Genomic DNA, 57,671 nt, shown 5'->3' with positions numbered 1-57,671 from the left:
CCCCGAGGCGCTCGCCCCGGTCACGGACACCGCCACCGTCGGGGAGATGGTCCGGATGGCCCGCCGGGTGCACATCGCCGAGCCGCTCTACGCGTACGCGGTCCGGCTGGCCGCCGCCACCCGCACCCACCAGCACGTGCGGGTCGGGGTCAGCCCTCGGGGTGTGATCGCGTTGACGCGGGCGGCGTGCGCGTACGCGCTGATCGACGGTCGAGGTTGGATCATGCCGGAGGACCTGAAGGCGCTCGCCGAAGCGGTGTTCGCGCACCGGCTGCTGCTCACCCCCGACGCCCAGGTGCGCGGGTTGACCGCCGGGGAGGTGCTGCGCCAGGCCATCGCCTCGGTGCCGGTGCCGCTGCCGTCGGGGCAGCCGGCTCCGGTGCAGGGCTGACCGGCAGCAGCGGCATGGGGATCACCGCCCGGGGAATCGGGCTGCTCGTCGCCGCCGTCGTGCTGCTGGGCGTGGGTTTCCGGTTCGCGTACCCCGAGTTGACGCTGCTCGGCGCGGCAGCCGGCGCGGCCGTGGGCTACGCGGCGCTGACCGCGGCCTGGCGGCCCCGGCTAACGGTGACCCGCCGCGCCGACCCGGACCGGGTGGCCCGCGGCGAACCGGCGAGCATGACGCTGACCGTCCGCAACACCGGCCGGCTGCGCTCGGCGAACCTGCTGGCCGAGGACCGGTGCGGGGCCCGCACGGTGCCGGTGCCGCTGCTGCGCCTGCGACCCGGCCGGGACACCGAGGTCCGCTACGACGTGCCGACGCACCGCCGAGGCGTGGTGCCGGTCGGGCCGCTGCGGGTGACCCGGCGCGACCCGCTGAGCCTGGTGGCGCTGGCCCGCCCGTACGGTGCGACGACGCCGGTATGGGTGCACCCCCGGATCCACCCGCTGACGGCGGTGCCGACCGGGGCGGGACGCAGCCTCGACGGCCGGGTGGACGGGGTGCCGCACGGGTCGATCACGTTCGACTCGCTGCGGGAGTACGTGGTGGGCGACGAACTGCGTCGGGTGCACTGGCGGACCAGCGCCCGGGTCGGCGAGCTGATGGTGCGGGAGAACGTCGACACCAGCCTTCCCCGCCTGGTCGTGCTGCTGGACAATCGCGCCGCCGCGCATTCGCAGCGGGTGGACGGGGTGGCGGAGTCGTTCGAGTCGGGCTGCGAGGCGGCCGCGTCGATCGTCACCGCCGCGCACCGCGCGGACCTGCCGGTGCTGTTGCTGCTGGTCGCCTCGGAGCCGGCGGCCACCCAGCGACAGCGGGCCGACGATGACGTGGACGGCGGCGACCCGACCGGCGGGCAGCCGCTCGGGCCACTGGACCGGCTCGCCGCCGCCGGGCTGTCCGGCGACGACGACGCGCTGCGCGCGGCCACCACCCGGCTGCGCCAGGACCGGCTCGGCGACACGCTGATCTTCCTGACCGGGCCGGGTGGCCGCGCCGAGCTGGGGCACGTCGGCGCGTTGCGCGGCGCGTACCCGTCGGTGGTGGTCGGGGTGTTCGGCGCGGCCGAGCCGACACCGCCGGGCACGGCGGGCCTGGTCGTGGTCGACGCGGCCGACGGCGCGCAGTTCGCCGCCGAGTGGGACGGGGTGCGCCGGTGGTGACGGGCGTCGGCCCGCCGCGGCACGGCGGTGCGGGCACCGTCGACCCGACGGACCGTGGACCGGGCCCGGACGACCGTGGACCGGGCCCGGACGACCGTGGACCGGGGTCGGGCGCATCGCCGGACGGCTCGGCGGCGAGGCGCGCCGGCCGGGCCGGAAGGGTGCTGCGGGCGGTCGTCGTCCCGCTGGCGTTGATCGGCCTGACCGCGTTGGCCGGGGTGGTGCTCGGCCGGGTGTACGCGGGCAGCCTGCTGACCCTGCTGGTCGTCGGCTCCGCGGCCGGTTCGGTGCTGGTCAGCGTTGCCGCGCGGCGGCTGCCGTCCTGGCTGGTCGCACCGGTGTCGGTGGCCGCGATGGCCGGTTGGACCCTCTGGTCGCTGCGGGTGGCGGCCTCCCGCGCGGACCTGCCGGGCGGTCTGCTGGAGGTGACCGCCGACGCCGCGCGCAACGGCATTCCCCGGCTGCTCACCGCGATGATTCCGGTGGAGCCCACGCCGGACACGGTGCTGGTGCCGGTGGTCGCCGCCTGGCTGGCCGGGCTGGCGGGCGCGGAGGTGGCGCTGCGCACCGGCCGGGTGCTGCTGGGCTACCTGCCGGCGGCGGGGCTCTACGCCGCCGCCCTCTACGTGGTCGGCCCGAACGCCGAACCGGCGATCGGGGCGACGCTGGCGTTCGTCGCGGTCGCGGCGGTCGGCCTGGCGGCACCCACCGCTGCGTCACCGGCCGGTGGTGATCCGAGCGCCGACCTGGCTCCCCGGGTACGCGCGGCGGTGCGGGTGCGGCTCGCGGTCAGCGCGGCGCTCGGGGTGGCCGTGGTGGTCGGGTTGGTCGCACTGCTCGGCCCGGTGGTCGCCGACCAGGTCGACGGTCGGCCGGTGGATCCCCGCCGGTACGTGGAACCGCCGCAGGTGCAGACGCTGGACGAGAACCCGCTGATCCGGATCTCCGGTTGGGCGCTGAACCCGGAGCAGAAGCTGCTCGACGTGAGCACGGTCCGCTCCGGTGCCGCCGCGCCCAGCGCTGGTGCGGGTCCGGATGGAGGCACCGGCGAGGGGCCGGCCGCGCCGGGCGACGCCGCTGGCAGTGTGCGGATCCGGCTGGCGGTGCTCAGCGACTACGACGGGGTCACCTGGCGGGTCGGCGCGACGTACCGCAACGCCGGCCGGATCCTGCCGCCCTCGACGCCGGCCCGGGACAGCACCGTGGAGACGGTCCAGCAGCAGATCACCGTGGCCGAGCTGAGTGGCCGGCTGCTGCCCGCCGTGGCCACGCCCCTCGAGGTCAGCGGCGCCCGGGTGGCGTACGACCCGGCGACCGGGACGCTGATCCGGCCGGAGGGGCTGGCCCCGGGGCTGCGGTACACGGTGACCTCCGCGCGCGAGCGCCCCGACAACAACCTCCTCGCCACGGCGAACGTGCCCGCCGGCGCGGAGGTGGCCCGGGTGTTGCGGGTCGCCGACGGGGTGCCCGACCCGCTGCGCCGGCTGGCCGCACAGCTCGCCGAGGAGAACGGCGCCCCCTACGCGCGGGCCGCGGCGATCGAGCAGTTCCTGGCCGAGCACTACCGCGTGGTGGCGGACGCCCCGAGCGGGCACGCGTACCCGAACCTGGGTTTCTTCCTCTTCGGGCCGCGCAACGCCGGCGGGCAGGAGGGCACCTCGGAGCAGTTCGCCGCCGCGTTCGCGGTGCTCGGGCGGCTCTCCGGGTTGCCCACCCGCGTGGTGGTGGGCTTCGAGTCCAGCGGGCAGGGGCCGGTACGGGCCGGCGACGCGTACGCCTGGCCGGAGGTGCTCTTCGACGGGTTGGGCTGGGTGGCGTTCAACCCGCTGCCCCGCCCGGACAACGAGCCGAGGCCGGTGGAGGAGGACTTCCGCCCGACGCCGGAGGACCCCCCACCCTCGGAGGCACCGGCGCCCACCGTGGAGGCGACGGCGTCGCCGGAGCCGGTGGCCGCCCCCGACGGGCCGATCGACCGGGGCGGCGTGTCCACACCGGTGCTGGTGGCCGGGGGCAGCGGTGGCCTGCTGCTGCTGGTGGGGGCGGTGCTGCTCACCCTGCTGGCGATGCGCCGCTCCCTCACCCGCGCCCGACTCGGTCGGGGCGACCCCGGCCAGCGCATCGCCGGCGCCTGGCGGGAGGTCACCGACGCGTTGCATCTGGCCGGTCGGCCGGTCGGCCATGACCTGGCAGCCACCGAGGTGGCCGGCCAGGCCCGGCAGGCCCTCGCCGACGCCCTGATCGCCACGCGTCGCGACCAGCCCGGTCCGCCGGCCGGTGACACCGAGACCGGCCGCAGCGCCGGTACGGCAGAGGCCGCGGGCATGGGCGCCGGTGGCGTCGACGAGCTGGCGGACCTGCTCAATGAGGTGGGCTTCGCCCCGGGCGCGGCGACCCCCGCCCAGGCGACCCGGGCGGCCGAGGTGGCCTCGGCCTACGTGGCCACGTTGCGCGCCGCCCGCCCCTGGTGGCGCCGCCTGCTGTGGTCCACCCACCCGGCGCCGCTACGCCGCCGCCCGACCGACCGCTCCCCACGGTGATCAAGAGCTTTGCGTCACCGCCGGACCCGTCCCTGACGCCAACCTCTTGATCACCTGAGAGGGGTCGGGGGCGGGCCGAGGGCGTTAGGCCGTTAGGCGGCGGATGAGTTTGCGGAGGCCGGCCTGCCAGCCGTCGGGGTCCTCGGCGCGGCGGCGCGCGTAGTCGGCTACCTCCGGGTGCGGCAGGATCAGGAAACGCTCCTCGGCCAGCCCGGCGATGGCTGCCTCGGCGACCTGGTCGGGGGTGAGCACCGCGCCGGAGGCCTCGATCACCCGGGCGCCGAGATGGCCCGCACGGATCCCGTCGGCGAGCATCGGGGTGTCCACGCCCTGCGGGCAGAGCGCGCTGACCCGGATGCCCCGGTCCCGGTAGGTGATGGCCAGCCACTCGGCGAACCCCACGGAGGCGTGCTTCGTCGCGGTGTACGCGGCATCGCCCACCGCCGTCAGCACACCCGCCGCCGAGCAGGTGTGCAGCAGGTGGCCGCCGCCGCGGGAGAGCATCCCGGGCAGCACCGCCCGCGCCGAGTAGACATGGGCGAGGACGTTGACGCGCCAGGCCCGGTCCCAGCCGGCGTCGTCGACCTCCACTCCCCCGCCGGTGGTCACTCCCGCGTTCGCGCAGAACAGGTCGATGCGCCCGTACCGCCGCTCGGTGTCGTCGACCAGCGCACGGACCTGGTTCTCGTCGGTGACGTCGAGGGCGGTGGCGTGCGCGACCGGGCCGATGCCCTCGGCGACCGCGCGGGCCGCGTCGGCGTCCAGGTCGGCGATCACCACGGCGGCGGCGCCCTCGGCGGCGAAGCGGCGCGACAGTGCCGCCCCGATACCGCCGGCGCCGCCGGTGACCACCACGATCCGGTCGGTGAGGTTCACGTCGACGCTCCCACGGGGTCGGTGCCCAACTGGGCGATGAGGGTGGTCAGTGCGGCCGCGCCGCCGGCGGTGACCTCCGGGGTGGGCAGCAGCGCGAAGACGGGCACGTCCACGCCGGCGTCGGCGTAGCGGCGCACCTGGGCGCGGCACTGCTCCGGTGAGCCGTGCAGCACCAGCGCGTCGACCACCTCGTCCGGCACGGCCGCGCTGGCACCACGCCGGTCACCGGCGGCCCAGGCCTCCCACATCGGCGCGAGCACCTGGTCGCGACCGAGCCAGCGGTGGAACTCGGCGTACGCCGGGACGGTGAGGTAGCTGGTGATCAGCCGGCGGCCGAGTGTCCGGGCGTAGGCGGCGTCCTCGGTGGGGCAGACGAAGATCCGGGCGGCGACCTCGAAGCCTTCGCGGCGCTCGCCCAGCTCGGCGAGGGCGCGCGGCACGTCGTCGGCGCCGAGCCAGTTGAGGATGACGCCGTCGGCTTCCGCGCCGGCCAGCCGGAGCATCCCCGGGCGCAGCGCGGCGAGCAGGATCGACGGCGGCACCGCCGGCGGCCGTTCCAGGGTGAACCGGCGCACGGTGAAGGTGTCGTAGACCTCGTCCACGGTCTCGCCGCGCAGCGCGGCGCGCAGGAAGCGCAGGACGTCCCGGGTCCGCCGGAACGGCTCCTCGAACCGCACCGCGTTCCAGTCCCGGACCAGCACCGGCGAGGACGCGCCGATGCCGAGCGAGAACCGGCCCGGCGCGGCCTCGGCCAGCGCCGCCGCACTCATCGCCAGCAGCCCGGGCCCCCGGGTGAAGACGGGGGTGATCGCGGTGCCCAGCCGCAGCCGGGGCTGCCACGCCGCGGCGAGCGCCAGCGGGGTGAACGCGTCGGTCCCGGCGACCTCGGACGACCAGACGTCGGTGAACCCGGCCCGGTCGAGCGTCGCGTAGACCGCGGCGTGGTCGGCCAGCGGGATCCCGCCCAGCGGCACCGTCATGCCCCATCGATTCGTCACCGATCGATCGTGCCCGTTGACGGGGTCCACGAGCAAGATCTCCGGGATGGCCGGATTTACCGGTACCGGGCAGCCCGGACACCGGGCGGTGCTACGACTGCCACGTGGAGCGAACCGACGGCGCAGGCCGCTGACCATGGGTTCTGAGGCATCGGGACGCCTGCAACCGGTGCGCGCGGGCGCCGTTCCCGACCGGGCGACCTTCCTGGAACTCTTCTTCGACCTGGTCTACGTCTTCGCGCTCACCCGGATCTCGGCGCGCGCGTTCGAGGACCTGACAAGCGAGCCGGGCCGGGTGCACGGCTGGGCGGCGATCACCGGGAGCGGCAAGACGCTGCTGTTGCTGCTGGCACTCTGGGCGCTCTGGCAGGGCACCGCGTGGACGACCAGTCGCTACGACCCGTACAAGGTGCCACTGCAGGCCGTCGTGATGATCGCGTTGGTGTGCAGCATGGTGATGGGGGTGGCGACCCCGCGGGCGTTCAGCCAGACCGGGTTGATGTTCGCGCTGGCGTACGTGGTGGCGCAGGTGTCCCGGCCGCTGATCCTGTCGCTCAAACTGGGCCCGCACGAGTACCGCCGGCTGAAGGTGCGGATGACGGTGGTGTACGCCACCAGTGGCGTGTTCTGGATCGGTGGCGCGCTGCTGCCGACCAACGCGCAGGTGGTGCTCTGGACGCTGGCGCTGGCCATCGAGTACGTGGCGGGCCGGTTGGGCTGGCCCGTGCCGGGACTGGGCCGGTCGTCGATGTCGAAGTGGGACATCGCCGGGGAGCACCTGGCCGAGCGTTACCAGCAGTTCTTCCTCATCGCGCTGGGCGAGACGATCCTGGTGGCGGGCTTCGCGTACAGCAAGGGGCCGTACCAGCCGGCGCACGCGGCGGCGTTCGCGTTCGCGCTTGCCAGCTCGATCGTGCTGTGGCGGATCTACTTCCAGCGCGCCGGGCAGATCCTGGGCGAGGCCGTCGCGCAGGCCCGGCACCCGGCCAACATCGGCCGGTCGGCGGCGGACACCCACCTGCTGATGGTGATCGGCCTGGCCGCCAGCGCCGTCGGCTACGAGCTGATCATCGAAAATCCGATGGAGCGCATCCCCGGTTCGTGGCTGGCGATGGTGCTCGGCGGGCCGACGCTGTTCCTGGCCGGCCGGGCCCGCTTCGAGTACGAGGTGTTCGGGCGGGTCTCCCCGTCCCGGTGGCTCGCCATTCTGGCGCTGGCGGCGGTGGCGGTGCCGCTGCTGTTCCTGCCCGGGCTGGCGGCGACCGGCACCGGGGTGGTGGTGCTGGCCGCCGTGGCGGTCACCGACGCCCGCAGAGCCCGTGGCACCCCACCGGAGGCGGCGGCGACACCGTTCTGAGTCATCGAAGCACGGCGATGTCGTCTCCGGGGGGCAGGTTAATCTCGGCGGGTGACCTTCTCCCTCGTGGCCCGCTCTGCCGACGGCCGTTCGCACGGCGTCGTCGTGGCCAGCAAGTTCCTCGCCGCCGGGGCGCTGGTGCCGGCCGCGGAGGCCGAGATCGGCGCGCTGGCGACCCAGGCGCACGTCAACCTCGCCTACCGCCCGCAGGGGCTGACCCTGCTGCGCACCGGGGTGCCGGCTGCCGACGTGGTGGCCGGCCTGGTCGCCGCCGACGCCGAGCGGGAGCACCGCCAGCTCGGCGTGGTCGGGGCCAGCGGGCCGGGCGCCAGCTGGACGGGCCCTGCCTGTCACCCGTGGGCCGGCGGTCGGACCGGCGACGGTTGGGCCGCGCAGGGCAACATCCTTGCCGGCCCGGAGGTCGTCGACGCGCTGGGCGACGCCTGGCTGGCCGGCGCGGCGCTGCCGTTCGCCGAGCGGCTGGTCGCCGCGCTGCGCGCCGGTGACGAGGCCGGCGGCGACCGCCGGGGGCGGCAGAGCGCCGGCCTGCTGGTGGTCGAACGCGGCGCCGGGTACGGCGGCAGGAGCGACGTGCTGGTCGACCTGCGGGTCGACGATCACCCCGATCCGGTCGCCGAGCTGGGTCGGCTGCTCGCCGTGCACACCCTGCTGTTCAGCCGGCCCGACCCGGCCACGCTGCTCGACCTGAACGGCGCCGTCGCCGACGAGGTGGCGACGTTGCTCACCGCGCTGGGCCATCCGGTGGCCGGCGACGGGCCGGAGGCGGCACTGGTCTCCTGGGCGGGGCTGGAAAACCTGGAGGAGCGGCTCGTGCCGGGTCGGATCGACCCGGTGGTGCTGACGCACCTGCGCCGCGTCGCCCCGCACGTGCCCGCACCGCGCTCGGCGAGCTGATCGGGGTCAGCTGCCGAAGGCGAGCCAGCGGAAGCCGGCGGCGTCGACGGCCGCCCGTTCCGCGCCGCTGAGCGCCGCCCGCCCGGTGGTCTTGCGGATCAGGGTCAGCCGGTCCCAGCGCAACTCGGCCGGCACCGCCCGCCCACCGGTGAGCAGGTCGGCGATCACCTCCGCCGCGGGCGCGGTGAGCCAGGGCGGCCGGTCCAGCGCGGCGGCCAGGTCCAGGCCGTGCACGCCGACCTCGACGACCCGGGTCCGCAGAAACTCGGTGAGGCGCATCGCGTCACCGTGCCGGGTCCGTACCACCTGTCCGGGCGGGGCTGCGGCGACCGCGGCGTCAGCGGCCCGCCAGACCCGGTCGAGGTGGGTCAGCGCCTCCTGGTCCACCTGCCGGGCGTCTCGCCGGCCTCCGGCGATCCGGGCCGCGTCCACCTCCGGGGTGAACTTCGCCGCGCCGAAGTAGGCGGCGGCGTCCACCTGGGCAGTGGGCGGGGCGGGTGCGGCGAGCATGTCGGTGACCCGGCCGACGCCGGTGCGCACGTGCGCGATCAGCTCCCGCACCGTCCACGGCGGGCAGCCGGTCGGCCGGTCGAGGTCCGTCTCGTCCAACTCGGTCAGGATCCCGGCCAGTCGGGCGCACTCGGCGCGGAACGCCGCGCGGACCAGATCCACGCGCCGCTCAGCCCTTGACCCGCGGCACCAGCCGGTGCACGACGCTGAGCACCAGCGCCATCACCACGGCCATCGTGCCGGCGATACCCGCGGCGCTCCCCGCGTACGCGACGAAGAGCGGTCGGCGGCTCAGCTCGTCCGGCCCGGTGCCGCGCAGATCGACCAGCCAGGACAGGGCCAACCCGCAGGTGATCAGGGCGAGCACGCCGGCCGCCCCGAGCAGCAGCGCGGCGAGGCGGTGCGCGTCGCCCGGGGCGACCTCGGCCTGCTCGCGCTGGGTGATCAGCAGGACCAGCCCGGCCAGCGCCGCCCAGACGCCCACGACCAGGTACGCGGCGACCGCGTCACTGGGCCGGTGCCAGCCGGCGGAGAGGGTGGCCACCCCGGCGGCGGCGGCGTACGCGGCGGCGAGGAAGGCGCCGACGGCCCGCACCTTGCGCGGCAGCACGAGAACCAGCGCGACCGCCACCGCCGCCGCCACCGTCGTGTGCCCGCTGGGCAGGCTGTTGCCCACGGCGGCCCGCTCGGGGTCGAGGCCGTAGTCGGGCCGGCTCAGCCCGTACTTGAGCAACTGGGTGGAGACGTTCGCTCCGGCGATCAGCAGGGTCGCGGTGATGGCCAGGGCGATCCGCCCCCGGATGAGGGCGATGAACCCGATCATCGCGGTGGCGGCCAGCAGGGAGACCACCGACATCGCGTTGAGGAGTTTGTCCACCGGGCCGTCGATGCGGTCCTGGCCGATCCGGTTGCCGGTCAGCGCGACGGTGTCGACCCACTGGCCGATCTCGGTGTGCACGGCCACCCGCCAGACGACGAGGAAGATGACTGTCTGGACAAGGGCCAACACGACCAACCAGACCGCCGTCCAACCCCTTGCCGTCGCACGCATCCGCACACCGTAGCGGCAGGTGTCGGCACGCCGGCGGGTGGCCCACCGACGGTCGGTGGATAGGTTGGAGCGGAGGCGAGGAGGTGGCGGTGGGCGGCACACCGGAGCAGGACGCCGGCCGGGCCGCGCCGGGCGCGGACAAGCAGACCGGGGTCCCTGGCGGGCCGGCTGGCGGCGAGTCGTTGGCGGATCTGCTGGGCGGCCGGCGGGGTGCCGTCGATGCCACGCTGCCACCGCTGGCGTTCGCGGCGGGCTGGCTGCTCGGCGGCGAGTCGCTGTGGGCCGGGGTCGGCGCGGCGGTGGCCGTCGGCGGGGTGGTGGCCGGCGTGCGACTGCGTCGCGGTGACCGGCCGCGCTCGGTGCTGATCGGCCTGCTCGCCGTCTGCGTCGCGGCGTTGATCGCGCTGCGCACCGGCCGGGCCGAGAACTTCTTCCTGATCCAACTGCTCTCCAACGCCGCCAGCGCGTTGGCCTGGGCGGTCAGCATCGTGGTGCGGTGGCCGCTGCTCGGGGTGCTGGTGGGTGCGGCGCTGGGTCAGCGGGCCAGGTGGCGGCGCGACCCGGTGCTGCTGCGCGGGTACGGCCGGGCTAGCTGGGTGTGGACGGCGACGTACGTGCTGCGGGTGGCGGTGTTCGTGCCCCTGTATCTGAGCGGGCAGGTGCTCGCGCTGGTGGTGGCCCGGGTCGCCCTGACCTGGCCGCTGGTCGCGGCGGCTCTGGCGCTGAGCTGGGTGGTGCTGCGCCGGTCGCTGCCGCCCGGGCACCCCGGGTTGCGTCACCCGGTCACCGATCAGCCGGCCCCACCTCCCGCGCCGAACCCGGGGGCGTTGCCGAGGGGCAAATAAGTGGAGAGGCCGCCACGGGGGGAGCGGCCTCTCCGGTGACGTACGTTACTCCGTCGCCGTCACCGGTGTGATCCCGTGACGGCCCGAATTTCTGGGCTTTTTCGCGGCAGCCTCCAGTCCGGGCGGTGGGGCGGGCCGACCGATCCGCTGCGTTGGCCGGATGGCCGGCCCACCCCGGCCTGACCGTGGGAGTCAGGCCGTTCGCCGGCCGGGTCCCGATCCCCCGGCCCCGGCCGGACCCCGGGAGCGGGCGGCGCGCACGCCACCCCCTCCCGGAGGGCTGTCAGCCGTTCGGGAACAGGTTGCCGTAGTCGGCGTACGCCATGGCGACGTCGGCCTGCGCCCAGAACCGGTGGTAGTTGAAGCTGGGCTCCGCCCCGCCGTTCAGGTACGCCTGCACCTTGGGCCAGTCCGGGTCGTTCTTGTAGAAGGACCGGATGTCGAGGAAGCTCTTGCCAGCGGCGATGGCGTCGCCGTTGGGCATCTTCCCCGTCCAGCCCGGCGGGACGTAGAGGCCCTGCCCGCTGGCGGCGTCGTAGGTGTCGTCGAAGCGCCGGTAGTCGCCGCGCTTCTCGGTGGTGGAGACACCCTTGGCGTCGCTGGCCGCGTGGAGCGCGTCGAGCAGACCCTTGGCGGTGTTCTTGGCCGCCACGTTGCCCGACTTGGCGGCGTACGCGATGAGGGTTCGGGCGTAGGCGGCGGCGACGCCGACGTCCTGCCCCTTGACGGTGACCTCGACGTGCAGGTCGGTGTTGGGTTGCGGGCTGGCCGGGTTCCAGGTGGTCGGTTGGCCGGTCCACTTCATGTCCGACGGGATCGACCAGTTGGCGCCGACGGTGGTGTTGGCGATCGCCCAGGGCACCCACTTGTCGAGCAGCGCCTTGGCCTTGGCGTTGCCGGTCTGCTGGTACAGCTCGGCGATCCGCTGCATCGACCAGGCCTGCATGCCGAACCACTGGTTGGACGGCGGGTCGTTGTAGACCGGGTCGACGTCGTAGTACATGCCGTAGAAGGTGCTGGTGCCGGCTGGCGGCTGGCCGTAGTTGCCGCCCCAGCTGTTGGTCGCGCCGCCGGCGATGCCGCCCTCGGCGGACTGCAGCCAGGTGTAGAACTCCAGCTGCCGTTCGAAGCTCTTGGTCCAGTCGGCGACGGCGGTCGGCGACTGGGGCTTGAGCTCCGGGGTGTTGGTCAGCGCCCAGGCCGCGAACGGGTTCTGGTAGCCGAAGTGGTTGTGGCTGGAGCCGATCCGCCAGGACCAGTTCTGGCTGGTCTCGTACGCTCCGCCCCAGGCGTAGTACCAGGACATCAGGTAGTGCGCGGAGTCCTTGCCGCTGCCGGCCGGGCAGGCGCTGGCGCCGACGCAGTTGCCGATCTTCTTGAAGTACTTGTCGAACATCGAGTAGCGCAGGTAGTCGCCCATCTTGGCGGCCTTCGCCACGGTGGCCGCGACGTCGGCCTGCTTGCCCTGCGCCTTGGCCCAGGTCAGTGCCCAGTACGCGGCCTGCACGGCGCGGGCGTCGGCGTCCGGGGCGTTGGTGTACTTCCACTGCTTGGCCGGGGCCGCCGACTCCTTGACGAACAGGTCGAGGTAGCCGTACTGACCGCCGGCGGTGAACGTGTCGCAGGACGGCTGCGGAACGGTCTCCCAGACCGACTCCTGGGTGCCCCGCTGGAACGTGTTGATGTACGCGGGCCGGGTGGTCTTGTCGCCGCAGCGGCCGAAGCCGTACGTGTTGTCCACGTCGATCAGCCAGTGCATGCCGTAGATGTCACCGGTGCCGTAGGTGGACTGGAGTTCGCCGCGCAGCGGGTCCTGACCGACCGGCACGTTCGCCTCCAGGGCGGACGGGTACTGGCTGGGCAGGTCGTGCTCGGCGGCGTACTGGGCGGTCCCGGCGGCCCCAGCCGTGGGCTGGTCTGAGTGATTCGGAATTATATATTTCTCCATCACCGTCCAGGCGTTGTTGAACGGTGCCCAGTTCTGCGTGACGCGGCCGTACTGGGCCTCCAGCCAGAGCCAGAAGCTGAACGCCTCCGAGGTGGTCTCGTGCCCGTGGTCGGGCGCCTCGACGATCAGCGTCTCCACCGAGTGGTACGGCACGCCCTCGGGGCTGAAGTACCCCGAGTTCTTGATCTTGCCGTACTGGTCGAGGAAGCGCGCGGTGTAGACGTTGTCGCCGCCCGGAACGTCGTTGTCCGCCTCGGTCGCGGTGACGGCGAGCGGGGCGTAGCCGGTCGCCGAGGCGGTGACGGTGGCGGTGCCGCCGGCGGTGTCGGCGTCCTCGGCCGCCGCGACGGTGACCGCGACCCCGGTGTTCCAGTTGCTCGGGGTGAGGCTGACCGTGGCGGGCGAGACGGTGATGTCGGCGTCGCCGGTGCGGGTCAGGGTGACCGGCACGGTGGCCGCCGGGGCGGCACTGAGCTTGAGGTTGACCGTGGAGCTGCCGCCCTCGGCGACGGTGACCGCCGACGGTGTGGCGATCAGCGTCGGCCCGGAGGCCGCGCCCACGGTGAACGACTTCTCGGCGGTGGCGCTGAGGTTGGCGTTGTCGTACGCCTTGGCCTGGACGGTGTAGGCGCCCGCCGGCAGGTCTTCGAGGGTGTAGCCGTACGGGGCGGTGGTGTCGGTGTTGACGAGCAGGCCGTTGCGGTAGAACTCGACCTTGCTGATGGTCCCGTCCGGGTCGCTGGCGGTGGCGGTCAGCGGCACGTCGGCCGGCGCCTCGAACGGGCCGGCCGGCACGGTGAGGCCCACGGTCGGCGGCTGCTGTGGCGCGCCGCCGCAGGTGACCCCGTTGACGGCGAACGAGGTGGGCTTGGCGTTGGTGCCGGTGTAGGAGCCGTTGAAGCCGATGTTGGTGCTGGCACCGGTACCGAGGTTGCCGTTCCACGACTCGTTGGTCGCGGTGACCTGGTTGCCGGTCTGGCTCCATCGTGCCGACCAGCCCTGGGTGACCCGCTGGTTGCCGGGGAAGGCGAACGTCAGCGTCCAGCCGGTGACCGGGTCGCCGAGGTTCCTGATCGTCACGTTGGCGCTGAAGCCGGTGCTCCAGTCGTTGGTCGCGTAGACCACGTCGCAGGCGGGTGCGGCCTGCGCGGCGCCGGCGGGCAGGGTCACCCCGCCGGCGGCGAGCGCGGCGGCGGCGATGATCGCCACTCGACGGCGTCGTGCCAGATGTCTCATGTGCGCGGTGTCTCCTCGGACCAGGCCGGGTTGGTCCCGGCGAGGCGCCTGCCCGCGAGGGTGGTGGTGCGCGGGGAATTCGAGGCGCCGGGAAGGTGGTCGCCCCGGGCCCGGCCGGGGATCGGCGGTGCGGCCGGCGCGGGACGGGTCCCGTCGGCCGCGCTCGGGTGACCGTGACCGGAGTACGTGCTCCCGGCTGCCCTCGGTGGACCCGCGCCACGCGATGTGGCTCCTGTCGCGTTGAATCGACAGTCTGCCATGGAAGCGCTCCCACAACAAGCACGCGACGGGACGGAGCAGAGCCTTGTTTCGATCTCGTTTTGGGTCTTTCACAAAGCCGTGACGGGGGTTACAGTCGCAGCATCGTCGATGGGAGCGCTTCCATCGATGAAGGTTCCAACAAGAAGATCACCGGGACCGTCTCTGACGGGCCGCGGGGAACCAGCCCGAGGGCCGACGACGGGCCAGCCCGGACGCCGTCGTCAGCCATCATCCCGCCACAGGGAGGGAGGTGGAACCAGAGCCACTCGCGTGGCCCGGCTCCCGCGCGACACGCACGGCAGGACCGACATTCCGCCCGTGTGTGTGCAGTTACGGTGGGGACGGGGGTTGCCCTCCCCCGTCCCCACACTAAACCCCCGTACACGATGGGAAAAGAGGCCGACGGGACAGGCGCACCGCGCCGCCCGGTCGGCCTCGTTCGCTGTCCGGGGTCCGCAGCACCTCAACCCGCCACTGCCGGCCGACACGACGGCCGGCTGACCGGGCTCGCCGCCCCTGGCCTATCCTGGGAGCGCTCCCGAATCTCGGCGGTGGCCCCGTATCCACGAGGAGAATCCATGTCGATACCTACCGGGCCCGCCGGCCCGCTGCGTTTTCCCCGCGACTTCGGCTGGGGCGCGGCCACCTCCGCGTACCAGATCGAGGGCGCCGCCAAGGAGGACGGCCGCGGCGAGTCGATCTGGGACACCTTCAGCCGCGCCCCCGGGCGTACCCGCAACGGCGACACCGGCGACGTCGCCGCCGACCACTACCACCGGTACGCGGAAGACCTCGACCTGATGCGCGACCTCGGGCTGCGCAGCTACCGCTTCTCGATCTCCTGGCCGCGGATCCAGCCCGACGGCACCGGCACGCCCAACCAGCGCGGGCTCGACTTCTACCGCCGCCTCCTGGACGGCCTGCACGAGCGCGGCATCGCGCCGATGGCCACCCTGTTCCACTGGGACCTGCCGCAGGCCCTGCAGGACGCCGGCGGCTGGGAGTCGCGCGACACCGTCCACCGCTTCGCCGACTACGCCAACGCGGTCTTCCGTGCCCTCGGCGACCGGGTGCCGGTCTGGCTCACCGTCAACGAACCCAAGACCGTGGTGCAGAACGGCTACCTCAGCGGCCACCACGCGCCCGGCCGGCAGGACCCGGACGCCGCCTACCTCGTCGCCCACCACCTGCAACTCGCCCACGGGCTCGCGGTCCGCGCACTGCGCGCCGCCGGCGGCACCGGCCGGATCGGACCGGCGCTCAACCTGCACCCCTGCTACGCCGCCGACGACTCGCCGCAGGCCGCCGCGGCCGCCCGGCTCTACGACGGGTACGAGAACCGCCTCTACCTCGACTCGCTGCTCAAGGGCAGCTACCCGCAGGACGTGCTGGCCGACCTGGGCCCGCAGAGCCGAATGGTCCGCGGCATCCAGGACGGCGACCTGGCGATCATCTCCTCGCCGGTCGACCTGCTCGCCGTGCAGTACTACACGCCCATCTACGTCACCGCCGACGGCGGCACCGAGCACCGCTGGTCGACCTCCGAGGCCGAGTGGCAGCAGATCTACCCCGACGGGATGTACGACATCCTGACCCGGGTCACCCGCGACTACGGCCCGATCCCGCTCACCGTCACCGAGAACGGACTGCCCACTCCGGACACCCTGGCAGCGGACGGCACCGTCGACGACACCGGCCGGATCACCTTCCTGCGCGACCACCTCGTCGCCGTCCACCGGGCCATCGCCGCCGGGGTTCCGCTGGAGAGCTTCCACGTCTGGTCGCTGCTGGACAACTTTGAATGGGCCGAGGGGTACGACCAGCGCTGGGGACTGGTCTACGTGGACTACGCCACCCAGCGGCGGGTGCTCAAGCGCAGCGCCCACTGGTACCGGTCGGTGATCGCCGACGGCGGCCTCTGAGCGGGGCCGCCCGGTGCGGCCGGACCCGGACGGCTCGGCTCAGGTGAGCCGGTGACCGTCCGGGGCACGGCCGGACCGTCTCAGCGGGGCAGCGCCTGCTGCAACTCCGCGCGCAGCGCCGGGGTGAGCATCTCCCCCGCCTGCTTGGCCAGCCGGGCCATCTCGTAGCCGACCACGCCGATGTCCGCGTCACCCGCGGCCAGCGTGGCGAGGATCGATCCGTCCCGCACCTGCATCACCAGGAAGTAGCCCCGGCCCATCTCGACCACCGTCTGCTTGACGACGTCACCGTCGAACATCTGGGCCGCGCCCGCGGTGATGCTCATCAGGCCGGAGGTCACGGCGGCGAGCTTGTCCGCGTTGTCGCGGGGCAGGTTGTCGGAGATCGCCACCAGCAGCCCGTCGGAGGAGACCACCACCGCGTGCGCCACGCCCGGCACCCGCTCCGCGAAGGCGCTCACCAGCCAGCTCAGGTCCCGTGCCTCCTGGCTCAACGTCGTCACTGTCGTCGTCCCCCTTCATCGTGCCCCCCGGACGGTGGCACGGGTATCTCGGTGGTGTCCTCGGCCTCGGCACGCCGTACCCCGTTGTAGAGCCGGGAAAGCATGCCACTGACCGCTTCCGGGTCCAGGTCGTCGCGCACCGGCGCCGATTCCGGGCGGGCCGGGCGGGTGACCGCCGAGAGCTGTGCCATCGGCACCCGGACCGGCAGCCCCCGCTCGTTCGTGCCGGCCGTCACCGGGGTGGCCGGCGGCACGAGCGGCTGCGGCCTCGCCGGCTCGGCCGGACCCTCCCCGGACCACCAGCCGCCACCGTTGCCGGCCGGGGCCGGAGCGAGCACGTCCTCGGCGCGGACCGGTACCCCGCGGCCCTGGCGCGGCACGGCGACCCCCGGCGGCCGACCCGCCACCGGCAGGTCCAGTGGCGTCATCGCCGGCCCCGGCACACCGCCCGCACGGGTGGCCCCGGGCACCCGCTGCGCTCCCACGCCCCGAGTGCCGTTCGCCGCCAGCATCCGGGCCGGCGCCGGTGGATCCAACTCCACCGCGCCCCGCGGGGCCAGCAACGCGGCGGGCAGCACGAGCCGGGCGACGAGACCGTCCTGGCCACCGTCCAGCCGCACCCGCACGCCGAGCCGGGCGGCCAGGTGGCTGACCACGAACAGGCCCATCCGCTCGACCGCCGCGACGTCCGCGGCCGGCGGGCTGGCCAGCACCGCGTTCGCCTCGGCCAACGCGGTCGGGCTCATGCCCAGGCCGCGGTCGGCGATCTCGATCAACGCGGCGGCGGCCTCGACCCGGGCGGTCACCACCACGACAGTGTCCGGGCGGGAGAACGCCGTCGCGTTCTCCAGCAGCTCGGCCAGCATGTGCACCAGCTCACCGACGGCGTGCCCGACCACGTGCACGTCGCCGACCGACTCCAGGCGGACCCGCTGGTACTGCTCGATCTCGGCGGCGGCGGCCAGCAGCACCGCACCCAGGCCCACCGGCCGGTTCCAGCGGCGGGTCGAGTCGGTGCCGGCCAGCACCAGCAGACTCTCGTCGTTGCGGCGCATCCGGGCGGCCAGGTGGTCCAGCTTGAACAGGTTCTCCAGCTGGTCCGGGTCGCTCTCCTCGCGCTCCAGATCGTCCAGCAGCTCCAACTGGCGCTCCACCAGCACCTGGCTACGGCGGGCCAGGTTGACGAACATCGCGTTGACGTTGCGCCGCATCGTCGCCTGCTCGACGGCGACGGTGACCGCGCTGCGGTGCACCGCGACGAACGCCTCGGCCAGCTCGCCGATCTCGTCGAGCGAGCGGACCACCGCCGGTGCGACCTCGATGCCGGGCACCCCGCCGGTGACGGTCCGCAACCGGTCCAGCGCGTCGGGCAGCTCGACCTGCGCGATCCGCAGCGCCTGGCTGCGCAGCAACCGCATCGACCGGGCGACCGACCGGCCGACGAGCAGTGAGATCAGCAGAGCCACCAGCAGCACCGCGACGATCCCGCCGACCACCAGCAGCGTGGTCCGCAGCTGCCCGGCGCTGACGTCGTCGGCCTGCCGCACGGCGTCGTCCAGCACCCCCGCCTCGACCTGCCGCAGCAGCTCCTGGCGCTGCTGGCTGGCCGCCCACCACTGCTCCGACGGCAGCACCTCGGGCGGCGCGTCACCGGCCGGCAGGCTGCGCTCCTCCAGCCGGGTGGCGACCAGGAACATCGGATCCACCGAGCTCTCGTCGTACCGGCGGATCTGGTCGGTGGTCGCGGCCACCCGGAACGCGCCGAGCGCCGTCAGTTGCTGGGCGCGCAGGTCGGTCAGGAGCACGCGGTCCTCGGTGCCGTACCGGCCGGCCCGCGAGGCGGCGTAGAGCTGGGCCCGCACCCGGGAGGAGAGCTCCTTGACCCGGGCGAGCTGGACGTAGCGCAGCACCGCGTCGCTCAACGCCGGCTGCTCCTGACCCGGCGTCGGCTCCGCCAGCAGGTCGAGCAGCGCGTCGACGGCCCGGTGGTAGTTGCTCAGGATGGTGTCGTTGCTGAGCACCGCGGGCGGGATGGCCGGACGGATGTCCTCCACCTGGTCGTACGCCTCGAGCACCTCGGAGAAGGCGACCCGCCAGGACGCGTCGGCGTCGGCCAGCGGCTCGGCCGCCCGGCGCAGGTCCACGATGGCCCGGTCGGTGGCCGACTGCAACGGCTTCAGGACCGTGGCCGCGGCCTCCCGGTCGCCGCCGCGGCGCAACTCCCCCAACTCCCCCGCGGAGCGGTCCCGCTCCTGCTGGAGCTGGTGCACCACCGCGGTGATCTGCCGGCCGATGCCGACCTGCCGGGCGAAGTCGTTCAGCGCGGTCGTCCGCCCCACCAGTGCACTCGTCTGCACCCCGGCGAGCACCAGGAACGCCACCGACGGCACCACCAGCACGGTGGCCAGCTTGGTGCTCATCCGCCAGTCCCGCAGCCGGAAGGGCGAGCGGCGGCGGTGCGGGACAACACGGACGTCGAAGCGGCGCCGGCGATGGTTCGACACCGCGCCGTTCGCCGGGTCGGGACCTACCGCCACCCCTGCCTCCTCCGTCCTGCCGCGTCCACCGCGGTCCGGGGAGCGCAGTCCATCCAACCAGGCTCGGGAGCGCTGTCAACGGCCCGAACGTGGGGGAAGTTCAGGAAGGATACTGCGGGTGGGAACGTCATGTCGTGGTCGGTAAGACCAGCTCGTCCGTCCGGCCGATGTCGGCGAGCTCGACGGCCTCCTCGTAGCGCCCCAGCGCCACCAACGCCGCGCCGGTCGCGCCGATCTCCGGGTTGCGCTGGTGCGACACCGGTCGCGGCGCGAGGGCGCTCGCGAAAGCCTGCCGCCACCACACCGAGGCGGCCATCGCACCGCCGCCCAGCACCACGTCCACACCTCTGTCGATCGTGGACTCCAGCACCGCGAGGTCCTCGGCGACCAGCTCGCACAGCCCCTGCATCAGACCGGCCAGGATGTCCACCGCGGTGGTGCCGAAGCTGAGCCCGCGCAGCTCACCCGTCCCCGCCGGGGCCAGCCCGGGCGCCCGGTCGCCACCGAAGCGGGGATCGGCCGGCCGACCGCCGCCGGCGGGCACCAGCGCCAGCGCCGCGTCCAGCTCGGCGCCCCGGGGCAGCCGCAGCTCCCGGTCGGCCCAGGCGAAGAGGTTGCCGCCACTGGAGTACGCCGCACCGGTCACCACGTGGTCGTGGTCGACGCGGTAGCGCCAGAGCCGTTCGGGCAGCCGGGGCAGCGGCTCGCCGGCCGGGATCCGCTGCATCAGGCGTACGGCCGCGGAGGTGCCCACGGTGACGGCGACGCGGCTGGGGTCCACGCAGCCCGAGCCGACGTTCGAGGCCCCGCCGTCGCCCACCGGCGGCGACCAGCGGGCCTCCGCCAGCTGCGGCCAGCGGCGGGCGCGCTCGGGCCGTAGCCGGCCGTGCCAGTCCAGCTCGCCCAGGTGCGGCAGCTCCTGCGGGCGCGCCCCGGCCAGCGACAGGGCCTCGTCGTCCCAGGTCAGGCTGCCCAGGTCCAGCAGGCCGGTCCCCGACGCCTGGGAAACGGACATGGGTGCCGCCACGAGCAGCTCGCCCAGCACGTACTCGGGCAGGCCGACGAACCGGGCGATCGGCGTGCCGGACCGCTCACGCAGCCAGGGCAGCCGCACCGTCCAGTAGTTGCGGTGCCACCAGCAGCCGGTGCGCTGGTGGAAGTCGTCCGGCTCGGCCGGGCCGGACGCCCCGTCGAGCGGCGTCGGCCGGGTGTCCAGCCAGGTGAGCACCGGGCCCAGCGGGGTGCCGTCGCGGTCCAGCGGAAGCACCGAGTGCCACTGCGCGGACACCGCGACCAGCTCGACGTCGCGCAGGTGACCCGCGGCGGCCAGCTCGTCGAGGCACTCGACCAGGCAGGCGAGGTAGGCGGGGCCGGAGAGGGTGCCGGTGCCGTCCTCGCCGATCGTGAGGCTGACCTTCCGCCGGGCCAGGGCGCCGGGCAGCGGTTGGGTGTCCCCGTCCAGCACCAGCCCGCGTACCGAGGAGGTGCCCAGGTCGAGCGCGAGAATGTTCATCGCCGGTCAAGTTACCCGGTGCCGACCGTGCCGGAACGTCGGTCGGGCGGGGAGCGCCGGGACACGCTGATCGGGTTCCGGGGCGGTCCTCGGGCGCGTAGGGTGATTGGCATGCTCGCGCACCTGACCTGCTGGTGGCCCGCCGACCCGGCGGCCACCCCCCGCGCGTAGCTCCATCCACGCGGCCGCCATCGAGGCGGCCGCCGGATCTCCCGGCCCGGATGGCCGCCCCGCTGGCGGCGCCCGGCCCGACGGAGAACCCGATGACCCACCTGTCCGACCTGCTCAGCGCCGTCGCACGCGGCGTCGACCCCGGCCCCTTCGCGCTGCTGCGCCGCGAGGGCGCCGACGAGCTGGAGCTGTTCACCGGCCCGGTCGACACCGTCGACCGGCTGGCCGACATCCCGCTACCGCCGGGCGCGCCCGGGGCGCGGACGCTCGCCCTGGTGCCCTACCGGCAGATCACCGAGCGTGGTTTCGCCTGCCGCGACGACGGATCGCCGCTGGAGTGCCTCCAGGTCCGCGAGCACCGACGGATCCCTTTGGCCGACGCGCTGGCCGCGCTGCCCGCCGAGCCGGTACGCACCGTGGACGCCGCGTTCGACGTCAGCGACGACGAGTACGCGCGGATCGTGCACCGGGTGCTGACCGAGGAGATCGGCCGCGGCGAGGGCGCCAACTTCGTCATCCACCGCACCCTGCACGCCACCGTGCAGGGCGCGCCGCTGGTGGCGGCGCTGGCCGCGCTGCGCCGGCTGCTGGTCGCCGAGCGCGGCGCGTACTGGACGTTCGTGGTGCACACCGGCGCCCGGACCCTGGTCGGCGCCAGCCCCGAACGGCACGTCAGCGTCGACGACGGCCTGGTGATGATGAACCCGATCAGCGGCACCTTCCGGCCGGTCGGAGGCACGCCGGACCGGGAGGGGCTGCTGCGCTTCCTCGCCGACCCCAAGGAGGTCGAGGAGCTGTACATGGTGCTCGACGAGGAACTGAAGATGATGGCCACCGTCGCCGAGCACGGCGGCCAGGTCATCGGCCCGTACCTCAAGGAGATGTCGCACCTGGCGCACACCGAGTACCTGCTCGCCGGGCGGAGCACCCGCGACGTGCGGGAGGTGCTGCGGGAGACGATGTTCGCACCCACCGTCACCGGAAGCCCGATGGAGAACGCCTGCCGGGTGATCGCCCGGCACGAGCGCGTCGGCCGGGGCTACTACGCGGGCGTGCTGGCCCTGCTCGGTCACGACGAGGCGGGCCGGCAGACGCTGGACGCGCCGATCCTGATCCGTACCGCGGAGATCTCCCCCACCGGCCGGCTGCGGGTGCCGGTGGGCGCCACCCTGGTCCGGCACTCGACGGCTGCCGGTGAGGTGGCCGAGACGCACGCCAAGGCGGCCGGGGTGCTGGCCGCGCTCGGCCTGGGACCGGCGGCGTCCACCGGCGGCGGCGGGCCGGTGGCGCGCCTGGCCGACGACCCGGCGGTACGCGAGGCGCTGGCCGCGCGCAACGCCCCGCTGGCGCGGTTCTGGCTGGACCAGCGGGCGCCGGACGCGCCAGGGCTGCCCGGGTTGGTCGGCCGGCGGGCGTTGATCGTGGACGCCGAGGACACCTTCACCGGCATGCTGGCGCACCAGTTGGGCGCGCTGGGTCTGGCGGTCACGCTGCGGCCGTGGCACGCCAGCGGCCCCGTCGACGGCTACGACCTGGTGGTGGCCGGCCCCGGGCCGGGCGACCCAGGCAGCGCTGACGCGCCGAAGATGGTGGCGTTGCGAGGGTTGCTGACCGGGCTGCTGGCCAGCGGTCGCCCGACCCTGGCGGTGTGCCTCGGCCACCAGGTGCTGGCCGGCCTGCTGGGGCTGCCACCGCACCAGCGGGAGGCGCCCTACCAGGGGTTGCAACGGGAGGTGTCGCTGTTCGGCCACACCCGTCGGGTGGGTTTCTACTCCACGTTCACCGCCCGCGCCGAGGTCGACCGGCTGGACACCGCGTACGGGCCGGTGGAACTGGCCCGGGACCCGCGCGACGGCGCCGTGCACGCGCTGCGCGGGCGTGGCTTCGCCGGGGTGCAGTTCCACCCGGAGTCGGTGCTCAGCCCGGACGGGCTCGCCGTGCTGGCCGAACTGCTGGGCGACCTGCTGCCGTCTCCGCACCCGGACGAGCTGTCCGCCACGGGCGGACGGGCATAGTCACCCCCGGCGTGGGTAGGGCTGGATGGACCGGTGGTGCGGGCGGGCCGAGAGCCCCCGTTCGCGCCACCGGTCGCCGGTCGTCGTCAGCCGGCCATGCCCTTCTTCAGCGCGGTGCCGATCTGCACCGCCCGGCGGGCGGTGAGCGCGGCGGCGCCCAACGCGACGGCGTCCGGGGCGATCTCGCCGTTGTTGCTGGTGTGCGAGGCGCCGTACGGGTTGCCGGCGATGAACTGGCTCGTGTCGGTGTAGCCGGGGGTGACCACGATGCCACCCCAGTGGTAGAAGACGTTGAAGAGCGAGGTCAGGGTGGTCTCGTGACCGCCGTGCGCCGTCCCCGTCGAGGTGAAGCCGGCGTAGACCTTGTTGACCAGGCCGCCCTGGGACCAGAGCGGACCGGTGGTGTCGATGAACTGCTTCAGCTGGGCGGCGATGATGCCGTACCGGGTGGGCGCGCCGAGGATCGCCACGTCCGCCCAGGCCAGGTCGTCGATCATCGCCTCGGGCACGTCCTGGGTCTCCAGCTGGTGCGCCTGCCAACCGGAGTTGGAGCGGATCGCCTCCTCCGGAGCCAGCTCGCGCACCTTGCGAAGGCGGACCTCGGCGCCCGCGTCCCCGGCGGCCTCGCACACGGCCTGCGCCAACTGGTACGTCGTGCCGGTGGCGCTGTAGTAGATCACCGCTACCTTGGTCTGGGCAGCCATCAGATGTCCCCTTCTCGTCTGAGTCAGCTCCGGCGACTACCCCTTGCTTGCACCGTCAAACGCCGGCCGGCGCTCGCTGCCCCGGCCGGGCGGATCGGTCCCCTGCTCAATTTTTCCGCAAGTTCCGCAGCCTTCCGGTCCTCCGGCCCTCACGGACGGCGATCCTGATGTCACCGGCGCGGCGGGAGCGATCCGCCACCCGCGCCGGGGCACCTGAACGGGGGATCGCGCTCCGCCCGCAACGGAGCTGGCGTAGCGCGATCAGGGGCTCGTCGCCCGGCCGTCGCCGCTCAGTGGACCAACGCCGCCATCAGCCGCTCCAGCTCGGCCGCGGGGTCGGCGGTGAGCCCGGTGTGCACCGGCCCGGTCTGGATCATCGTGCTGCGCGGCGCGACCAGCCAGTGGAACCGCTCGCCGAGCCGCATCCGGGTCGCCGGTCCGTCGCCCGAGCAGGTCCGGTCCCAGGAGTCGAGCACCGCGGCCACCGCCGGCAGGTCCACGTCGGGCGCGAGCGCCCGGACCCGGTCGGCGTCCAGGTGCGTCCGCGCGGCCAGGAAGTCGCGCTGCTGGCAGTAGAGCAGCACGCCGACGTTGATCTGCTCGCCGCGCTCGATGCGGGGCACCAGTCGGATGACGGCGTACTCGAAGGGCTGCCTCACGCCGTGCCTCCCCGCGGCAGCCAGTCGGCGGTGCGGGCGACCCGGGCGGACAGGTGGGCCAGGTACGCCTCCCGCGCCGCGTCGGCCGACTCGAAGTCGGCGGCCGTCAGCCACTCCCCCGGCACCAGCGCCAGCACCTCGCGGAGCAGCTCCGGGGTGACCCGGGGGGCCAGCTCGGCATCGGCCTCGGCGAGCCGGTCGGCGTACGGCGCCAGCACGTGGTCCTCGGCCCGGTACGCCCGGTGCACGGCGGCACCGGCGCGCGGCCAGTTGTGATGGAAGTACAGGCAGGCGCCGTGGTCGATCAGCCACAGCTCGCGGTGCCAGACCAGCAGGTTCGGGTTGCGCCAGCTCCGGTCGACGTTCTCCACGTACGCGTCGAACCAGAGCACCCGCGAGGCCAGCGTCGGGTCGACCGGATGTGCCACCGGGTCGAAGCCCAGCGCCCCGGGCAGGAAGTCCATCCCCAGGTTGGCGCCGCCGCTGTTGCGCAGCAGCTCCTGCACCTCCTGGTCGGGCTCGGCCCGCCCGATCACCGGGTCGATGTCGAGCACCACCAGTGGCGGTACGCGCAGCTCCAGACGACGCGCCAGCTCACCGCAGATCACCTCGGCGATCAGCGCCTTGGGCCCCTGCCCGGCGCCGCGGAACTTCGCCACGTACGTTCCGAGGTCGTCGGCCTCGACCACGCCCGGCAGCGAGCCACCCTCGCGTAGCGGGGTGACGTAGCGGATCGCGGTGACCTGGCGGAGCACGCCGCCCACCCTACTGTGATCTCCGGCCGCACCCGCGGGACGTGTCGCGCGGGGCGGCCCGGCGAGCGGGCCTTCGCCCGGCGCACCGCTGGTGCGCCGGCGACGGAGACCCCGGTTGGTGGCTGTCAGTCCAGCCTGTCCCGCAGGTCGTCGACCTGCTGCTGGAGGCGGTCCACCGCACTCTCGTTGTTGATGAAAGTGGTGATGCCCGCGGCGAGGCCCAGACCGATGAGCACCGCCAGGATGCTCAGCACCAGGCCGCCGATCGCCACGCCCCGGCCGGTCACCCCTGGCCGGCGGGCCATCTTCAGCCCCACGATGCCGAGGATGATCCCGATGATGCCGAGCACCAGCCCGAGCCAGGCGAGGATGGCGGTCAGCACGCTGATCAGTCCGGACACGCCGAAGACCAGCGCGAAGGTGGCGGCCGCGCTCGTCTTGGCGCTGGTGCCCGCCCGATGGGTCTGGGACCCGGCGGTCACTCCGGAACCCCGGGCCGGTTCGCTTGCGGCAGTCATGACACTCCCTTCCGCACGCGCGGCGCGCGCACTTCCGGATGGGCGGCTTCCCACTGCGCGGGCCGTTATGCCCCGAGCGGCGGTCGTACGGCGGGGGTCGCCTCCGGAGGAGACGTCGGTGGGTGGTCCTAGGCTGACGGCCCGGCAACCGGAAGGGGCGACCGATGCCTGTCGACCTGAGCGCCACCGACGCTCTGGCGATGCGGATGAGCAGCCTGCTGCTGCGCCCGCACCCGAGCGTCCGGCCCGGCGGTGTCGCCGAGGTGGTCGAGTGGTTCGGCGGGATGCAGGCACAGGACCTGGCCAGCGGGTTGTGGTCACTGGGCGCCCGGCTGCCCGGGCGGACCGTGGCCGACGTGCAGGCGGCCCTGGAGCGGCGGGAGGCGCTGCGCACCTGGCCGATGCGGGGCACCGTGCACCTCGTTCCGCCCGCTGACGCGCGCTGGATGCTGGAGCTGACCGGCGTCCGGTCGCTGGCCGGCGCGGCGACCCGCCGGGCGCAGCTCGGGCTCAGCGACGCCGACGCGGACCGGGCGGTGGACGTGCTGGGCGTCGCCCTGGCCGGCGGCGGCCGGCTCACCCGGGCGCAGTGCCTGGCCGCCCTTCGCGCGGCCGGCCTGGCCACCGACAGCCAGCGCGGCTACCACCTGCTCTGGTACGCCAGCGTCCGCGGGGTGACCTGCCTCGCGCCGAACGTCGGCACCGAACAGACGTTCGCGCTGCTCGACGAGTGGGCGCCCGACTCCCGGCGGCTGGACCGGGACGAGGCGCTGGCGGTGCTCGCCCACCGCTACGTGCGCGGGCACGGGCCGGTGACCGCCCGCGAGTTCGCCGGCTGGACCGGCCTCACCCTCACCGACGCGCGGCGCGGGCTGGCCGCCGCCGGCGAGGCGCTGACCGTGGTCCGGGTCGACGGCGAGGAGATGTCCGTCGACGCGGCGCTGGCCGACGCGCCGCGCGCCCCGGTCGACGACGTGCTGGCGCTGCCCGGCTTCGACGAGTATCTGCTCGGCTTCCGGGACCGCGCGTTGATGCTCGACCCCGCGCACCAGGCGGCCGTCGTGCCGGGCAACAACGGCATCTTCCAGGCCACCGTGGTCCGCGCCGGCCGAGTGGTGGGCGTGTGGAAGCGACGCGTCGCCCGGGCGGCGGTCACCGTGACGATCCAGCCGCTGACGCCGCTGGACGCCGTCCAACGCGCCCGGGTGGAGCAGGCCCTGGGCCGCTACGCCGACTTCCTCGGGTTGCCGCCGCGCTTCGACTGGCCGGCCTGACCGGCGGGCGTTCAGTCCTCGGCTGCGCCGGTCTCCCGCGGGCGGGCCGGTCGCGGGCGGGCGGCGGTGAGCAGGTCGACGATCCGGGCCACCCGGGGGTCGGACCGGATCTCGGCCACGGTCGTGGGCAGCGGCAGTCGCCAGTTCGGATACTCGTCCACCGTGCCCGGCATGTTCGGCTGCCGCACCTCGCCGAGCACGTCGTACAGGGAGACGCCGAGCAGGCGGGTCGGGCTGCCCGCGAGGGCGGCGTGCATGGCGACCACCACCGCATCGTCATCGGGCACGTCCTCGTCGGGCAGCAGCCCCTCGGCGCGCAGCATCGCCAGCAGCCGCTCCCGCTCGTCGACGGCCCGGGCCCGCTCCACCGCCACGTCGGTGCTGAGCAGCTTCAACTCGTCGCGCACCCGGACGTGCTCGCCCGTGAGGAACCCCGGCGCGGTCGGTAGGTCGTGGGTGGAGATGGTGGCCAGCGCGTTGCGCGGCCACCGGGACGGTGGGACGAAGTCCCCGTCGTCGTCGCGGGCGAACCACAGCACGGTCGAGCCGAGCATGTTGCGCCCGCGCAGACCCCGGGTCACCGCCGGCTGGACCGTGCCGAGGTCCTCACCGACCACCACCGCCCCGGCCCGCTGGGCCTCCAGCGCCAGGATGCCGAGCATCGCGTCGGCGTCGTACCGGACGTAGGTGCCCTCGGCGGCACCGGCACCCGGCGGCACCCACCACAGCCGCCACAGACCGGCGACGTGGTCGACCCGCAGGCCGCCGGCGTGCCGCAGGGTCCGCCGCAGCATGTCGCGGTAGGCCGCGTAGCCGGTGGCGGCGAGCCGGTCCGGTCGCCACGCGGCGAGCCCCCAGTCCTGCCCGAGCTGGTTGAAGTCGTCCGGCGGGGCGCCGACCCGCACGCCCTGGGCGAGCACGTCGGCGAGCTGCCAGCCGTCCGCGCCACCCGGGTCGATGCCGACGGCGAGGTCGTGCACCACGCCGACCGGCATCCCGGCCGCACGGGCCGCCGCCGTGACGGCGTCGAGCTGCTCGTCGCAGAGGTGTTGCAGCCAGGCGTGGAAGGCCACCCGGTCGGCGAGCTGGCGGCGCTGCTCGGCGACCGCCGGGCCGTCCGGGTGGTGCAGCTCCTCCGGCCAGGCCCGCCAGTCGTTCCCGTGTCGTTCGGCCAGGGCACACCAGGTGGCGAACGTGGTCAGCGCCGGGTCCGCGTCCAGGTCCACCGGCCGGGCGTACGGGTGCAGCAGCTCCAGGGCGTGCCGCTTGGCGGTCCACACGTCGTCGTAGTCGATCAGGTCGCCCCGGTCGGGGCGCAGCGCGTCGACCACCGCCCGGGTCGCCGGGTCGGCCGCCTGGTAGGCGGCGGTGTCGCTGACTCGCAGGTAGAGCGGGTTGACGAAGCGCCGACTGGCCGGCGAGTAGGGAGAGGCGGCCACCGGGTGCGCCGGCCCGACCGCGTGCAGGGGGTTGAGCAGCACCAGCCCCGCGCCGCTGTCACCGGCCCAGCCGGTGAACTCGGCGAGGTCGCCGAGGTCGCCCATGCCCCAGGAGCGCTCCGAGGTGAGCGCGTAGAGCTGGAGCATCCAGCCCCAGGTGCGCGGCGGGACGGGCAGCCGGCGGGGCACCACGACCAGCGTCGCCTCGCGGTCGGCACAGGCCAGCCGGTGCCAGCCCAGCGGCAGGTCCGCCGGCAGCTCGCCGTCGACCGCGCGCCGGCCGCCGTCCTCCAGGGTCACCACGCCCGGGCCGGGGAGCACCCGGGTGGCGCCGTGGGTGAGCACCACCGTCTCGGGCAGGGCCGTCCGGTCGACCGCGCGGGCCGTGGCGAGCGCGTCGGCGATGGCCGCCGGGCTGGTGGCGTCCACACCCAGCAGCCCGAGCACGCCGACGACGGTCTCCGGCGCGACCTCGACACGGCGGTGCCGCCAGTCCTCATACCAGGTGGACACGCCGTGCGCGTTGGCCAGCGCGACCAGTCGTCGGTTCATCCGTCCCCCGCTTCACGACGCGACCTGCGACCACCTTGCCACGACCGGGGGCACGGCGCAGGACACGACGGGGCCGGCGGGTGGAACCCGCCGGCCCCGCCACGGTGGACGCCGTCAGTCGGCGAGCGCGCCGGCCGCCCGGCCCTCGTGCAGGGTCAGGTTGCGCCCGTTGGCCGGGTCGAACAGGTGGATCTTCTCCAGGTTGAACCAGACCCGGCGGGACTGCCCCTCGGCCACCGGCGACTCGGCCGACAGCCGGGTGACGAGGTTGCTGCCGGCGCCGCTGAAGTCGGCCGCGCCCGCGTCGGCGGCCAACTCCTCCAACTCGGCGGCGCTGGCCTTCTCGCCCTCGACGGTGAAGTAGACGTACTTGTCCGAGCCCATCGACTCGACGATCTCCACCGGCGCCTCGAACTCCAGGCCCCGGCGGCGGGTCTCCTCGTCCACCAGCTCGGCGTCCTCGAAGTGCTCGGGGCGGATGCCGAGGATCAGCTCGCGTGGCGCATCGGCGGCCTCCAGCTCACGGCGGACCCGGTCGCCCAACGGCACGTCGCCCAGCGCCGTCCGCAGCCCACCGTCCTGTACGGCGGCGTGCAGGAAGTTCATCGACGGCGAGCCGATGAAGCCGGCCACGAAGAGGTTGCGCGGGTGGTCGTAGAGCTCCTGCGGCGGGCCGACCTGCTGCACCGCCCCGCCGCGCATGATCACGACGCGGTCGCCGAGGGTCATCGCCTCGGTCTGGTCGTGGGTGACGTAGACGGTGGTGGTGCCGAGCTGCTTCTGCAGGCGGGACACCACCGTGCGCATCTGCACCCGCAGCTTGGCGTCCAGGTTGGACAGCGGCTCGTCCATGAGGAACGCCTTCGGCTGCCGGACGATCGCCCGGCCCATCGCGACCCGCTGGCGCTGCCCGCCGGAGAGGTTGGCCGGCTTGCGGTCCAGCAGCGGGGTCAGCTCCAGCACCTTCGCCGCCTCGTCGACCTTCTGGTTGATGGTCTCCTTGTCGAGCTTCGCCAGCCGCAGGGGGAACGCCATGTTCTCCCGCACGGTCATGTTCGGGTAGAGCGCGTACGACTGGAACACCATGGCGATGTCCCGGTCTCGGGGCGCCTTGTCGTTGACCCGCTGGCCGCCGATGCGCAGTTCCCCGGAGCTGATGTCCTCCAGCCCGGCGATCATGTTGAGAGTGGTGGACTTGCCGCAGCCCGAGGGGCCGACCAGGATCACGAACTCGCCGTCGGCGATCTCCAGGTCGACGTCCTGCACGGCGACGGTCCCGTCCGGGAACTTCTTGCTCACCTTGTCGAGCACGATGTCAGCCACGACTACCCACCTATCCCTTGACTGCGCCGGAGGTCAGGCCGGACACGATGCGGCGCTGGAAGAAGAGGACGAACAGAATGATCGGAATGGTGATCACGACGGCGGCGGCGCAGATCGCCCCGGTGGGGTCCTCGAACTGCGACTCGCCGGTGAAGAACGACAGCGCGACCGGCACCGTACGAGCCCGCTCGGTGGAGCTCAGCGTGATGGCGAACAGGAAGTCGTTCCAGCAGAAGATGAAGACCAGGATCGCCGTGGTGAACAACCCGGGCGCGGCCAGCGGCGCGATGACCCGCCGGAACGCCTGCCCCTGGGTGGCGCCGTCCATCTTCGCCGCCTTCTCCAGGTCCCACGGGATCTGCTTGAAGAACGCCGACAGCGTGTAGATCGCCAGCGGCAGCGCGAAGGTGATGTACGGCAGGATCAGCCCCGGCCAGGTGTCGAAGAGGCCGAGCTGCCGCTCGATCTCGAACAGCGGTGACACCAGCGACACCTGCGGGAACATCGCGATCAGCAGGGACACGCCGACCAGCAGCCGCTTGCCGGGGAAGTCCAGCCGGCTGATCGCGTACGCCGCCATCGCGCCGAGCACCACCGCGACCAGCGTGGCGATCAGCGCGATGCCGATCGAGTTGACCAGCGCCCGGACGAACTGGTCGGTGTCGAAGATCGTCTTGTAGTTGTCCAGCGTCCACTCCCGGGGGATGAAGTTCCCGTCGGTGAGGGTGGCCGGCGTCTTGAACGACAGCGACGCGATCCACAGCACCGGGACCAGCGCGAAGACGACCACGAAGACGTCCAGGAGGCCCCAGCGCAGCCGGGCGCGGGTGGTGGTTTCGGTACCGGTGGCCATGTCAGCGCCTCTCCCCGTCGTCGCTGCCCGGGGCAGCGGTGCCGAACAACTTCACGAAGACGAACGCGATGATCGCCACGGTGATGAAGATGAGCACCGACATCGTCGAGCCGATGCCGAGGTTCAGACCCCGGATCAGGTTGTTGTAGGCGAGCATCGACACCGACGAGGTCTCGTTGCCGCCGGCGGTCAGCACGAAGATGTTGTCGAAGACCCGGAACGCGTCCAGCGTGCGGAACAGCAGCGCGACCAGGATCGCCGGCTTCATCACCGGCAGCATCACCTTCGTGAACCGCTGCCAGGCCGTCGCGCCGTCGGTGGAGGCGGCCTTGAGCAGGTCCTCCGGGACCAGCGCCAGCCCGGCCATCAGCAGCAGCGCCATGAACGGCGTGGTCTTCCAGATCTCCGCGAGCATGATGATCGCCAGCGAGCTGGCCCGCTCGGTGAGCGGCGCGCCGTCGCTGAACAGGTTGGCCAGGTAGCCGGTGCCCGGCGTCCAGGCATACCGCCAGGAGAACGCGGCGACCACGGTGACGATCCCGTACGGGATCAGCGCCGAGGTCCGGACCAGGCCGCGGCCGATCAGGGTGCGGTGCATGATGATCGCCAGCCCCATGCCGAGCACCAGCTCGACGGCCACGGTGACCACCGTGATCAGCATGGTCACACCGAACGCGGTCCACCAGAACTCGTTGGTGAGCACGGTGACGTAGTTCTCCAGCCCGATGAACTCGCGCTGGTCGGGGAAACGCAGGTCGAAGCGCTGGAGTGACAGCCAGACCGAATAGATGATCGGGTACGCGGTCACCGCGAGCATGACCAGCGCGGCGGGCGCGCAGAGCAGCCAACCGAGCTTGCGTTCGGCCTTCTTGTTCTCGCTCAGCGGCGCCTTGCGACGGCCGCTGCGCTGGGTGGGGACGGTGGCGTGCCGGCCGCCGGGCCGCTCCGCCTCGGCGCTCACCTCGGCGCCGGCCGGTGTGGCGTTGATGCTCACGGTGACACCTCTTTTCGCGACTGCGGGGCTCGCAGGATCGGCTCACTCCACACGCTCACGGTGCCACCTTCTTTCGCGACTGCGGGGCTCGCAGGATCGGCTCACTCCTCGCGCTCACGGGAGCACCCCCTTCGACTGGAGGGCATCGGCGATGGCGCCGCGCAGCTCGTCCGCGGTCTGCTGCGGACGGATCGCCGACGGCGGCGACAGGATCGCCGACATCACCGTGGAGATGCTCTGGTAGGCCGGGGTCAGCGGGCGGGTCGCCGGCTCCTTCAGCTCCTCCAGGATGGTCTCCTTCATGGGGTACGCCTCGGCCATCTCCGGTTCGTCGTAGACCGCCTCGATGGTGGGTGGCACGCCGTCGTTGATCGCGGAGAACTTCTGGTGCTCGGCGTTGCGGATGCAGCGGGCCGCCTCGAAGGACAGCTCCGGGTGCTTGGAGTAGGAGCTGACCGCCATGTTCACCCCGCCGATGGTGACCTTGCTGGGGGTGTTCTCGTCGATGCCCGGCACCCGGGCCCAACCGACCTGCTTGGCCAGTTCCGGGTTGGCCTCCTGCAGCGCCGGGTAGACGAACGGCCAGTTCACCTGGAACGCCCCCGCACCGGACTGGAACTCCAGCCGCACCGGGTCCTCGGTGGCGTTGCTGAACGACGGCGAGGTCACGCCCGACGCGGCGAAGGTCTGCAACTGCTCCAGAGCCCGGACCGTGCCGGCGTCCATCACGGCCTTCGTACCGTCGTCGTTGAGGATCTTTCCGCCGGCGCTCTCGGCCAGGGTGTTGTAGAGGACGACCAGACCCTCGTACTGGGCCCCCATCGTGAGCACCTGGTACGGCTTGCCCTGGTCCTTGAGCTGCTTCGCCGCCGTGATCATCTGATCCCAGGTCGTCGGCGGCTGCGGCACCAGGTCCTTGCGGTACCAGAGCAGCTGGACGTTGGTGTTCTTCGGCGCGGCGTACAGCTTGTCCTCGTAGCGGGCGGTCTCCAGCGGCCCGGCGAGGGTGCCCTGCTCCACCTCGGCCTTGTCCTGGCCGGTCCACTCGCGGATCCAGTCGGCGCTGGCGAACTCCTGGGTCCAGGTGACGTCCAGACCGAGCAGGTCCATTCCGCTGTCCTCGGCGGCCAGCCGGCGCACCATCTGCACCCGCTGGTCGTCGGCCTGTCGGGGCAGCACCCGGTAGGCGATCTCGTAGCGCCCCTGGGCCTGCGCGTTGCAGTCGTCGACGACCTTCTGCAGGTTCTGCTCTGGTGGGTAGTACAGGTTGAGCGTCGGTGGGCCACCAGCGTCACCGGAACCGCAGGCGGCCATGGGCGCCACCAGCGTCAACGCGGCGGCAGCCGCGACCGCGCGCACCCGCGGTCGCCGTCGACGTCGAGCCTCGTCAGGGTCGCTCATCACCCCTCCCCTCTTTGTCGGCCAGCAGCCGGGGGAAGGCACCGTGCCCCGGCGCACGGCGAAACAATCGAGACCCTGCGGTTGCGTCGCGACGGCCCCGGACGTTTCGTGGCCTTCACACTGCCCGAGCTGGGAACTCGCGAAACCTGACGCTGGCGGGACGGGGTCCGTCCGGGTGGGTGTGCGCCAGATCACCCGCTCGGTGGTAACCGGCGGGCGCCCGGGCCTCGGACCCGGCATCCTGAACCGGTGATCGCGCACTTCAAGGACCTCTGCCTGGACGCCACGAACGCCCGCCTGCTGGGCGCCTTCTGGGCCCGGATCCTCGACGCGGACGTGGCCGACGCCGGCGGCGACGACACCCGGGTGGACCCTCGTGCCGCGCGCTCGGGCGCCGAGTCGATCTGGGTCAACCAGGTGCCGGAGCCACGCACCGGCAAGACCCGCGTCCACCTGGATCTGCGGCTGGCCGGCGCGGAGCCGTCCGCGCTGATCGCGGCCGGCGCCCGGCTGCTCCGCGAACCGTCCGGCGACGTGACCTGGTGGGTGCTGGCCGACCCGGAGGGCAACCCGTTCTGCGCGTTCTCGGCCCGCGACGGCACCCGACCAGGTCCGTTCGAGCTGGTCGTGGACTCCGCCGACCCGGCCGCCCAGGCGGCCTGGTGGGCCGGCGTGGTCGGCGGCACCGTCGAGTACGGATCGGGGACCGCGTCGGTGGCCGGCGCGGCCGGGTTCCCCTGGGACCACTGGGTGTTCGACGCGGTGCCCGAGCCCAAGACGGTCAAGAACCGGCTGCACTGGGACGTCGACCTGGTCGAGCCGGAGCCGACGGCGCTCATCGGGGCGGGCGCGACGCTGCTGCGCGAGCCGACCGAACAGAGCCGCTGGTGGGTCCTGGCCGACCCGGAGGGCAACGAGTTCTGCGCCTTCGCACCGCGTCCCACCGGGTGAACGACCGACTACCCTCCGCGCCCGCGGCGGACTAGCCTTTCCCTAGCTCCGCAGCCAGCGCGTTCGCCGCCGACGTCGACACGCCTCCGGCCGACCCCAGCCCGCCCGAACGGTTGGTAATCGCGGGAACGTCCCACTGCCGCTCCACCGGTTGGGCAGGATCGTCCCCAACGAGGAGGTGCCGTCGTGCAGGACACCCGCGCTCTCGCCCTGACGTTCGAGGTGAGCGGCCTGCCACCGGTCAAGACCGAAGCGCTGTCCATCTTCGCCGCCGGGCACCGGCAGGCGACGAGGGTCCGCACCCTGCTCCAGGCCGCCCTGATAGCGGCCCAGCGCACCGGCTGGACGCCGCTGCCCGGGCCGATCGAGGTCGACCTGGTGCTGCGCTGCCCGCCCGGGCACCGCACCGCCGACGCCAGCACCCTGCTCGGCGGCGTGTGCGCCGTGCTGCAGGACAAGAAGCGGGTGTCCAGCATCGGCCTGGCCCACCTCGGCGTCCTGGTGGACGTCGCCCTCTACGACGACGACCGGCAGATCCGCCGGCTGTCGTACCAGGAGGAACCGGCGGAGGACTTCTCGTACCAGGTGCGGGTCGCCGCCGTACCGACCGGGGTTTGACCGACGCCCGCGGTGGGGTACCGCGGACGCCGACGAAGGGAGCACCGATGTCGGAGCCACATGTCACGCTCGACCCGCGCGGGCTCGATCCCGTGCAGCAGAAGCTGCGCGGCCCGCTGGAGGATCAGCTGACCTCGGCGCTCCAGGCGGCCATCGACCGGGTTCGCGGCGACTACGCCGGTGAGCCGGTCGAGCAGGTCTGCCAGCGGCTGCTGGACGAGACCCGGTCCGGGCTGCATCCCGACATCGCCGCCGGGTTCAACCCGGACATGGACGAGTTCTGCCGGGTGGCGGTGGCGATCGTCCGGGGCAACGACGGCTGACGCCGTCGCCGCCCCGGCCGATCGTTGTCCGTCAGTAGCGGCCGAGCTGGGCGTAGGGGCTGAGCACGATGCGCGGCGACAGCGTCGGGTCCAGCCAGCTCAGCACGTCGACCAGGTTGTCGTGGGAGAGGGACACGCAGCCGGCGGTGGCGTTGCCGGCGCTGGTGCTGAACTGGTGCAGGAAGATGCCGCTGCCCGCGTTCGGCACCGGCTTCGCCACGTTCGGCACCATGTTGTAGGTGATCACCGCGAAGTGGGTGTACGCCGGCACCTCCGTCCACAGCGCCTCACTGGCCCCGCCGGGGTTGGTCGAGGTGTGCTGGAAGGAGTTGTACTGCGCGGACGCCGGGTTCTCGTTCCACCAGTCGCCACTGACCAGACGGTGGTACGGGTAGCGGACGCCCGGGTTCGCGGCGATCCCGTACATGGTCGGGCCGATGGAGTAGACCCCGGTGGGAGTGGTCGGCACACCCTCGACGTGGTTGTCGCTGAAGCCCTTGGAGCCGATCCGGGCGGGCAACGACGCCGAGGCGGGCTGCCAGCGACCCCGGACCTTCACGTACGCCTCGAGGGTGGCGTAGGTGGTGGTGTAGCTGGTGGAGCCGACGACGATGACCTGCTTCGTCTGCGCCGGCAGGGTGGTCAGCTGGGCGGCCAGGTTGCGGCGCGGCATCGTCGGCCGGGTGGAGTGCGGAACCGGCGCCGTGCCCCAGGCCGGCCCCGGCCGTGTCGCGCCGAGCGCGGGAGCCGTCGGGGCGAGCACGGCCGGTGCCGCCAGGCCCACAGCAGTGCCGAGCAGGAGGGATCTGCGCTTCATTCCGTCATCCTGACAGTCGACCCGGCTCACGGTCTGCCCCGCTCACCGGGGGTGGTCGATTCGTGGGCCGGGTCAGGACCGGGTCCGCAACTACCCGGCCCTGACCCCCGGCGGACCGGCAGGAGAGCGGACAGCTCCGGCATCCTCGTCGCACCACGCGGGGCGCGGCACGACGCCTCGCGGCACGACGGGGAGAGCCGGCCGCTCTGCACTCAGCTCCACGGTGCCCACCTGCCGGACGCCGGTGCGCCCCCGGCACACCCCGAAGGGCCGTGAGCGCCGGCCCAGGTTAGGCGGGCCACGACGGGCCGGACAAGCCATAGCGAGGCGTTGACGGCGTGACTGATCTCAAGGTGAAAAAGCGGCATGTCGGCGTAACGCGACCATGATCGCGAGCGCTGTTCCCGGTCGGATGGTCAGAAGTGCCGCAGGAGGTCCCGGAACTCGGCCAGCCGCAGTACGCCCGCGTCGGTCGGGTCCAGTTCGTCGTCCTCCAACACCCAGGTGTTCTCGTTCGGAATGAACACCGCGTTCAGCCCGGCCGCCCGGGCCGGCAGGATGTCCGACTTCGGAGAGTTGCCGATCATCCAGGCCCCGGCCGGGTCGAAGCCGTGCTCCCGGAGCAGCCACCGGTACACCTCGACGTTCTTCTCTGCAACGATGTGCGCGGCACGGAAGTGGTGCAGCAGCCCGCAGGCGTCCAGCTTGCGTTGCTGCTCCACCTGGTCCCCCTTGGTCAGCAGCAGCAGCTGGTGCCGGCCGGCCAGTTCGTCGAGCGCGTCGGCCACCCCGGGCATCAGCTCCACCCGGTGCTCGACGAGGGCAACGGCCAGCCGGTCGATCTCCTGGCGCTCGGCGTCGGTGGCCGGCCGCTCACGCAGTCGCTCCAGGCACTCCGCCAGGCTGCGCAGGAAGACCTTGCTGCCGTAGCCGTGCGCCACCGCGTTGGCCCGCTCGATGTCGTCGAGGACGGCACGGATCTGCACCCGGTCCAGGGTGGGATGGTCGAGCCAGGCCAGGAAGTCGTCGATCACCCGCTCGAAGACGACGTTGTTCTCCCAGAGGGTGTCGTCCGCGTCGAAGATCAGCACCTGTGCCTGCCGCCGCGCCGTCGCGTCCACCGTCATGCCGCCAACTCCTCGTGATCAACTCCTCCGACGATCGGGGACTTTAGGGCATATCGTCCGACGTACCCAACGACTTTCCGCCCACCGGTCGGGGCCACCGCAGCAACCGTTCCGCGATCATCGTCTCCCGTTCCTCCTGCGCCTCGGGGCGCAGCCGGCCGCCCCTGGTCAGCATCACCACACCGTGCAGCAGGCTCCAGCCCATCTCGGCCAGCGCGTCCGGGTCACGCCCCTCCGCCAGTGGGGTCAGGGCCGCCCGCAGCTCGGCGAACACGGCCCGGGGCGCGGCCGGCACGCCGTCCACGCCGAGGGCGAGGTCGGGGGTCAGCGCGAGCATCGCGTCGTAGACCTCCGGATTCGCGTACGCGAAGTCGAGGTACGCGCTGACCACCGCCGGCCAGGCCCGTTCTGGATCCCCGCCGGCTTCCGCGTGCGCCTCGGCCAGGTCGGCGGCCAGGTCGGAGAAGGCACACACCGCGACGGCCGCGAGCAACGCCTCCTGATCGGCGAAGTGCCGGTAGAGATCGCCAACGTCGACCTCGGCCCGCTCGGCCAGCCGCCGGGGGTTCATCCCCGCCCAGCCCTCGACCTCGGCCAACTCCCGGGCCACCGTGACGATGAGGTCACGTCGGTCCTCTTCGGTGGCTCCCTCGGCTGGTCCGGACACGCCCACGAGCGTAAGTGGCGGACACGACTCGTAGCGGCGCGGTGACGGATTGGTGACTACGTCCGGCTCGGTGTCCCGGGTGGTCAGGACCGGGCACGAGCCCAGGCGAGGAACCGGTCGGTCTGGTCCGGCACCCGATGGGCGTTGAGCTGGGCGAGTTGCTGAGCCGCCTCGGCCATCACCGTGCCCGGATAGATCAGCAGTGCGGTCCGGTCGTCCCGGTACTCGCTGAGCAGCGACAGCCGCGCCGGCTGGCACGGCCAGTCGGCGCCACAGTTGCGGCACCGCCAGAGTGGACGCATCAGGGTGTGCGGGCGGCTCGGCCGGACGGTCATCGGCGCAGCCTCAGGGCCGTGGCGCGCGCCTCCTCGGCGTCGAGATCCAGGAACCACAGGAAACGCTGCACGATCTGTGGCGGCCGGGAACCTTCCGGCCGGCCACGCAGGTCGTGGATCGCCTGCCGCAGCACCGGCACCAGACCGGGCAACAACCGGCCCGCCAACTCTCCCGGCGCTGGCGGCAGCGCACGGAACGCCGGACACGGCCACGGATCGGCACAGCGGACGCACAGCCAGTCCGGCCGGCATGCGAGATGACCGTCGGCCGCCTGGACCAGCACGGGGTCGTCGATGGTCGACGGTGCTCGCCGGGCGGGCACCTGGGCCGGATGAATGGCCCGCCCACCGCCCGGGATGGTCCGCTGCACCGGAACCGGCCCTCTGCGATCCTGCTTCGCGGTCGATGGCGACTGGCGTCGCGCCGGCTTCCGGCACGAGATGTACGGCATCGACACGTCGCCTCCGGCCGAGCTGCCACACGTCCAAATACTCGTCGTGACCGAGGAGGCTGGGATTTACCCTGGGCTGCAGAGGCTTCATCATGGCCAGCCTGGGTGACGGCTCGGTGGTGGCGCATCTCGACCACCAGGTCCGTGCGCAGGTAGTGAACCACACCGATGACCTTGCTACTCTCCAGCGGACCTAGGAAGCGGCGCAGACATGGACATGACCGAAGCCCGGTGGCACAAGTCGACCCGCTCCGGCTCAAATGGCGGGTCGTGCGTGGAGGTCGCCGACAATCTGGTCGGCGTCGTACTGGTGCGCGACACCAAGGACCGGGACGGCGGCACGCTGCAGTTCGACCCTGGCGCCTGGCGGTCCTTCCTCGCCTTCGCCAAGCGGCACTGACCGCACCAGTCCCCGTCAGGCTCCTCGATCGAGGACACGTTCGCGGCCAGCGGCAGGGCGTGTCCGCGTCCGCACCCGGTCGCGCTGGAGGAGGCGGGGATGGTTCAGGTCGGGCCTCACGGCGCGTTCTCCGTGAACAGCGTGGGACTCGACCGCGCAGCCTTTCCCCTGAGCTTCAGCGTTCGCGAGGCCAAGGGGTCCCGGATGGTCTACGCGACCGCCGCGCAGGCCGCGGAGCTGGCCGATGTGCTCATGTCCGCGGCGAATGACACGATCATCGTCGTTGGCCTGGAAACGAACAGCTTTCTGGACGACGAGTACGTCCCGTGGCCGCCGTCGCGGATCGCGGCGGAGCAGGGTGTCGACTGCGAGGTCCACTCCCTCGATGTGCTGACGTCCGGCGTCATCGGCCTCAGCGAGGAGGCCCTCGTGATCCGCCGGGACGATCTACCTCGATTCCTGGCCGACTGGTCACCGTACGAACTGACGCTGATCGACGTTGCGGGCACACCGACTGCCGAGCGTGTGGACGAGATCGTCCTCGCCCTCGGCACGGCCTTACACGGGGAACCGGTCCTGCCCGCCCTCGTCGGCTCGAGCCTGTGGTTCTCCGGCCACGACGACTGCTACGTCGCTGTGGAGTCGACGGACCCGGTGATGCCCGCGGCAGTCCTGAGCCGTCTGCTGGCCCTGCTGGCCGGTTCGGCCCTGGTTGACGCGTCGGCGGTGGACGTGACGGGTCCCGACGTTGAGACGATGGAGAGCCTGATCGAGGAGAGCCCGCACTGGATAGGCGTACTCGGCGCGCGGTCAGACGGCTCGATAGCTGTTGATCTCTCCGCCACGTCCGAGCCGTGGCGGCTCGGTCGGTCCGCCCCGGAACAGGTCGATCGCACCGCGATCTACGACATCGCGTACGGCGCCTGGCGGCTCACCGGTCCACTCCACCGGTGACGGACACATAGGCTGCGCGGCCGTTATCGACACAGGCCACAATGCAGCTAGGCCAGGATGACGGAGAGTTCATTCCGAATAACAATCCACCCGTGCAGGTCATCTGATGGAAGGTCTTCATCGCCGGGCTCTGGGGGCCTCTCCCCAATGACCTTGTTGGGATCCTCATCATCATAATGGACCACGATGCCACCGGCCCTGATATCACCCCTGTAAAATTTCGATGATGGCCACGCCATCCGACTCCAATGAGGAAGGCGGCCGACAATGGCCCACTCGCCGTTGACCAGGGGTATATCTCCGAACCTCGCAACAAGAACTGCGTCCTGCGGATTCAAGCTCGGAGCCCTCGGGTACGGTACCGAGGGCTGGCCCGAAAAAGTATCCGACAGTGACCGCGCTACGTCCGTGTCTAGCCACGAGAGCCAGAGCATTTGCGCCGGACCGAAGGGGAACGGCGAAGAGCATTCCCTCTTTTATATCGCGTCGCTTCATCGCCAGCCCTCTAAACGCCCAGCTCCACAATCACCTGTCACCTGATGCAGTCGGCTAACCTGCCTAACCGATGCCCGACTTGTTGTTCCCGCCTTCTCCAGCTCGCTGGCCGAGACACGCCGCGCAAGATCCGAGGCTCGAACGTAGGCTTTCGAGTTCGGAAAACCATCGGCGTGCATGATGGCTTCGGCGACAAGAGCTATGCTCTCGCCATCAATTCCTTCGACAACGTCGCCCAGCCGGATCACCTGTCGTCCTGAAAGGCTCGCAGCGATGCGCAGCAGCTTCGCCGCTTCTTCGTCCGCAACCAAAGCACCCGTATCGACGGCATCCAGGCGGCATCAAAGCGATTACCGCACGACCGAGAGAATCGCCGAGATGGGACGACGAGACTCCTCCCGACAACGCCGCCCCGGCACCTGCGGGCGATGTCGATACCGCAGAAGGAACGACCGCTCAACTGGGCACGAGTGCTGATGAGATCTCGAGCAAGTCAGCAGGAGAATGCCCTGCCGGCCCTTCAGGGTTACGCCGACTGTATCGGCCATCACAGACGAGAGCACCGTTGGAGTACGTCCGCCAGCGCGGCCACCTCTCTGGCTGCCGGAGCATGTATGCCGCAAGTTCATCCGCCCCTGACCCGGCGCCGCAACTCGTCAACGCGGCTGTCGCCATCGCTGTTGCCTCCGGCGGCAAATCCGCGTCCCCGAACACGGGCAACAGCAGCAACAGCCGAGCGGACGGATCGGCGATCCCGTACTCCACACTCCCCCAGTTGGCGACTCTGGCCAACTCTGACCAGCTCAGCCCTGGGCGGAATTCGTGCCCTCCCACGTTCGCCAGATCCAGTTTGTCCTCCCGACCAGATTGGCACAGGACATATTCCGTGCCCTTCTCGTCGGGCTCGTTCCAGTAAACGACATCGATCTCGTACCCGTCGCGTAGCGAAACCCGAAAGGCCGGCCACGCGTCAGCATCGGTTAGGCGAGCGAAATATTCGAAACAATCTTCTATGTCAACCCCGAAAGCGGAGGCGACCAACGAATCGCGGTGAGGCGCCATCGTTGCGGCCAAGTAAGTTGGCCAGAAGAGCGTATCGCTCAACATAGGCGCGCCATCGATTATGGGAAGATCCTCATACCCGGCAATCATCACGCCTTAGATCATGCCACCCCATGGTGGATCAGAAAAGCTGAACCTACGGCTGGTGGCAACTGGGCCCTGCCACAAGCAGTCCGTCACCGCATGTGATCGCCTGGTTGCGGCAGCGGCCGAAGAGCGCCACAACAAGCGGTGCCGTATCGACTGGCGACTGTGCAGCGAGCGTGCGTGCGAACGGTGCCGCATCGTCGTACCGATGCGGCACCGTTCGCCGCTACGCGGACTCAGCCCGCGCAGCGCCTTCTTACCCCGACAACCGATGTGGCTGCCGACACCCGGTTACGGACCGGGCGCGGGCGCTGGCGCCGGGTTCGGTACTCCTGGAGCTGCAGGAGCCGTAGATGCGGGGGGTGACATCCAGGGCATGAAGGGCCGCCAGAAAGCGTTGTGCTTCGTGGTTCCTCTCGACCTTGGAGCGTACCTGCCACCAAGCTCCATTCTCGGACCCAGTTCGGCATTGCAGATATACAAACAGACGCTACGAGACGCCCCGCCCTCGACAATTACCTCACCGTCGCCCAGGCCATCGATAATAGATTCCTCGGCATGCACCCCTTCACCCGAGCTCTTGACGTACTCGACTGGGATCTCGCCCCCGTAGACTGCCCGGATCTTCTCCTCCCAGCCCTCCGGCAACACGTCTTCATTAGGATCCGCTTGGGAAACCGAAACCTTGATCTTGTAAGTATTCGTTTCTGAGTCCCACACCTTGATCACGGCGGTGGTTCCGTTGGCGGCCAACCAAGGCCTCCTGCCGTCGTTCAGCTCCTTCGCGAGATCGGCGGCCTGCTCGGCCCCCTCCTCAGTGCCGTGAACTCCAGCCTGGTCTGCCCTATCGTCGGCGGACAGCTCACCATCGCCCACGTTCGCCAAGAGCGCCGAGATTCCCACGACGGCCGCGACAACCCCGAGCACGATGAGGACTGGCGCAGCCGCAACCACGGCCGCTTCCGCTGCAGCTACAGCAGCCGCGGCGCCGGCAGCAGCGCCCAGGGCCGGACCGATGGGTACTGCATCATGCCCGTCGATCTCCACCCTGCTGATCGGGTTGCCGCCGCCAAAGGCGTATCGGTTGCCGGACCAGGGGTCGAAGCCGAGTTTCAGATCCGAGAGTGCGCCGTTGTAGCTGTCCCGGGTCAGGAATCGGTTCAACCCTGGGCTGTAGTTGCGGAAGCCCATGTCGTACGACTGCGAGTTCTGGTCCCAGCGTTTGGCGTTGAACCGGTAGGCGTTGTACGACTCCTTGGTCGGGTCGGCCGCGTCCGGCTTGTCGATGCCGGTGAATTGGGCATCGTCGTTCTTGCCGTAGGCGGTGTAGCCGTAGGTAGCCTTGGTGTCACCGGACTTGTCGGTCAACGTCTCGACATCTGTGTGCGGGTTGTAGCCGTAGTAGGCGTCCTCGTCCGTGCCATCCGCGTTGTGGGTTACCTGCGACAGCCGCTGGCCCCACGGCGAGTACTGGTAGGACTTGGTCAGCTTTCCGGCGACCTCCTCGTTGAGAACCTCCGTCGAGAGGCCGAGGTAGTTGAACGTGGTGGTCTTCTCCTTGGCGCCGCCGGCGTCCGTGGTCTTGGTCGCCGTCCGGTCCATCGGATCGAAGGTGTACTTGGTCGTCGAGGTGCTGGTGCCGTTGTTCTTCCGGTTCTCGACGATGTGGTCGAACCCGTCGTACACGTTCCGCTCGATCACGGTGCCGGCAGCGGTGACGGTGTCCAGGCGGCCGAACGGGTCGTAGTTGTACGACGCCGTAGAGCCACCGGTCACCGCGGTGAGCAGCCGGTTCCGCTCGTAGTTGAAGGTGGTCGACGTGCCCTTCACCGTCTGGCTGGTGACGTTGTTGTTCGCGTCGTGCACGTAGGTTTCCGTGCCGGCGCCGTCACCGGTCTTCGTCAGCGAGGCCAGCCGGTCCCGCGGGTCGTAGGTAAAGTCGCTGGTGGTGGTCAGATAGACGCCATGGTTGTCGGCGTTCATCTTCTTGGTGACGTCGTGCGAGCGGTTGCCGTTGAGGTCGTAGTCGACGGTCGAATCAGAGACCAGGATCCCGTTGGCCTTCTTCTCCGTCTGGGACTTCAGCCCCCCGTCCAGGAAGTAGGTGTAGTCGACGGTGTTGCCGTTACCCTTGACCTCCCTGAGCTTCTCGCCCCGGTCGGTGTAGGTGTACGTCGTCACCTTCGGCGATGCGTCGGTGGCCGACTTGCCGTTGGTCACCTTCGACACCAGGTCGCGCTCGTCGTATGTGTAGGACGAGTACTGCTTGTCGTGGTCGGTGGTCAGCGGCGCACTGTTCTCGTTGTAGGTGAACGACGTCGAGTTCACCTCCGAGCCCGACTTCGACTCGGTGACCTTCTCGACCTGGTTCAACTCGGTGTACGTCACCGTGTAGGTGTCGACCCGGGCACCCGGAGAGGCGTCCGTGATCGTGGTCAGGTTGCCGTTGGTGTCGTACCGGTAGCTGTAGTCGTGCTTCTCGTTGTCGACGTCGGCCGAGTTGTCCCGGACGAGCTTCACCGCGTCGGCGACGACCGTGCCGGTGGCCTGGTCCGACAGCGTCACCTTCTGGGCGTTGCCCTCGGCGAAGCTGTACGAGCCGAGGCTGACCCAGGTGCCGGCACCGGCGGTCTGGTTGACCGTCTTCACCGCTGGACCTGCGCTGGAGGTGACCGTGTACTTCGCGTCGGTTGCTGCCCCGGCCACCGTCGGGAAACGGGCGTACACCTGGTAGGTGCCCGACTGGGGCACGTTCAACTGCCAGGTGAACGCATTGGTGCCCGTGCCGGCCGCGTGGGTGGCGTAGGTCGAGCCGTACTTGTTGGTAGCGGTGTTGGCCGCCGGCCAGGTCCCCGTGGCGCTGGTGTTGTTGAAGTCGGAGTTGTCGGCCAGCACCACCTGCTTGCCGACCGGCACCCCGTCGTCGGACCGGGCCTTCAGCTTGCCGTCCGGGAAGTAGGACCAGTTCATGGTCCGGTTGGAGGAGCCACCCGCGGACGCCAAGGTCCGGGCCGTCTGCGCGCCCAGTTCGTTGTAGTCGTACGAGGTGACGATGTCCCACGGGTCCGAGGAGTTCTTCGTCCACCCGTTGTCGTAGTAGTTGTAGGTGGTGTCGTTCCGCACCGACTGGCCCGCCGACGGCGGCGCGGACATCGTCGCCAACCGGCCCACCTCGTCGTATGCGTAGGTGGTCTTGTCCGGCGTGGTGTAGCGGGAGTCGTCCTTGTCGTACGCCGACTGGGTCTCCTTCACCCGGTTCAGCGCGTCGTAGACCGTGACCTGGGCGAAGTCGTCCGGGTCGTCGGTGGTCGCCACACCCCGCGGGCTGATGACCTTGGTCGTGTTGCCCGCCTGGTCGTACTCGTACTTCGTGGTCCGGTACGAGATGGTCCCGGCGTCGTTCTTGTACGGCACCTTGATCTCGGAAGGTTTGCCCCGACGATCGAGGGTCATCAGTGTGGTGTTGCCGAGCTGATCGGTGCTCGCGGTGACCAGTCCGTCCTTGTCGTAGGTGCTGCTGGTGAACTTGCCCAGCGCATCCGTGGTCTTCGTGACGCGGTGCGCCAGGTCGTACGTCGCCACGGACGTGTAGTCGAGGGTGTCGGTGGTCGCGTTCTTGCGCGGGTCCACCACCTTCTGCACGTTGCCCACGTTGTCGTACTGATACGTGATCTTGTCGCCCTCGGCGTTCGTCACCGAGGTCAGCTGGTAGATCTCGTCGTACGCATTGGTCGTCAGATAGTCGGTCGCGCCCGAGGTGGGGAGATTGCCGTTCGGCTCTTTCGTGGTGACCAGGTTGCCGACCTTGTCGTACGTGAACGACGTCTTGCGCTCAGGGTCTCCGGCCACGTCGACCGGCGCCTTGGTCCAGGTGAGCTGGTCGGCGGCATCATAGAAGGCCGTGGAGACGGCGCCGTTCGGCGCGGTCGACTGGGTCACGTTGTCGTTCGTGTCGTAGATCGGCGCCGGCGTGGTGATGTACACCCCGGCGGCCTGGTCCTTCGGCGTCCTGCTGTCCAAGGGACGGCCGAAGGTGTCGTACGCCTGAGTCCTGCTCTTGCCCAGCGCGTCGGTGACCTTGGTGACCTGGCCACGGACGTCGTAGACGAAGGTGGTCGCCTTGCTCAGTGCGTCCGTGATCGTCTGCGGGTAGCCGTTGGGGTCGTAACTGCTGTACTTGGTGCCGTTGCCGTTGGCGTCCTTCGCCGTGTCGAGCTGCCCCCAGGCGTCGTAGGTGTTGGTGGTGGTGTAGTCGCCGGCCGTTGGGGTCGAGTTGCCCATCGGGTCGGTGACGCTCGCCAGGTCACCCGCGGTCGTGTAGCCGAAGCTCCACTTGCGTCCCTCGGGGCTGGTCTTGGTCGCGAGGTCGGCGACGTAGCCGTTGAGCTGGCGCTGGTAGGTCAACACCGTGCCCGGCGTGCCGTTCTTGACCGCCTCGGCGTCCTTCAGCTCGGTCGGGTAGCCGGTCTTGGCGTCGTACGTCCAGGTCGAGACTGCGCCGTTGTTCTCCTCCAGCCGGGTGACGTTGTGGTCGTCGTCCCAGCCGAGCTTGGTGGTCTCGTTCTTGGCGTTGGTGGTCTCGATGGGCCGGCCGTAGCCGTCCTGGAGATAGACGGTGGAGTGGTTCTCCGCGTCCGTGACCGTCGTGCGGATGTTGTCGGTGGCGTCCGGGTCCACGTAGGCGAACTGGGTCAGGTTGGCCTTGTCGTTCCGGTCGGTGTAGTGCTTGGTCCGCCAGTGCCACTTCGGGTCGTCGCCGGTCTGGGGGTAGTGGTAGGCCAACTCCGTGGCGTTGCCTCGCGGGTCGGTGACCTTGACGAGCTTGACGTTCTTGTTCCCCTGGGTCATGTCGTAGGCGAACTTGAACGTCTTCGGCGCGCCCATGGGGCCGCTGGAGCCGAACCCGTCGACCAGCTCGCCGAGCAGACCCTTGTCCGTGTAGGTGAAGGTCATCTTCCGACCGGAGATGTCCGTGACCTGCTTGACGTGGTCGATGATCTTCGGGTTGGTCAGGTTGGTCGCCCCGGACACCCGGGCCCAGGTGGTGTCGTTGATGTAGTCGTAGGTCTGACCCTTGGCGTAGTAGTCGATCGTCAGGGTCTTCCGGCCGGCCGCGTCGGTGATGTACCGGAGGAACTTGGTCGGCTTGTTGTTCGACTTCCGCTCCTCGTAGGTGAACGTCATCGTGTTGCCGTTCTTGTCCACCGTGCTGGTGAGGAAGCCCTCGCAGTCGTAGTAGAACTGCGTGCGGTCCGGCTTGGTCAGCCGCCAGGCCTTCGGCTCCTGCGTGTTGGGCCGGCAGTCCGTGGGGGTGACCTTCTCCAGGTAGAGGTGCACGCCCTTGGGGCTCTTCCACGTCGAGGTGGCCGAGTCCCAGGTGAACCAGTGGCTGGTGCCGTCACCATCGGTCATGGTGATCTTGGTGGGGTTCGGGTTGGGGTGGAAGTCCAGCGGGCTGCCCAGCCGCATCAGCGACGAGGCCTGCAGGGACCAGCCGTACCCGGCGACGGTGTCGGAGGTGTCCAACGAGTTGTAGGACATCCGGACGAACGTCGACAGGCCCCGCGACGGGTTGCTCAACGCGTCGTACGACCACACCGTGTTGCCGGAGTGCAGGTTGTTCATCAGGGTGCCGCCGGCACCGGTGTTCTTCCCCGCGTACGAGTAGAACTTTTCCAGACCGAGCTGGTCCGAGGTCGGCTCCACCACCGCGACGTTCTGCGGCAGGGCAGCGATCGGCGCAAGGTCCGACAGCCACTGCTGGGTCAGTTTGTTGCGTAGCTGCCAGCGCAGCACGTAGTCGGTGCGCTTGTTGCCCTCGGTGGTGCTGGCCGGTGTCTTCACCTGCGCGGTCATGTCCACGGTGCCGCCGGCCGGAATGTCCGCCGGCAGCGGGGTGGCGACCGTCGCGTTGGCGTCGTTCACCGGCTCGCCGTTGGCCCGGGTCCACTGGTACGCCAGCTCCCAGTCCGTCGTCTTCCAGGTCGCCTGCGTCGGGTTCGACACCGACACCGGGGCGGTGTAGGTCGACGCCGGGGCCACGTTCGTCGGCGTCTTGGCGGCGTAGTAGGTCGACTCTGGCGTCTGCTCCAGGTAGGTGACCTCCAGCGTCGGCTCGAACATCGAGTCCTCGGCCTCGGAGGCGAGCATCATCATGCGGGCGTTCTGGTTGACCTCGTCGCGCATCCGCAGCAGCAGGCCATTGTTGGCGCTGGGCGTGGCGACCCAGCCCTTCACCGGGCTGGTGACGTCCCAGGTCTCCCACTCGGGGTCGTTGGTGAAGCCGTTGAAGCCCGCCTTCCACGAGGTGTCGTAGTCACCGCCGGCGGTCCACGCGTTGGTGCCGTCGTAGGTGTTCCAGGTGGCGGACCCCTCGGTGAAGCTCCGGTTCAGCTTGTAGACGTCGACGTACTGGCTCTGGTCGGTCCCCGGCTGAAGGGAGATGTTCCACATCCGCAGCTGGGCACCGGTGACCTGGGCGTTGGTCGGGATCGCCCCGGCCAGGCTGGACCACTTCACCACGCCACGGGTGACACCGTAGGTCGGGGAGTTGTTGCCCACGCCGATGTACGGGTCACCGTCGTAGACGTTGACGTTGGTGGTCTTCAGCGCCTGCGACAAGGTGGTGTCGGTGACCCCGGTCCGGAAGATCTTGGTGATCTGGCCGGCCTTGGGCAGCATGGCGGGCACCGTCGGCCCGGCCACGAGTTGCCCGTCGGCCGTCTTGGCCACGACCATGTAGTAGTAGAACTGCCGGTCCATCGGGTTGGTCTTGTCCGCGGGCGTCGGCGTGGCGGTGGTGTCCTGGAAGGACAGCGTGCTCGTCGAGACCGGGGCGATCAGCGTCGCCGCCGTCGGGGTGTAGGTCTGGTTCGGGCTGCGGTGCACCTGGTACTCGACGACATCGTCGGCGGTGCCGGCCTGCCCGTCCGGGTCCTTGTACTTCGGCCAGTCCAGCACCGCGCCGGTCGACGTGATCGTGGTCGGTGGGTTCACCGTCACGCCGGGCCGGCCGTACGTGACGACGAGCTTCGGCAGGTTGTAGTCCCGCCGGTCGTTCATGTAGGCGTACTCGGAGGCCTCGAAGATCGCGCCCCCCTGCTTGGCCAGCGACTCGTTCTTGGCCTTCAGCATCACGCCGTGGTTGGGCTGGGTGCCGCTCGCCCACTGCTGCACGAGGCCGCGGACGGGGAACGACAGCCAGGTGCTGGAATGCGACGCCTCCTTGAGCGCGCCGTTCTTGCTGAACCGCACGGCGTCGGCGATGACGGCCTTGTTGGCCTGGTCGCCGAGCACGACCTTGCCGGTGGTGCCCGCGTCGAACGGGTAGAAGCCCAGGGTGACCCATCCGCCCGTGCCGGTCGGCGTCCGCTGGTCGACCGGCACCGTCTTACTGCCACCCTTGTGGTACACGGTGTACGGCGCGACATCCGCCCGGTCGGAGGCTCCGACGTAGTGCGCCTCGACCTTGTACTCGCCCGCCTCGGTGATGTTCGGCGTGTACGTGTACGTGTCCCCGGTGATCGCGTCACTGTTGACCCGGTAGTCCTTGCCCACCGCGTAGGCCGTGAGGTTGCTGGTGGAGGCGTTCCACGTGCCCTTGGCCGTGGCGTTGGTGTCGCCGTCGTCCACGGTGACGATGGTGCCGGGCAGCGACGTGTCGCCGGCCGCGTTCATGGTGGTCCATGTCGCGGAGTCCTCGGTCCAGCTCGTCTTGACCCGCTGGACCTCCATCGGCACGTCGTTGGCGTAGATGCCGTCCAGGCTCTGGTCGTAGTAGACCATCACCTCGGCGTCGTCGATCGGCGTGTTCGCCGGGATCTGGCTCACGTCGAACTTCAGCAGGGAACGCCAGGTCGCGTCCGTGCCGGTACCCACCTTCAGTTGGTAGGTGCTCTTGAAGTTGGCGGCAGGTGCGCCCGACGAGATCTGCACGTCCTGGCCGTCGATCGGCACTGGCTGGATCTTGATGGTCGGGTCGATCACCACCGGGTACGTCCGGGCCTTGTCGCGCAGCCACGAGGCGTCCGCCGAGACGGTCACCGTGGTCTGCCCGTACATCTGCTGGACCCGTTGGCTGACCGCCGTGCTGGTGGCCGGGGTCTTGGCGCTGTCGTACATGTACGCCGGCGGCATGACCAGCACCGGGTCACCGCCGTCGGGCCGGACGAACGCGATCGAGCCGTCCGCTCGCGGCTGCGCCACCAGGCCCTCGGTGTCGAGGGTGAAGGTGTACGAGACCGGGCCCTCCGGAGCCTGGCGCAGCACGATCTTCTCTTTCAGCGCGGCGGCGGTGACGTCGTAGACCAGGTCGGCGCCACCGGCCAGACCGGGATAGGTCACCGTGGAGCCGTCGACCTTCGGTGCGGCGGTCCGTTCGCCACCGGCGAGACCCAGCTGGACCGCGCGGCCGTCCCGCTCGAAGCGCACCAGGTTGTCGGTACGCCCCCCGAAGAGGCTGGTGAAGCTGTTGGTTGAGTTCTGCTGGACGTACCCGTCCCGGGTGGCCGGCCGTACCCGTGTGTCGATCGGCTGCCAGTGACCCTTGGCGTCCCGGTAGTTCATCGGCAGCGCCGAGAGCTCGGCCTGAAGCCGTCCGTCGGAGAGCTGGAAGACCCGCCCGTTGGCGGTCCGCCTGTCCGGGACCTCCCGGACCCGCTTCGGCGTGGGCAACTTCTTCGCCGCCGGTGGTTGCTCGCTCAGCGACAGCCCGGCGCTGACCACCTCCGGCTCGGCGCCGCGCGGACCGCCGTTCACCAACTGTCGGGCCGCGCCGCCCAGCCGGGAGAGCAGGCCCTCATCGTCCTTGGCCTCGGCCACCTGGTCGGTGCGCTGGGGAGTGCGGTCCGGTAGGACCTCCATCCCGCCCAGCGTGGCCACCATCGCCAGCGCCAGTCCCCCGATCAGGGGACCTCGTGATCGTCTTTTCACCCGTAACCCTCCGACCGTTCGTATGCACAACGGGTGAAGGCTAGAAACGAGGAATACTCAGCGAGCTATCTCCCAGATACCTTCCAGGTTTGATCGCCATCACTGCGCCGAGCAGCGGAAAGGCCCTACCCGGCCGGCCGGCATACCGCGCGCATACTCCTCGGGAGCGGGTCCGTCGGTGATGACGATGAGGCCGGGACGGCGGGAGAGCACGGCCGTTCAGGCAGCGACCGGAGGGTGGGCCCGTCGGCCGGTCAGTGGGCGCGTTGGCGTGGACGTCAGGACGGCCAGTTCGGCGGCGTAGTCGCGGACCAGGGCGGGCAGCGTGTAGCGACCGGCGGCGCCCCGATGGACGAGGTGCGCGTCGACCAGTCCCTCCAGGGCGCGGCGTAACCGCTGGGTGGAGACCCCGAGCTGCGTCGCGGCCCGGTCCAGCAGGGCCGGATGGTCCGGTTGGATGGCGAGCAGTTCCAGGAGTCGCCCGGCCACCTCGTCGTCGGAACGAACCGCGGCGACACCGACGGCGATGCTCGCCCGCACCGAGAGGTCCTCATAGGCCAGCAGGTCCAACCGGTCGGGCCCGTGGCGCAGATCGCTGACCAGGCCGGCCACCGGCATCGCCGGGCACCCGGCCAGGCGGCTCCCCGCGATCCGCAGCGCCAGCACCGAACCGGCGCAGAGTCGCGCCAGTTCCGCCGCGGCCGCCGGATCGGCGACCAGCCGCTCCGGACCCGCGAAGGCGGCCAGCAAATCATGCGCCGGGACTCCGTCCAGCGGGCGCAGCGTTACCCGGCGTACGCCGTCCAGGCTGCCGAGGTGCCGCTGACCGACGACGATGAGGGCCGGCCCGGGACCGGCGGGGAGCAGCGGTCGCACCTGGGCGGCTCGGGTGACCCCGTCGACGACGAGCAGCAGCCGCCGCCTCGCCACGAGGGAGCGGAACCAGCCGGCCCGCTCGTCGGTGTTGGCGGGGACGTCCGCTGGGGCGACACCGAGTGCGCGCAGCACCCGGGCCAGCACCTCGCCCGGCGTCACCGCGTTTTCGTAGCCGAGGTCGACGAAGACCTGCCCGTCCGGAAAGTCGCCGGCCACGATGTGCGCGGCGCGTACCACCAGGGCGGTCTTGCCACTGCCCGCCGCGCCGGCGACGACCACGGCGGCCGGCGTCGCACCGGCGAGGGCGGCCACCACCTCGGCGGCTTCCCCGGTACGGCCCACGAACGTCGCCGGGGTGGCGGGCAGTTCCCGGGGCACTGTCCAGCCGGGAGCGGGTCGTGTCTGCGCGGGCGGCGTGGTGACGATCGGCGCTGCCGCCGGGATGTACGCGAGCTCCGGCGCCCGGCCGAGCATCGCACGGTGCAGGCCGACCAGTTCCTTGCCCGGTTCGATGCCAAGCTGCTCGTGCAGGGTCGCACGGGCGTCCCGGAAGACGGTGAGCGCGGCCGGCACGTCCCCGCAGCGGTAGAGCGCCAACATCAACTGCCCCCAGGCCCGCTCCCGCAACGGGTGGGCGGCGAGGTGTCCCCGCAGTTCGGGCAGCAGGTGGCCGTGCTGCCCGGCGGCCAGCCGCGCTTCGGCCAGTTCCTCGAACACCTGGAGCCGCTGCTCGTCGAGGGTGGTCCAGCGGTTGTCCAGCGCGGTGCCCCGTGGCAGGCCGTCGCCGGACAGACCGCGCCACTGAGCCAACGCGGCACTGAGGGTGGCGATGGCACCGGCGGGCTCGGCCGCGGCCAGAGCACGCCCCTCCCCCGCCAGCCGCTGGAACTCGGCGACATCCAGCTCGCCCGGCGCCAGCCGCAGCTCGTACGCGTTGGGGCGCGCGACCAGGCGGTCCCCCAGCACGCGGCGCAGCGCTGCGGCGTGGGTCCGCAGATTCGCCACGGCGGACGTCGGCGGGGTCTCCGGCCAGACCATCTCCGCCAACCGGGGCAGCGAGACGACATGGTTCGCCTCCATGGCCAGGCCGGCGAGAACAGCGCGCCGCTTCGCCGCGCCGGGTGTGACGGTCCGACCGTCGACGCACAGCTCCACACTGCCCAGAAGCCGAATCTGCAGTTTCATCTCGCCGCTCCCCCGTTGAACTCGAGCGGGCCTCACGCTAGGTGGACGTTACGCACGTAACAAGCCATACGGGCAGTGCATGAGCGTGACGAATATCAATGCCTTGAGTCGGGGTGTCCCCGTAACGAAGAGACGACCGGAAGCGCTCCCGGCACGGCCGGTCGGTCAACGACGCAGGGTGAGGATCAGGTCGGCGACCAGGGCCGTCCAGCCGGTCTGGTGCCAGGCACCCAGCCCGGCCCCGTTGTCGCCGTGGAAGTACTCGGGGAAGGCGATCAGGTCCCGCCAGTCGGGGTGGGTCTGAAAGATCCGGCACGCGCCGTAGATGGGGCGTCGACCCCAGTCGTCCTGTGTGAAGAGCGAGATCAGCCGCGCGGAGAGGTCGTCGGCGATTTCGTCCAGCGTCCGCTTCACACCGGAGCGGGTCGGGTACTCCACCTGGAGGTCGTCGCCGAAGAACGAGGCGTAGTCGCGCAGCGCGCTGATGAGCAGGAAGTTCGTCGGCATCCAGATCGGACCGCGCCAGTTCGAGTTGCCGCCGAACAGCCCGCTGGTCGACTCCGCCGGCTCGTAGCCGACGGAGAAGTCCTGCCCGCCGAGCGTGACCGAGAACGGCTTGTCCAGGTGCGCGCGGGACAGCGTACGCAGGCCGAAGTCAGAGAGGAACTCGTCGGGATCGAGCATCCGGGCGAGCAGCCGGACCACCTGCTCCGGGCCGACCATGGACAGCAACCGCTGCTGGCGGCCGTCCGGGCCCAGACGGCGGGTGCCGATCACCTCGGCGTACTCCGGGCGGTTGGTGAGGAACCAGCGCAGCCGGGCGCCCAGCTCCGGCAGCCGGTGCAGGGTCTTCGCGGTCAGCCGGGTGGTGGCGGCCAGCGGCAGCAGCCCGACCACCGAGCGGACCTTCAACGGCACCTTCGTGCCGTCGGCGAGCCGCAGCACGTCGTAGAAGAAGGCGTCCTCGTCGTCCCACAACCCCTGCTCGTACGCGGCGGCGGCGATGTACGCGAAGTGCTCGAAGAACTTGGTGGCCGTGTCCACCCAGGTCCGGTCGTGCTCGGCCAGCACGATCGCCATGTCCAGCAGGTTGAGCGCGTACATGGCCATCCAGCCGGTGCCGTCGGACTGCTCCAGCACCCCGGCCACCGGCAGCGCCGCCGACCGGTCGAACGGCCCCACGTTGTCCAGCCCGAGGAAGCCGCCCTCGAAGACGTTGTTGCCGCCGGTGTCCTTGCGGTTGACCCACCAGGTGAAGTTGATCAGCAGCTTGTGCATCACCCGGGCCAGGAACTCGTAGTCCCGACCGCCGTCGATCTCGAACACCTTGAGCGCCGCCCAGGCGTGCACCGGCGGGTTCACGTCACCGAACGCCCACTCGTACGCCGGGATCTGCCCGTTGGGGTGCAGGTACCACTCGCGCAGCAGGAGCAGCAACTGCTCCTTGGCGAAGCCGGGATCGACGCGGGCGATGCTCACACAGTGGAAGGCCAGGTCCCAGGCCGCGTACCAGGGGTACTCCCACGGGTCGGGCATCGAGATGACGTCGAAGCTGGTCATGTGCCACCAGGCGCTGTTGCGCCCGTGCCGCCGCCCCGCCGGCGGCGGCGACGAGCCCGGGTCGCCTTCCAGCCAGCGTTTGACGTCGAAGTGGTAGAACTGCTTGCCCCACATCAGCCCGGCGATGGCCTGCCGGGCCACCAGCGCCTCGTCCGGGGTCGCTGCCTCCGGGATCACGCCGGCGAAGAAGCGGTTCGCCTCGGCCCGCCGCGCCCACACCACCGCCTCGAAACCGTCGCCCAGGTCCGCGCGGGGCGGCGGGGCGGCGGCCGGCGGCGACGCGGTGCGCGTCAGGCGCAGCCGGATCTGGCGCTGACCGCCGGCCGGCACGTCGAGGACGTAGTGCAGCGCGCCCTTGGTGCCCTCCCCCGCCGGGTTGACCGTGGCAGCGCCGTTGACCACGTGGTCGTTGATGCCGTCCTTCGGATAGGGGGACCGGCCGGGCAGGCCCCACAGCCGCTCGGCGTTGGTGTCGTTGTCGCAGAGCAGCGGCACCGGATCACCGTCACCCTCCAGCAGCAGTTGACCGAGCACCCAGTGCTCGCCGACCAGCCGGGCGCCCTCGCCGGTCAGCCGGGGGATCCGGTCACCGCCGGGCAGCCCCCACGCCCAGGTGTTGCGGAACCACAGGCTGGGCAGCACGTGCAGGGTGGCCGCCCGGTCGCCCCGGTTGGCGACGGTCACCACCATGCACAGGTCCGTCGGGGACGCCTTCGCGTAGTCGACCGTCACCGCCCAGTACCGGTCGTCGTCGAAGATCCCGGTGTCCACCAGCTCGTACTCGGTGTCGTCCCGGCCGCGCAGCGCGTTCACCGCGACCAGTTCGTCGTACGGGAAGGCTGCCTGCGGGTAGTGGTAGCGCCAGCGCATCCAGGAGTGGGTGGGCGTGGAGTCCTCGTACCACCAGTACTCCTTGACGTCCTCGCCGTGGTTGCCGCCGTCGCCGCCGAGGCCGAACATCCGCTCCTTGAGGATCGGGTCCTTGCCGTTCCACAGCGCGAGGGCGAACGCGAACGTCTGCCGGTCGTCGCAGACGCCGGCCATCCCGTCTTCGTTCCACCGGTAGGCTCTGGACCGCGCGTGGTCATGCGGGAAGTAGTCCCAGGCCGTACCGTGCTCGCTGTAGTCCTCCCGTACCGTCCCCCACGCCCGTTCGGACAGATAGGGACCCCATGCGCGCCAGTCCTGCTCCCCCGAGTCGGCCTGAGCGAGTCGGAGTCGCTCGGCGTCTGGTGGCGAGGCGTCGGAGGACGATCGGTCAGTGATCACGTGCATATCTTTGACGTCGCCGCGGTACTTGACCACAGCGGCCATTCTCGTCGTGGCGTGTTACACCCCGCCGCCGGTGGAGGAAAGTTGATCGACATTCACTTCGGCCCGCAGGTCTGTGGCGACCTGACCAGCGCGGCGAGCCGGGAGTGGCTGGTGCCCGACGGGCTCGGCGGGTACGCGATGGGCACGGTCGGCGGGTTGCGGACCCGCCGCTACCACGGTCTGCTGGTGGTGCCGGGTGAGACCCCGGCGTCCCGCCGGGTGGGACTGGTCAGCCTGGACCCGGCGGTCACCCTGCCGTCCGGCGCACGGGTCCGGCTCGGCGCGCACGAGTGGTCCTCCGGCGACGTCGACCCGCGCGGCTTCGAGCTGCTGGAACGCTTCGACCTGGTCGACGGGCTGCCCCGGTGGCGGTGGCGGATCGGCGCGGTGGTGATCGAGCGGGAGCTGGCCATGCTGCCCGGCCGCTCCTGCGTGGCGGTGGTACACCGGCTGGTCGCCGGCGGGCCGGTCCGCCTGGAACTCTCCGCCGCCTGCACGTGGCGTGACGCGCACGGCGAGCGGCGCGCCGACGGCCCGACGCCGCAGGTCGAGCCGGTCACCGACGGCGCGGTGGTCGAGGGCGCGTACCGACTCGCCGGCCCCGGCTGGGAGCCCGAGGGGCAGTGGTGGCTGGGCGTGCACCACCGCGAGGAGGCCAGCCGCGGCCTGCACCCGGAAGAGGATCTCTGGTACGCGGGACGCTTCGCCGGCGAGCTGGAGCGCCCCGGCGACACGGTGTCGGTGCGGTCCTGGGCCGGTCGACTCGACGAGGAGCCGCCGCCGGCCGCGGAGATCGTGGCGACGGCCCGACGGCGCAACCGGCAGGTGGTGGCGGCGGCGAAGCCGGCCGACCCGGTGGAGGCGACGCTCGCGTTGGCCGCGGACGCGTTCGTGGTGCGGACGGGCGGCACGGCGGTCGACGTGGTGGCCGGCTACCCGTGGTTCGGCGCCTGGTCGCGGGACACGATGATCTCGTACGAGGGGCTGTTCCTCTGCACCGGCCGCGCCGAGGAGGGTCGGGAGCTGCTGCGGGCGTACGCGGCGACGTTGTCCGAGGGGATGCTCGCCAACACGGCCGACACCGGGCGGGTGGAGTACAACACCGTCGACGGGACCCTGTGGTTCCTGCACGCGGTGAGTCGCCACGTCACGGTCACCGGCGACACCGACCTCGGCGACGAGCTACTGCCCGCGCTGCGCACGGTCGTCGACGCCCACGTGGCGGGCACCCGCTACGGCATCGGGGTCGACCCGGCCGACGGGCTGCTCGCCCAGGGTGCCCCGGGCACCGCGCTGACCTGGATGGACGCCCGCGTGTACGGGGTGCCGGTCACCCCGCGTACCGGCAAGCCCGTCGAGGTCAACGCGTTGTGGATCAACGGGCTGGCCGGGCTCGCCGAGCTGTCCGAGCTGGCCGGGCAGGACGCGGACGAGCTGTGGCGACGGCATGCGCAGGCGAGCGCCTCCTTCCGGGACCGCTACCCGGCCCCGACCGGCTGGCTGCACGACGTGCTGGACGCGCCCGCGCCGGCGTACCCGCTGGGCGGGGCGGCCCTGCATGATGACGACGCGCTGCGCCCCAACCAGTTGCTGGCCTGGTCGCTGCCGTTCGCGCCGCTGGAGCCGGACGAGCCGACGCTGCGGCGGGTCGCGACCGGGCTGTTGACGCCCCTCGGGCCGCGCAGCCTCGCGCCGGATTCGCCGGAGTTCGTGGGCCGGCACCGGGGTGGTCCGGCCGAGCGGGACGGCGGCTACCACCAGGGCACCGTGTGGCCGTGGCTGATCGGCCCGTACGTGGACGCGTGCCGCCGGGGCAAGATGTCGGTCGATGACGCATTCATCGGTATTGAGGCCCATCTGACCGAATATGGGTTAGGCTCGGTGAGCGAGACGGCCGACGGCCTCGCGCCGCACGCCGCGACCGGCTGCCCGTTCCAGGCATGGTCGGTGGCCGAGCTGCTGCGGGTGCGCCGAAAGGGCCAGTAGCGCTTTACACGACCGCAACGGCGGTGTCTCCGCTGGTTATCTCGACCCCGGCAGGATGGTCGGAGATCCAGACGCGACGGTAGGCACCGGCTCCGGTGCCGGTCGGCGCGCGCCCGGGGACAACTCAAAGGGGGCCGCAATGTCACCCGACGCCCACGTGATCGACATCCACCCCGCCCGGCACCTGCGGGTGCTGATGCTCTCCTGGGAGTACCCGCCGGTGCTCGTCGGCGGCCTCGGCCGACACGTCCACGCCCTC

The 57,671-nt window shown here is 71.5% G+C and carries 41 protein-coding genes and 2 pseudogenes (1 of these 43 running past the window's edge); 17 read left to right on the top strand and 26 right to left on the bottom strand.

The features are described from left to right. From ACTWLT_RS21315 to ACTWLT_RS21305, 3 genes are all read left to right on the top strand, one after another. Nucleotides 1-391, top strand: partial view of an AAA family ATPase gene (locus ACTWLT_RS21315; RefSeq protein WP_445319894.1) — the 3' end only. The gene continues 605 nt to the left of window position 1, outside the view; only the last 391 of its 996 coding nucleotides appear in the window; its start codon lies beyond the left edge, outside the window; it ends in the stop codon at nt 389-391. Between the two features lie 14 nt (nt 392-405). Further along, nucleotides 406-1,605, top strand: coding sequence for a DUF58 domain-containing protein (locus ACTWLT_RS21310; RefSeq protein WP_445319893.1), 1,200 nt, complete (start codon nt 406-408; stop codon nt 1,603-1,605). A gap of 161 nt (nt 1,606-1,766) precedes the next feature. Continuing rightward, the gene (locus ACTWLT_RS21305; protein WP_445319971.1) at nt 1,767-4,142 is read left to right on the top strand and encodes a transglutaminase TgpA family protein; all 2,376 of its coding nucleotides are present in this window, start codon (nt 1,767-1,769) and stop codon (nt 4,140-4,142) included. Nucleotides 4,143-4,226: 84 nt separating this feature from the next. On the opposite strand, the gene ACTWLT_RS21300 is transcribed toward ACTWLT_RS21305, so the two are convergent. Both ACTWLT_RS21300 and ACTWLT_RS21295 read right to left on the bottom strand, forming a co-directional pair. After that, nucleotides 4,227-5,018, bottom strand: coding sequence for an SDR family oxidoreductase (locus tag ACTWLT_RS21300; protein ID WP_445319892.1), 792 nt, complete (start codon nt 5,016-5,018; stop codon nt 4,227-4,229). Further along, nucleotides 5,015-5,998, bottom strand: a complete 984-nt coding sequence (locus tag ACTWLT_RS21295; RefSeq protein WP_252418334.1) for an LLM class F420-dependent oxidoreductase — start codon at nt 5,996-5,998, stop codon at nt 5,015-5,017. Before ACTWLT_RS21295 ends, ACTWLT_RS21300 begins: the two co-directional genes overlap by 4 nt. Before the next feature lie 154 nt (nt 5,999-6,152). Between ACTWLT_RS21295 and ACTWLT_RS21290 the strand changes: the two genes are divergently transcribed. Next, nucleotides 6,153-7,373, top strand: coding sequence for a low temperature requirement protein A (locus tag ACTWLT_RS21290; protein WP_445319891.1), 1,221 nt, complete (start codon nt 6,153-6,155; stop codon nt 7,371-7,373). A gap of 51 nt (nt 7,374-7,424) precedes the next feature. Continuing rightward, nucleotides 7,425-8,288, top strand: coding sequence for a DUF1028 domain-containing protein (locus ACTWLT_RS21285; RefSeq protein ID WP_445319890.1), 864 nt, complete (start codon nt 7,425-7,427; stop codon nt 8,286-8,288). Nucleotides 8,289-8,294: 6 nt separating this feature from the next. Here ACTWLT_RS21285 and ACTWLT_RS21280 read toward each other — a convergent pair whose 3' ends face one another. Both ACTWLT_RS21280 and ACTWLT_RS21275 read right to left on the bottom strand, forming a co-directional pair. Next, a complete protein-coding gene (locus tag ACTWLT_RS21280) occupies nt 8,295-8,960 on the bottom strand; it encodes a maleylpyruvate isomerase N-terminal domain-containing protein (protein WP_445319889.1) in 666 nt (221 codons plus the stop codon). Between the two features lie 7 nt (nt 8,961-8,967). Next, the gene (locus ACTWLT_RS21275) at nt 8,968-9,855 is read right to left on the bottom strand and encodes a phosphatase PAP2 family protein (protein WP_445319888.1); all 888 of its coding nucleotides are present in this window, start codon (nt 9,853-9,855) and stop codon (nt 8,968-8,970) included. Nucleotides 9,856-10,040: 185 nt separating this feature from the next. Here ACTWLT_RS21275 and ACTWLT_RS21270 point away from each other — a divergent pair, with 185 nt between their 5' ends. Continuing rightward, nucleotides 10,041-10,694 (top strand): DUF3159 domain-containing protein, encoded by a 654-nt coding sequence (locus ACTWLT_RS21270; protein ID WP_445319970.1) that lies wholly within the window; start codon nt 10,041-10,043, stop codon nt 10,692-10,694. A 283-nt stretch (nt 10,695-10,977) separates the two neighbouring features. On the opposite strand, the gene ACTWLT_RS21265 is transcribed toward ACTWLT_RS21270, so the two are convergent. Beyond that, entirely contained in the window at nt 10,978-13,878 is a 2,901-nt protein-coding gene (locus ACTWLT_RS21265; RefSeq protein WP_445319887.1) for a glycoside hydrolase family 48 protein, read from the bottom strand. Nucleotides 13,879-14,717: 839 nt separating this feature from the next. Between ACTWLT_RS21265 and ACTWLT_RS21260 the strand changes: the two genes are divergently transcribed. Beyond that, the gene (locus ACTWLT_RS21260; protein ID WP_445319886.1) at nt 14,718-16,061 is read left to right on the top strand and encodes a GH1 family beta-glucosidase; all 1,344 of its coding nucleotides are present in this window, start codon (nt 14,718-14,720) and stop codon (nt 16,059-16,061) included. Between the two features lie 80 nt (nt 16,062-16,141). Here ACTWLT_RS21260 and ACTWLT_RS21255 read toward each other — a convergent pair whose 3' ends face one another. The 3 genes from ACTWLT_RS21255 to ACTWLT_RS21245 all read right to left on the bottom strand — a co-directional run bounded on the left by ACTWLT_RS21255 (nt 16,142) and on the right by ACTWLT_RS21245 (nt 20,614). Continuing rightward, nucleotides 16,142-16,564 (bottom strand): roadblock/LC7 domain-containing protein, encoded by a 423-nt coding sequence (locus ACTWLT_RS21255; RefSeq protein WP_252418275.1) that lies wholly within the window; start codon nt 16,562-16,564, stop codon nt 16,142-16,144. Continuing rightward, a complete protein-coding gene (locus tag ACTWLT_RS21250) occupies nt 16,561-19,101 on the bottom strand; it encodes a sensor histidine kinase (protein WP_445319885.1) in 2,541 nt (846 codons plus the stop codon). The genes ACTWLT_RS21255 and ACTWLT_RS21250 overlap by 4 nt, the downstream gene beginning before the upstream one ends. A gap of 127 nt (nt 19,102-19,228) precedes the next feature. Then, nucleotides 19,229-20,614 carry an FGGY family carbohydrate kinase gene (locus ACTWLT_RS21245; protein ID WP_445319884.1) on the bottom strand — a complete coding sequence of 462 codons (1,386 nt, stop codon included), beginning with the start codon at nt 20,612-20,614 and terminating at the stop codon, nt 19,229-19,231. 263 nt (nt 20,615-20,877) lie between these two features. Here ACTWLT_RS21245 and ACTWLT_RS21240 point away from each other — a divergent pair, with 263 nt between their 5' ends. Next, the gene (locus ACTWLT_RS21240) at nt 20,878-22,800 is read left to right on the top strand and encodes an anthranilate synthase family protein (RefSeq protein WP_445319883.1); all 1,923 of its coding nucleotides are present in this window, start codon (nt 20,878-20,880) and stop codon (nt 22,798-22,800) included. Between the two features lie 86 nt (nt 22,801-22,886). On the opposite strand, the gene wrbA is transcribed toward ACTWLT_RS21240, so the two are convergent. The 4 genes from wrbA to ACTWLT_RS21220 all read right to left on the bottom strand — a co-directional run bounded on the left by wrbA (nt 22,887) and on the right by ACTWLT_RS21220 (nt 25,436). Then, nucleotides 22,887-23,504 carry an NAD(P)H:quinone oxidoreductase gene (gene wrbA, locus ACTWLT_RS21235; protein WP_252418279.1) on the bottom strand — a complete coding sequence of 206 codons (618 nt, stop codon included), beginning with the start codon at nt 23,502-23,504 and terminating at the stop codon, nt 22,887-22,889. 290 nt (nt 23,505-23,794) lie between these two features. Continuing rightward, on the bottom strand, nt 23,795-24,163 hold the full coding sequence (locus ACTWLT_RS21230; RefSeq protein WP_252418280.1) for a DUF3037 domain-containing protein: 369 nt from the start codon (nt 24,161-24,163) through the stop codon (nt 23,795-23,797). Further along, complete coding sequence (locus ACTWLT_RS21225) at nt 24,160-24,918, bottom strand: HipA family kinase (RefSeq protein ID WP_445319882.1); 759 nt, start codon at nt 24,916-24,918, stop codon at nt 24,160-24,162. Before ACTWLT_RS21225 ends, ACTWLT_RS21230 begins: the two co-directional genes overlap by 4 nt. 125 nt (nt 24,919-25,043) lie before the next feature. Next, complete coding sequence (locus ACTWLT_RS21220; RefSeq protein ID WP_252418282.1) at nt 25,044-25,436, bottom strand: hypothetical protein; 393 nt, start codon at nt 25,434-25,436, stop codon at nt 25,044-25,046. A gap of 164 nt (nt 25,437-25,600) precedes the next feature. On the opposite strand from ACTWLT_RS21220, the gene ACTWLT_RS21215 reads away from it, so the two are divergent. Beyond that, nucleotides 25,601-26,710: a winged helix DNA-binding domain-containing protein gene (locus tag ACTWLT_RS21215; protein ID WP_445319881.1), complete on the top strand. Its 1,110-nt coding sequence runs from the start codon at nt 25,601-25,603 to the stop codon at nt 26,708-26,710. 11 nt (nt 26,711-26,721) lie between these two features. Here ACTWLT_RS21215 and malQ read toward each other — a convergent pair whose 3' ends face one another. The 5 genes from malQ to ACTWLT_RS21190 form a co-directional block, all read right to left on the bottom strand. Continuing rightward, entirely contained in the window at nt 26,722-28,701 is a 1,980-nt protein-coding gene (gene malQ / locus ACTWLT_RS21210; RefSeq protein WP_445319880.1) for a 4-alpha-glucanotransferase, read from the bottom strand. A 114-nt stretch (nt 28,702-28,815) separates the two neighbouring features. Continuing rightward, the gene (locus tag ACTWLT_RS21205; RefSeq protein WP_445319879.1) at nt 28,816-30,024 is read right to left on the bottom strand and encodes an ABC transporter ATP-binding protein; all 1,209 of its coding nucleotides are present in this window, start codon (nt 30,022-30,024) and stop codon (nt 28,816-28,818) included. 10 nt (nt 30,025-30,034) lie between these two features. Continuing rightward, a complete protein-coding gene (locus ACTWLT_RS21200; protein WP_445319878.1) occupies nt 30,035-30,877 on the bottom strand; it encodes a carbohydrate ABC transporter permease in 843 nt (280 codons plus the stop codon). A 1-nt stretch (nt 30,878) separates the two neighbouring features. Continuing rightward, nucleotides 30,879-31,871, bottom strand: a complete 993-nt coding sequence (locus ACTWLT_RS21195; protein WP_445319877.1) for a carbohydrate ABC transporter permease — start codon at nt 31,869-31,871, stop codon at nt 30,879-30,881. Between the two features lie 114 nt (nt 31,872-31,985). Continuing rightward, nucleotides 31,986-33,272: an ABC transporter substrate-binding protein gene (locus ACTWLT_RS21190; protein WP_445319876.1), complete on the bottom strand. Its 1,287-nt coding sequence runs from the start codon at nt 33,270-33,272 to the stop codon at nt 31,986-31,988. Nucleotides 33,273-33,521: 249 nt separating this feature from the next. On the opposite strand from ACTWLT_RS21190, the gene ACTWLT_RS21185 reads away from it, so the two are divergent. The 3 genes from ACTWLT_RS21185 (at nt 33,522) to ACTWLT_RS21175 (ending at nt 35,164) form a co-directional block, all read left to right on the top strand. Next, nucleotides 33,522-34,223 carry a VOC family protein gene (locus ACTWLT_RS21185; protein ID WP_445319875.1) on the top strand — a complete coding sequence of 234 codons (702 nt, stop codon included), beginning with the start codon at nt 33,522-33,524 and terminating at the stop codon, nt 34,221-34,223. A gap of 186 nt (nt 34,224-34,409) precedes the next feature. Further along, a complete protein-coding gene (locus ACTWLT_RS21180; protein WP_252418289.1) occupies nt 34,410-34,841 on the top strand; it encodes a RusA family crossover junction endodeoxyribonuclease in 432 nt (143 codons plus the stop codon). A gap of 47 nt (nt 34,842-34,888) precedes the next feature. Next, a complete protein-coding gene (locus ACTWLT_RS21175) occupies nt 34,889-35,164 on the top strand; it encodes a hypothetical protein (RefSeq protein ID WP_252418290.1) in 276 nt (91 codons plus the stop codon). Between the two features lie 31 nt (nt 35,165-35,195). On the opposite strand, the gene ACTWLT_RS21170 is transcribed toward ACTWLT_RS21175, so the two are convergent. From ACTWLT_RS21170 to ACTWLT_RS21150, 5 genes are all read right to left on the bottom strand, one after another. After that, on the bottom strand, nt 35,196-35,981 hold the full coding sequence (locus ACTWLT_RS21170) for a L,D-transpeptidase family protein (RefSeq protein ID WP_445319874.1): 786 nt from the start codon (nt 35,979-35,981) through the stop codon (nt 35,196-35,198). Between the two features lie 416 nt (nt 35,982-36,397). Next, nucleotides 36,398-37,108, bottom strand: a complete 711-nt coding sequence (locus tag ACTWLT_RS21165; RefSeq protein WP_445319873.1) for an HAD family hydrolase — start codon at nt 37,106-37,108, stop codon at nt 36,398-36,400. Between the two features lie 43 nt (nt 37,109-37,151). Next, on the bottom strand, nt 37,152-37,775 hold the full coding sequence (locus ACTWLT_RS21160; RefSeq protein ID WP_445319872.1) for a TetR/AcrR family transcriptional regulator: 624 nt from the start codon (nt 37,773-37,775) through the stop codon (nt 37,152-37,154). 83 nt (nt 37,776-37,858) lie between these two features. Further along, the gene (locus ACTWLT_RS21155; protein WP_445319871.1) at nt 37,859-38,110 is read right to left on the bottom strand and encodes a flavin reductase; all 252 of its coding nucleotides are present in this window, start codon (nt 38,108-38,110) and stop codon (nt 37,859-37,861) included. Beyond that, complete coding sequence (locus ACTWLT_RS21150) at nt 38,107-38,394, bottom strand: hypothetical protein (RefSeq protein WP_445319870.1); 288 nt, start codon at nt 38,392-38,394, stop codon at nt 38,107-38,109. Before ACTWLT_RS21150 ends, ACTWLT_RS21155 begins: the two co-directional genes overlap by 4 nt. A gap of 184 nt (nt 38,395-38,578) precedes the next feature. On the opposite strand from ACTWLT_RS21150, the pseudogene ACTWLT_RS21145 reads away from it, so the two are divergent. From ACTWLT_RS21145 to ACTWLT_RS21135, 3 genes and pseudogenes are all read left to right on the top strand, one after another. Further along, nucleotides 38,579-38,756 (top strand): annotated as a pseudogene (locus tag ACTWLT_RS21145) (Scr1 family TA system antitoxin-like transcriptional regulator); the annotation flags it as partial. A 23-nt stretch (nt 38,757-38,779) separates the two neighbouring features. Next, the gene (locus ACTWLT_RS21140; RefSeq protein ID WP_445319969.1) at nt 38,780-38,962 is read left to right on the top strand and encodes a DUF397 domain-containing protein; all 183 of its coding nucleotides are present in this window, start codon (nt 38,780-38,782) and stop codon (nt 38,960-38,962) included. Nucleotides 38,963-39,061: 99 nt separating this feature from the next. Continuing rightward, nucleotides 39,062-39,916 (top strand): hypothetical protein, encoded by an 855-nt coding sequence (locus ACTWLT_RS21135; RefSeq protein WP_445319869.1) that lies wholly within the window; start codon nt 39,062-39,064, stop codon nt 39,914-39,916. Nucleotides 39,917-40,867: 951 nt separating this feature from the next. On the opposite strand, the gene ACTWLT_RS21130 is transcribed toward ACTWLT_RS21135, so the two are convergent. The 4 genes from ACTWLT_RS21130 to ACTWLT_RS21115 form a co-directional block, all read right to left on the bottom strand. Then, nucleotides 40,868-41,566 (bottom strand): hypothetical protein, encoded by a 699-nt coding sequence (locus tag ACTWLT_RS21130; RefSeq protein ID WP_445319868.1) that lies wholly within the window; start codon nt 41,564-41,566, stop codon nt 40,868-40,870. Nucleotides 41,567-41,851: 285 nt separating this feature from the next. After that, complete coding sequence (locus ACTWLT_RS21125; protein WP_445319867.1) at nt 41,852-50,491, bottom strand: golvesin C-terminal-like domain-containing protein; 8,640 nt, start codon at nt 50,489-50,491, stop codon at nt 41,852-41,854. 219 nt (nt 50,492-50,710) lie between these two features. Beyond that, nucleotides 50,711-52,552, bottom strand: a complete 1,842-nt coding sequence (locus tag ACTWLT_RS21120) for an AfsR/SARP family transcriptional regulator (protein ID WP_445319866.1) — start codon at nt 52,550-52,552, stop codon at nt 50,711-50,713. A gap of 165 nt (nt 52,553-52,717) precedes the next feature. Next, the gene (locus tag ACTWLT_RS21115) at nt 52,718-55,387 is read right to left on the bottom strand and encodes an MGH1-like glycoside hydrolase domain-containing protein (RefSeq protein WP_445319968.1); all 2,670 of its coding nucleotides are present in this window, start codon (nt 55,385-55,387) and stop codon (nt 52,718-52,720) included. An 81-nt stretch (nt 55,388-55,468) separates the two neighbouring features. Here ACTWLT_RS21115 and ACTWLT_RS21110 point away from each other — a divergent pair, with 81 nt between their 5' ends. Then, entirely contained in the window at nt 55,469-57,412 is a 1,944-nt protein-coding gene (locus ACTWLT_RS21110) for an amylo-alpha-1,6-glucosidase (protein WP_445319865.1), read from the top strand. 55 nt (nt 57,413-57,467) lie between these two features. Beyond that, nucleotides 57,468-57,671, top strand: a pseudogene (locus tag ACTWLT_RS21105) (glycosyltransferase family 4 protein); the annotation flags it as partial.

The sequence above is a fragment of the Micromonospora yongxingensis genome (assembly GCF_052601155.1).
Note: the sequence above shows the minus strand (reverse complement) of the source record. Positions and strands in the feature narration are given on the sequence as shown.

What these genes read in the sequence shown, in the direction of transcription:
- ACTWLT_RS21165 (WP_445319873.1), bottom strand. Translation starts at nt 37,108, where the DNA reads ATGACGGTGGACGCGACGGCGCGGCGGCAGGCACAGGTGCTGATCTTC.
- ACTWLT_RS21115 (WP_445319968.1), bottom strand. Translation starts at nt 55,387, where the DNA reads ATGCACGTGATCACTGACCGATCGTCCTCCGACGCCTCGCCACCAGAC.
- ACTWLT_RS21190 (WP_445319876.1), bottom strand. Translation starts at nt 33,272, where the DNA reads ATGAGCGACCCTGACGAGGCTCGACGTCGACGGCGACCGCGGGTGCGC.
- ACTWLT_RS21155 (WP_445319871.1), bottom strand. Translation starts at nt 38,110, where the DNA reads ATGACCGTCCGGCCGAGCCGCCCGCACACCCTGATGCGTCCACTCTGG.
- ACTWLT_RS21310 (WP_445319893.1), top strand. Translation starts at nt 406, where the DNA reads ATGGGGATCACCGCCCGGGGAATCGGGCTGCTCGTCGCCGCCGTCGTG.
- ACTWLT_RS21265 (WP_445319887.1), bottom strand. Translation starts at nt 13,878, where the DNA reads ATGAGACATCTGGCACGACGCCGTCGAGTGGCGATCATCGCCGCCGCC.
- wrbA (WP_252418279.1), bottom strand. Translation starts at nt 23,504, where the DNA reads ATGGCTGCCCAGACCAAGGTAGCGGTGATCTACTACAGCGCCACCGGC.
- ACTWLT_RS21220 (WP_252418282.1), bottom strand. Translation starts at nt 25,436, where the DNA reads ATGACTGCCGCAAGCGAACCGGCCCGGGGTTCCGGAGTGACCGCCGGG.
- malQ (WP_445319880.1), bottom strand. Translation starts at nt 28,701, where the DNA reads ATGAACCGACGACTGGTCGCGCTGGCCAACGCGCACGGCGTGTCCACC.
- ACTWLT_RS21260 (WP_445319886.1), top strand. Translation starts at nt 14,718, where the DNA reads ATGTCGATACCTACCGGGCCCGCCGGCCCGCTGCGTTTTCCCCGCGAC.
- ACTWLT_RS21240 (WP_445319883.1), top strand. Translation starts at nt 20,878, where the DNA reads ATGACCCACCTGTCCGACCTGCTCAGCGCCGTCGCACGCGGCGTCGAC.
- ACTWLT_RS21120 (WP_445319866.1), bottom strand. Translation starts at nt 52,552, where the DNA reads ATGAAACTGCAGATTCGGCTTCTGGGCAGTGTGGAGCTGTGCGTCGAC.
- ACTWLT_RS21140 (WP_445319969.1), top strand. Translation starts at nt 38,780, where the DNA reads ATGACCGAAGCCCGGTGGCACAAGTCGACCCGCTCCGGCTCAAATGGC.
- ACTWLT_RS21200 (WP_445319878.1), bottom strand. Translation starts at nt 30,877, where the DNA reads ATGGCCACCGGTACCGAAACCACCACCCGCGCCCGGCTGCGCTGGGGC.
- ACTWLT_RS21215 (WP_445319881.1), top strand. Translation starts at nt 25,601, where the DNA reads ATGCCTGTCGACCTGAGCGCCACCGACGCTCTGGCGATGCGGATGAGC.
- ACTWLT_RS21295 (WP_252418334.1), bottom strand. Translation starts at nt 5,998, where the DNA reads ATGACGGTGCCGCTGGGCGGGATCCCGCTGGCCGACCACGCCGCGGTC.
- ACTWLT_RS21135 (WP_445319869.1), top strand. Translation starts at nt 39,062, where the DNA reads ATGGTTCAGGTCGGGCCTCACGGCGCGTTCTCCGTGAACAGCGTGGGA.
- ACTWLT_RS21290 (WP_445319891.1), top strand. Translation starts at nt 6,153, where the DNA reads ATGGGTTCTGAGGCATCGGGACGCCTGCAACCGGTGCGCGCGGGCGCC.
- ACTWLT_RS21175 (WP_252418290.1), top strand. Translation starts at nt 34,889, where the DNA reads ATGTCGGAGCCACATGTCACGCTCGACCCGCGCGGGCTCGATCCCGTG.
- ACTWLT_RS21170 (WP_445319874.1), bottom strand. Translation starts at nt 35,981, where the DNA reads ATGAAGCGCAGATCCCTCCTGCTCGGCACTGCTGTGGGCCTGGCGGCA.
- ACTWLT_RS21245 (WP_445319884.1), bottom strand. Translation starts at nt 20,614, where the DNA reads ATGAACATTCTCGCGCTCGACCTGGGCACCTCCTCGGTACGCGGGCTG.